Below are 57671 nucleotides of genomic sequence, written 5' to 3'. Positions count from 1 at the left end.
GGCAGGCAGATCCGTGGCAGTGTGGAGATTCGTCCTGGTCATGGGCATGGGCATGGGGGGCGTCAGCGCGGCACGTTGCGCATCCAGTCCGCAGTGCCGAAAAAGGCTTGCATCAGGCGCAGTTGCAGGTCTTCGGGCAGGCCCACATCCTGCATGGCCAGCGCCATGCAGCGCATCCACTGGTCGCGCTCGCTGGTCCCGATCTCGAACGGCATGTGGCGCGCGCGCAGGCGCGGGTGGCCAAAGCGGTCGATAAAGTGATTGGGGCCGCCCAGCCAGCCGCACAGGAACCAGAACAGCTTGTCGCGCGAGCCGTCCAGCGAAGCGGGATGCAGCGAACGCAGCCCCTTGAATTCGGCCTCGAGATCCATCAGGTCGTAGAAACGGTCGACCAGCTCGCGCACGCGCGCCTCGCCGCCGATCAGCGCATAAGCGGTGATTTCGTTAGGGGCGGATTCTTCAGGTTTGGATTCGGTACTCATAAGACACTTGTAAATTCCTGAAACACGGGCAGCATCAACGGCACGAAAGCCGCTCAGGCTTCACGCAGCGTGGCCAGCGCAGGTTGCCGCAGCACCTCGCGCAAACCCAGCCACCCGCCCGCGAAAGCGCACAGCATGCCAGAAAGCACGCCGGCCGGCACGATCCAGCCATTGAAGCGGTAGGGGAAATCGAACGCGAACTGCGACAGGCCCCAGCCCACCGCGATCGCGCCGAGGCTGGCCAGCAAGCCCGCCAGCCCGCCAACAACCAGGAACTCGGCGTACTGCGACTGCCGCACCATCGCTGCCGAAGCGCCCAGTGCCTTGAGCAGGCCCGCGTCGCGCTTGCGCTCGTCGCGCGCGCCGGAGAGCGCCGCGTAAAGCACGGTGACACCAGCCGCCAGGGTGAACACGAACAGGAACTCGACGGCGRCAATGACCTGGTCGAGCACGTCCTGGATCTGGCGCAGGATCAGGTCGGTATTGACCACCGTGATATTCGGGAAAGCCGCCACCAGCCGGTTGCCCAGCGCTGCCTGCCGGGCCGGCAGGTGGAAGGCGGTGATATAGGTCTGCGGCAGGCCCTGCATGGCGGCGGGCGGCAGGATCACGAAGAAGTTCACCCGCATCGAACCCCAGTCCAGTTTGCGCAGCGAGGTGACCGGCGCTTCCACTGCCTGCCCCGCCACATCGAAGCGCAGGGTATCGCCCAGCCGGATCCCCAGCGTCTTGGCGATGCCCTCCTCCACCGAGGCCCCGGCCCTGCCGCCGCCGAGCCAGCGGCCCGCCACCACGCGATTGCCGGCCGGCAGCGCATCGGTATAGGACAGGTTGAACTCGCGCTCGACCAGGTTACGGGCCCGGCCGTCGGAGAAGCGCTCCGCGCGCACGGGCTGGCCGGCGATGTGCGTCAGGCGGCCGCGCACCATCGGGTACAGCAGGTCGTCGATGCCGGCGTGCGCCAGCATGCCGGCCAGCGGCGCGCGCTGATCGGGCTGGATGTTGATGATGAAGCGGTTTGGCGCGTCCGCCGGCGTGGCGTTGCGCCACGAGGCGATCAGGTCGTTGCGGGTCATGCCGAGCAGCAGCAGCGCCATCAGGCCCACCGCCAGCGCCACCGTCTGCAGCACCGTGACGCCGCGGCGGCGCTCCAGCACCGCCAGCGCAAAGCGCCAGCCCACGCTGCCGCGCGCCAGGCGGCCACCGCGCGTCACCCGCCCCAGCAGGGTCAGCAGGCCAAGCGCCAGCAGCGCGAACAGGATGCCGGCGGCGGCAAATCCGCCGGCGGTGGTCAGGCCCAGCCTGAGATCCCGAGCGGCCACCAGCAGCAGCGCCACGAAGGCGCCCAGGCCGAGCCCGTAGGCGATCCAGGTCGACACCGGCGGTGCGCCGATGTCGCGCCGCAGCACGCGCAGCGGCGGCACCCGGGTCAGCGCCAGGAGCGGCGGCAACGCAAAGCCGGCCAGCAGGACAATGCCCGCCAGCAGGCCCACCATGGCCGGCAGGATGGAGGGCTGCGGCAACGTCACGGTCAGCAGATTGCCCAGCGAAAGCAGCAGCCCGTAGTGCGCCAGGTAGCCCAACGCCACGCCGGCAAGCGCGCCGCCGACGCCCAGCAGCATGAACTCCAGCCCGAAGGCCAGCAGGATCTCGCGGCGCGACAGGCCCATGCACTTGTAGACCGCGCAGGCGTCGGTATGGCGCTGCATATAGCGCCGCGCCGACATCGCGATGGCCACCGCGGCGATCATCGACGACAGCACCGCCACCAGCGACAGGAAGCGCTCGGCGCGATCCAGCGTGGCGCGCATTTGCGGCTGGCCGGATTCGAGCGACTCGACGCGGGTGTTGCGCAGCGCGCGCTTGCCGATCTCGGCCTCGGCCCACTGCTGGTAGGCCTGGGCGGCGGCGTCCGGGCCGGCAACCAGCAGGTGGTAAGTGACCCGGCTGCCCCAGCCCACCAGGCCGGTGGAATCCAGGTCCGACAGCGGCAGCATCACGCGCGGCGCGAAATTCATGAAGCCGGTGCCGCGGTCCATCTCCTGCGTGATGATGCGTTCGATGCGAAAGCCTCGGCTGCCCAGCTGGATGATGTCGCCGATGGCAACGCCAAGCGTGTCCAGCAAGGCCTCGTCCACCCAGACGGTGCCCGCGGCGGGAATGCCGGTGGCGGGGCCTTCCGTTGCGCCACGCTCGGCCGCCACCTTCAGTTGCCCGCGCAGCGGGTAGCCCGGGCCGACAGCCTTGAGCGCGGCCAGTTGCGAGCCGGCCTCGGCCGGCGCCGCGCCAGCCGAAGCCTGCGTGCCGGCCTTGCCCGGCGCGCGCGCGCTCGCCATGCTAGGGAAAGTGACGGTCTGCGTCGTGGCCAGGCCGGCCTGGGCGGCATGGCGGGCGAAGACGGCATCGAACGGCTGGTCGGAGACGATCAGCACATCGGAGGCGATCAATTGGCGCGCATCGCGCTCCAGTCCCAGGCGCATGCGGTCGGCCAGGAAGCCCACGCTGCTGAGTGCCGCGACAGCCAGCACCAGCGCGAACAGCAACAGGCTCAACTCGCCGGCGCGCCAGTCGCGCCGCGCCATGCGCAGCGCCTGGCGCCACGGCGAGAAGCGTGCCGGGCGGGCGCCGGACGGCGTGGCCGCGGGGGTGGCGATGGCGGTTACTGGCTGGCGAGCTGGCTGATGAACTGGCTGAGAGGCGGGTTCCGAAGACATTGGGTCTGTTATCTCTTATCTCTTGTCCGTGCACATGCATGGTGGCGGCCTGCCGGGCAGACCGCGCGCGTATTGGTGACAACGGGTGACAACCGGTGACAACCGGTGACACCGGCAAAACAGCAAGCCCTGGCGAATCGCCGCCGCCCGCGAACCGCTGGTGGATACTCGCCAACCGGTTCAGGCCCGGATGACGGCCGCACTAATGCCTGGGCTGGCGCCCGGCCGGCGCCGCAGCCGGCGCACGCTTGGCCAGGGCGTCGCGCAAGCGCCGCACGCCGCGCCACAGCTTGGGCAGCAACCAACCCGCCACCAGCAGCAACAGGACCAGCACCACCAGGAAGGCCACCGGCAGGAAGAACGCCAGCAGCAAGCCGCTGCTGGCGGCAACGTCCTCGCTCAGTGAGGCAGCCCAATTCGAAAACGGTTCCGGGGACACGTTGATCAGCGCGCGCGTGCCGGCCTTGGCGGCGTGGGCGGTGCCGGCCAGGGTGCCGCCCACCAGGCCGGCGGCGACCATCCATTGCGGATCGAGCTGCCCGAACGCCGCGGCGGCCAGGATCGCGCCGGCGGGAATGCGGATAAAGGTCTGGATGCTGTCCCAGAAGGAATCGAAGCCAGGCACCTTGTCGGCCACGAATTCGGCAAGCGCCAGCACCGCGGCCAGCGCGATCACCCACCAGGACTCCAGCGCCTGCAGGCCGGGCGGCAGGTGCAGCCAGCCCGCGCGGCCCAGCGCGCCGGCCGCAAAGACGGCCAGGTAAAGGCGGTATCCGCTGGTCCAGGACAAGCCCGCGGCCAACGCGGCCGTTTCTAGCATGTGGCGCTCCTTGCAGGGTCAGGGCGGCAGGCAGGCAGCCCCGCCGATGCAACCAGTGTAATACGCGAGCGCACATACGGTCGGAATGCTGCCCCGGCCGTGCTCGGGGATCGGTTGGCTTCCTTGCCGCCCGGGCCGTACCAGGGAAGTGCCTGCCGGGGCGCAGGAATGCCTTCGGACCAGGCCATGACGTATCCCGGCAGCGCCTCGATGCGGCGCGCCAAGGCCGGGTCCGACATGAGCGCCAATACCGCGTGCGCCCAGGGCGCGAGCTGGTCGTTCCTGCGCAGTGCCGGATATATTTACTTTAGAGATGTGACTCAACGACAATAGAATGCCATTATGTCCACGGATCTCGCCGCATTTTCACCGATTCTTTAAGTCTGTGGTTTTATGTTTCTAAAAACATAAAACAAGGAGCGACCATGCGGGGCATCCCCGTTTCCAGCCTGTTGCGTCATTTTTTCCGGCGAACCTGCGGCTTCCTGGGCCTGGTTTGCCTGGTCACGCTGGCAGGCGCCAATACGGCGTTCGCCGGCGAACTCAAGCTGGCGACCACCACCAGCACCGAGAACTCCGGCCTGCTCAAATTCCTGCTGCCAAAGTTCGAGCAACGCAGCGGCGTCACGGTGAAGGTGATCGCGGTGGGCTCGGGCAAGGCGATGAAGATGGGAGAGATGGGCGACGTCGATGTGCTGCTGGTGCACGCGCGCAAGCTGGAAGACGAATTCATGGCCGCCGGCTACGGGGTCAACCGCCGCGACGTGATGTACAACGATTTCATCGTGGTCGGCCCGGCCAGCGACCCGGCCAGGCTGAAGGGCGGGAAAGACGTTATCGCCGGCTTCAAGACGATCTCCGCCAGCGGCAGCAAATTCATCTCGCGCGGCGACAACTCCGGCACCGACGTGATGGAGAAGGACTACTGGAAGCAGGCCGGCATCGCGCCCAAGGGCCAGCCGTGGTACGTGAGCGCCGGACTTGGCATGGGCGAGGTGCTGACCATGGCGGCGCAGCTGCCGGGCTATACGCTGTCGGATCGGGCTACGTATGGTGCCTACCGGGCCAAGACCGGGTTGGCTATCGTGCTGGAGGGAGATCCCAGGATGTTCAATCCGTACGGGGTGATTGCCGTCAATCCGGCCAGGCAGCCGGGCACCAATTATGCGGATGCGATGAAGCTGGTGGACTGGATCACTTCGAAGGAAGGGCAGGACACCATTACTGCCTACAAGGTGGAGGGGGAGCAGTTGTTTTTTCCGAGTTATAAGGGGAAGTGAAGGTGGGGGGTGGGGTGGCCTGGGAGCAGAACAATTGGCTCTTGTCGCGTGCTTGGGATTTGAATTTGGCGGTGTTGGTTTTTGGACCCAACAGCCATACGACAACCCCCTGCGGGGGCTGCCGGTCACTTTTCTTTGCGCGGCAAAGAAAACTAACGAAAAGAAAGCCGCCCTGCCGGGAGCAGAGCAATAAGGCTTATGTGGGGCGGTGGTTTCGTCGTACGGCCCTGGGTGTTGGCTGGCGTGTCCCACCGGCGCCAATGGCGGCGCCACTGCTTCTCCCAGTGGTTTCGTGGTGCGGCCCCTGATAGCATGCGCCGCGCCCATCCGGCCATCTGCCGTTCGCGGTGCAAAGGGCCGCGGCATTTCGCGCCTTGCTGGTTTCGTGGTTTTGTCTCTGACGGCAAACACCCTGCCATTGGAGACCCTGCCGTACCGGCTCTGGCCGTGACCGGATTCTCGGCCGTCCTCGTTTCGTGGTGGGCGCGGTGGCCCGGTCGGCTGATGCGAAAAGATGCTCAAACCGGGAAGGTGCTGCTCCGCTCGCCAACCGACGTAACGGCGAGGCCGCAGGCGAGTACGTTCGATCCACCAATCCCACCACGAAACCCATCAGTACGAAGCTGCGCGGCGCTCCGCACGGCGAACGGCAGGGACCGAATGATCACCGCGCGTACCGTCAGAGACAAAACCACGAAACCAGTGAGGTGCGAGATAGCGCAGCCCTTTGCACCGCGAACGGCAGATGGCCGGATGGGCAATGGCGATGCTACCGCGGGCACCACCACGAAACCGCCGGCTAATGCAATTGCGATGCCTTTCAAGCCGGTAGGACACGCCAGCCAACACTCCGGGCCGTACGACGCAATCACCGCCGCCGAATAGCCTTATTGCTCTGCTCCCGGCAGGGCGGCTTTCTTTTCGTTAGTTTTCTTTGCCGCGCAAAGAAAAGTGACCGGCAGCCCCCGCAGGGGGTTGTCGTATGGCTGTTGGGTCCAAAAACCAACACCGCCAAATCCCAATCCAGGGTACTCTACGAGAGCCAAGTGTTCTGCCCTTGACCTAAAAGACCACCCACTTCACCCCTGCCCCTCCCCCACCCWAGCCAACTTCGGCAAAACCGGCAACTCCGCCGCCACTTCCGCAATCATCCTCCGCATCCACAGGACATCCGGCGCCGCATGGCACCGCTCATGCCACAGCTGATAAAACCGCATGCGCGGAAACACCACCGGCGAAGGCACCATCTTCAGCGGCAGATATTGCGCGTAATGCGCAGCAAACTGCCGCCCCGTGGTGAACACCATATCGGTCTTCATCAACACATACGGCACCAACCCGAAATACGGCAAGGTAACCTGGATATTGCGCTTGTACCCCTGCTCGGCCAGTGCCTGGTCAATCATGCTGCGCTGCATCGACGCATAAGGCGCTGGCGCCAGATGCGGCATCTCGAGGTAATGCTTGAGCGTCAGCCCCTTGCGCGCCAGCGGATGCTGCGCCCCCAGCATGCACACCACTTCATCGTCGAACAGCGGCGAAATATGCAGGTGCTCGGGCGGCGACAGCCAGTTGCCGACCACCAGATCGAGCTGCCCCTGCTCCAGGCTCTCCAGGAAATCGCTGGACGACGTCATCGGGTGCACGAACAGCTTGGCCCCGGGCGCCAGCCGGCGCACGCGCTCGACGATATTGGGCAGGAAAAAGGCGTCCAGGTAGTCCGGCGCGCCCAGGTGGAAGGTGCGGGTGGTGGTGGCGGGATCGAAATGCTGGGGCGGCCGGGCGATGCGGTCCATCGCTGCCAGGCTCTGCTCGGCCAGCTGCAGCAGCTCGCGGCCGCGCTCGGTGGGCACCATGCCGCTCTTGCCGCGCACCAGGATGGCGTCGCCAGTGATTTCCCTTAGTCGCTTGAGCGTATTGCTGATGGCCGGCTGCGACTGGCCGAGCCGGACCGCGGTGCGGGTCACGCTCTGCTCGGTGAGCAGGGTGTGCAGTACCCGCAGCAAATAGGTATCGAGATGGTCGCGTCCGTGCATGGCGAGGGGAGCCAGGCGCGCATGGCGGCCAGTGGCGTGGGAGGTGGGGACGGCGCATAGTGTATGTCAGGCACCCCGTCATTGGTCAAATCCGGCTGCCGCTCTCCTCCGGCCAGCCGGGTAACGCTTCCTCCCCTGATGGGGCATATCACCTGGGTCGAATATTGCATCATCGACACCAGTGCTATGTTTGTCACCATCATAAAGAGAGAAGACACCATGGAGACGCAAACCATCCGCTTTTACCACCGCGGCCAGGTCCAGGAGGTCGCTGACGCCCCCGTGACCCGCACCGTGCTGCAGTACCTGCGCGAGGACGCGCGCTGCACGGGCACCAAGGAGGGCTGCGCCGAAGGCGATTGCGGTGCATGCACCGTGGTGCTCGGCGAACTGGACGAGAACGGCCAGGTCGGGTTCAAGGCCGTGAACTCCTGCATCCAGTTCCTGCCCACGCTTGACGGCCGCGCGCTGATCACCGTGGAAGACCTGCGCCAGGCCGACGGCGCGCTGCATCCGGTGCAGCAGGCGATGGTGGAGTCCCATGGCTCGCAGTGCGGCTTCTGCACCCCCGGCTTCGTGATGTCGCTGTGGGCGTTGTACCAGCAAAAAGCCGAGGACGCCGGCACCGGCCGCGCGCCGGCCCGCGAGACCATCTGCGACGCCCTCACCGGCAACCTGTGCCGCTGCACCGGCTACCGCCCCATCATCGAGGCAGGCCAGCGCATGATGGCGCTGCCGGCGCCGCAGGCCAGCAAGCTGGATCCCGTCAAGATCGCCGATACGCTGCGCTCGCTGCAGCGCGACGACACGTTCCACTACAGCGCCGGCGGCCAGCACTTCTACGCGCCCCGCACGGCATCGGCTTTCGCCGCCATCAAGGCCGCCGAACCTGGCGTGCGCATCCTGGCCGGCAGCACCGACGTGGGCCTGTGGGTGACCAAGCAGTTCCGCGAACTCGGCAACCTGCTGTACGTGGGCCAGGTGGCTGACCTGAACAGCATCGGGGAAGCAGGCGGCGCCGTGGAAATCGGCGCGGCGGTCTCGCTGGAGCGCGCCTACGCGGCGCTCAACGCTACGCACCCCGAACTGGAAGAGCTGTGGAAGCGCTTTGCCTCGCTGCCGATCCGCAACGCCGGCACGCTGGGTGGCAATATCGCCAACGGCTCGCCGATCGGCGACTCCATGCCGGCGCTGATCGCACTTGGCACGGAAGTGGTGCTGCAGCGCGGCGAAGTGCGCCGCAAGCTGCCGCTGGAAGATCTCTACCTGGCCTACCAGAAGACCGCCATGGCCGAGGGCGAATTCGTCGCGGCGCTGCGCGTGCCGCTGGCGGGGCCGGAGCACTTCCGTACCTACAAGCTGTCAAAACGCTTTGACGAAGACATTTCCGCGGTGTGCGCAGCCTTTGCGCTGACGCTGGAGGACGGCGTGATCCGGCATGCACGCATTGCCTTCGGCGGCATGGCCGCCACGCCCAAGCGCGGCGCCCTCACCGAAGCCGCCCTGGTCGGCCAGCCCTGGACCGAGGCCATCGCCCGGGCCGCCATGCGCGCGCTGTCGCAGGACTTCACACCGCTGACCGATATGCGCTCCACCGCCGCCTACCGCAGCCGTGGCGCCGCCAACCTGCTGTACCGCTTCTGGCTGGAAACGCGCGCCGACGCGCTACCCGCCTCCGCCGTCAATGTGCGCGCCATCGGCGCGGGCCAACCCGTCGCCATCGCGTAAGGAGAGATCGGCATGAACAAGCAAACCGAACCCTTCCTGCTCGACGCCGGGATCGAGGCCAAGGCCGCCGTCTCCACGCCGCAAGTGGGCATCTCGCGCCCGCACGAATCCGCCCACCTGCATGTAGCCGGCACGGCCACCTACACCGACGACATCCCCGAGCTGGCCGGTACGCTGCACGCCGCGCTCGGCATGAGCACCCGCGCCCACGCCCGCATCAGGTCGATGTCCCTCGACAAGGTGCGCGCCGCGCCCGGCGTGGTGGCAGTACTGACCGCCGAGGACATCCCCGCCGCCAACGAATGCGGCCCGATCATCCACGACGACCCCATCCTGGCCAACGGCCTGGTGCAGTTCATTGGCCAGCCGATGTTCGTGGTGGTGGCTACCTCGCACGACGCCGCGCGCCGCGCCGCACGCCTGGGCGCTGTCGAATACGAAGACCTGGCGCCGGTGCTGTCGCCCGAGGCGGCCCACCAGGCCGGCAGCTATGTGCTGCCGCCGATGCACCTGACACGCGGCGAGCCGGCCAGCCATATCGCCTCGGCCTTGCATCGGGACAAGGGCAATATCCGCCTGGGCGGCCAGGAGCAGTTCTACCTGGAAGGCCAGATCGCCTACGCCGCGCCCAAGGAAAACGACGGCATGCACGTGTGGTGCTCGACCCAGCATCCCACCGAAATGCAGCATGCGGTGGCGCATATGCTGGGCTGGCATGCGCACCAGGTGCTGGTGGAATGCCGCCGCATGGGCGGCGGCTTCGGCGGCAAGGAATCGCAGTCGGCGATGTTCGCCTGCTGCGCCGCGCTGGCTGCCTGGAAGCTGCTGTGCCCGGTCAAGCTGCGTCCGGACCGCGACGACGACATGATGATCACCGGCAAGCGCCATGACTTCGTGTTCGACTACGAAGTCGGACACGATGCCGAGGGCCGCATCGACGGCGTATCGGTGGAGATGGTCTCGCGCGCCGGTTTTTCGGCCGACCTGTCCGGCCCGGTGATGACCCGCGCCATCTGCCACTTCGACAACGCCTACTGGCTGCCGAACGTGCAGATCGACGGCTACTGCGGCAAGACCAACACGCAGAGCAATACCGCGTTCCGTGGCTTCGGCGGCCCGCAGGGCGCCTTCGCCATCGAGTACATCCTCGACGACGTGGCGCGCACCGTGGGCCGCGATTCGCTCGACGTGCGCCGCGCCAACCTGTATGGCAAGACCGAGCGCAATGTCACGCCTTACGGCCAGACCGTGGAGGACAACGTCATCCACGAACTGCTCGACGAACTGGAAGCGAGCAGCGCCTACCGCGAGCGCCGCGAGGCGACGCGCGTGTTCAACGCGGGCAGCCCGGTGCTGAAGAAGGGCATCGCCATCACCCCGGTGAAGTTCGGCATCTCCTTTAACGTGGCGCACTTCAACCAGGCCGGCGCGCTGGTGCATGTGTACAACGACGGCTCGGTGCTGGTGAACCACGGCGGCACCGAAATGGGCCAGGGCCTGAACACCAAGGTGGCGATGGTGGTGGCGCACGAGCTCGGCATCCGCCTGGAGCGCGTGCGCGTTACCGCCACCGATACCAGCAAGGTCGCCAATACCTCGGCCACCGCGGCTTCCACCGGCACCGACCTGAACGGCAAGGCCGCCCAGGACGCGGCGCGGCAGATCCGCGAGCGGCTGGCTGCATTTGCCGCGCGCCTGGCTGGCGTGGATGCGCACAGCGTGCAGTTCGGCGACGACCTGGTGGTGGCGGGCGAACTGCGCCTGGACTTCAGCGACCTGGCGCGCCAGGCTTACGTGTCGCGCGTGCAGTTGTGGTCCGATGGTTTCTACACCACGCCCAAGCTGTACTGGGACCAGTCCAGGCTGCAGGGCCGGCCGTTCTACTACTACGCCTACGGCGCGGCCTGCTCGGAAGTGCTGGTGGACACGCTGACCGGCGAATGGCGCCTGTTGCGCGCGGACGTGCTGCACGATGCCGGGCGCTCGCTCAACCCGGCCATCGATATCGGCCAGGTCGAAGGCGGCTTTATCCAGGGCATGGGCTGGCTGACCACCGAGGAGTTGTGGTGGAACAAGGACGGCAAGCTGATGACGCATGCGCCGTCCACCTACAAGATCCCGACGGTCAACGACTGCCCGGAAGACTTCTACGTGCGGCTGTTCCAGAACGACAATGCCGAGGACAGCATCCATCGCTCCAAGGCGGTGGGCGAGCCACCGCTGCTGCTGCCGTTCTCGGTGTTCTTCGCGATTCGCGATGCGGTGGCCAGCGTGGCGGATTACAAGGTGAATCCGCCGCTGGTGGCGCCCGCCACGAGCGAGGCGATCCTGGATGCGGTGGATGCGGTGGATGCGGTGCGGGTGGCTGCGCCGGTGGTGCAGTGACAGGCGGTAGCCGGCGGAGCCACCGCTGCGCATCGACCACCGTCGCTGAAGACCGCAATGTAACGAGCTCAACGTAACGCGCTCAATGTAACGCGCTCAATGTAACGCGCTTTATCCAAAGCAAAGCATCAACCTGAAAAGGCATCACCATGCAGGACGCGCCCCTCAAACCCTTCCGTTTCGCCGACGCCAGCCGCCTGGTGCGCGCCGGCGTGCCGGTGGCGATGGTCACCATCGCCGAGGTAAAGGGCTCGGCCCCGCGCGAGGCGGGCGTGCGCATGCTGGTGACCGCCGACGACCTGGTGGGCACCATCGGCGGCGGCCATCTCGAATGGCGCGGCATGGAGATTGCGCGCAGCATGCTGGCCGAACACGCAGTGGCACGGCAGATCGTGCGCATCCCGTTGGGTCCGGCCCTGGGCCAATGCTGCGGTGGCGCRGTCCAGCTCGCCTTCGAGGTGCTGGGCGAGGCCGACCTGCCCTGGCTCGATGCGGTGCAGGCCGCCTTTGCCAGCGGACGCGCGCTCACGCGCACCGTGCCGGCGACTGGTCCGGTGCGGCACGCCGCCACACAGGCGGTCACGCCCACGGTGGTCTTGCAACAGGATGGTTCCTGGACCGACACCATGGTCCCCGATGAACTGCAGGTGGTGCTGTTCGGCGCCGGCCATGTCGGCCATGCGCTGGTCAAGGTGCTGGCCAACCTGCCGTGCCACGTGCACTGGGTGGACGAGCGCGACACCTTGTTCCCGCCCGGCCTGCCCGGCAACGTCACCCCGGAAGCCACCGACACCCCCGAAGCCGTGGTCGACCATGCTGCCCCCGGCAGCTACTTCCTGGTGATGACGCACAGCCACGCCCTGGACCAGGCGCTTTGCGAGCGGATCCTGCGGCGCGATGACTTTGCCTATTTCGGCCTGATCGGTTCCAAGACCAAGCGCGCGCGCTTCGAGCATCGCATGGCGGAGCATGGGATTGACCCTGCCCGCTTCGCGGAAATGACGTGCCCGATGGGTATCTCCGGCATCACGGACAAGGCTCCGGCTATGATTGCGGTTGCCATCGTCGCCCAACTGCTGCAGGTTCGCGACCAGCGCCTCGCCCATCTGGGCGCGCTGAGCGCGAACCGCGGCGGCCAAGCGGCGAACACGACGCAAACCACGACCGCAAAAGGAACCCCATGACGCTCGATGCCGCGCTCGCCGACCGTATCCGCCTGACGCCCAAGGCCGAACTGCACGTCCATATCGAAGGCACGCTGGAGCCCGAGCTGATCTTCCGGCTCGCCCAGCACAACAAGGTCAAGCTGCCGTATGCCAGCGTGGAAGCCCTGCGTGACGCCTACGCCTTCACCGACCTGCAATCCTTCCTGGACATCTACTACGCCGGTGCCAGCGTGCTGCTGACCGAGGACGATTTCTTCGACATGACGATGGCCTATGTGCAGCGCGCCGTCGCCGACAACGTGCGCCACGCCGAGATCTTCTTCGATCCCCAGACCCACACCGCGCGCGGCGTGCCCATCGGCGTGGTGATCGACGGGATCTCCGACGCCCTGGCCCAGGCCCGCACGCAGTTCGATTTCTCCAGCAGCCTGATCCTCTGCTTCCTGCGCCACCTGTCCGAGGAGGACGCCTTCGCCACGCTGGAAGCGGCGCTGCCCTACCGCGACCGCTTCGTCGGCGTGGGGCTGGATTCCTCCGAGCAGGGCAACCCGCCGGAGAAGTTCGCCCGCGTCTTTGCCCGCGCCCGCGAACTGGGGCTGCACCTGGTGGCGCACGCTGGCGAGGAAGGCCCCGCGCAGTACGTCACCGATGCGCTGGACATCCTCAAGGTGGAGCGCATCGACCACGGCGTGCGCGCCATCGACGACCCGGCACTGGTCGAACGGCTGGCCCGCGAACGCGTGGCGCTGACCGTGTGCCCACTATCGAACCAGAAACTCAAGGTCTATCCCGACCTGCGCGACCACTCGCTCAAGCGCCTGCTCGATGCCGGCGTGGCAGTGACGCTGCACTCGGACGACCCCGCCTATTTCGGCGGCTATATGAACGCCAACTGGGAAGCCACCTTCGAAGCCATGCCGCTGACCGCGGACGATGGCCACAAGCTGGCGCGCAATAGTTTCGAGGCATCGTTCCTGCCCGCCTCGCAAAAGACGGCCTTCCTCGCCGAAGTCGACCACTTCTGGCAATCCCCCTTGCCCGCGACGGCCTCCACGGCCTGAGCGCGGCTCACACCAAGAAGCCGGTGCACCACGCGTGCGCCGGCGCATGACGAGACATCGCTATGACGACCACGCCCCCCAAACCGTCCATCACCCGCGCCATCCGTGGCCGCGTGCTGCACTTCCTGCGCGATCCGCAGTTCCATGAAGACGCGTATCAGTATTGGGAAGACGGGGTGCTGATCGTCACCGCCGGGCATGTCGCAGCGGTGGGCGACTACACCGCGCTGGCCGCGCAGATCCCGGCCGGCGCCGAAGTGATCGACCGCTGCGGCAAGCTGATCGTGCCGGGCTTTATCGACACGCACGTGCATTACCCGCAGACCGACATCATTGCCTCGCCCTCGCCCGGCCTGCTGCACTGGCTGGAGACCTATACCTTCCCCGAGGAGCGCCGCTTTGCCGAGCCGGAGTACGCGGCGGCGGTGGCGGGCTTCTTCGCCGACGAACTGCTGCGCAACGGCACCACCAGCGCGGTGGCCTGGAGCACCGTGCACACGGCCTCGGCCGACGCGCTGTTCGCCGAAGCGGACCGCCGCAACCTGCGCCTGGTCACCGGCAAGGTGCTGATGGACCGCAACTGCCCCGAATTCCTGCGCGACACCGCCGAGTCCGGCGCGCGCGACTCGGCCGACCTGATCGCGCGCTGGCACGGCAGGAACCGCCTGTCGTACGCCATCACGCCGCGCTTCGCGCCCACTTCCAGCGAGGCGCAACTGGCCGCCTGCGGCGAACTGGCCAAGGCCTACCCCGACGCCTTTATCCAGACCCACGTGGCGGAAAACCGCGATGAAGTGAAGTGGGTGGCCGAGTTGTTCCCGCAGGCGCGCAGCTATCTCGATATCTACGATCACTATGGCCTGCTGCGCCCGGGCGCGCTCTATGGCCACGCCATCTACCTCGACCAGGACGATCGCAAGCGCCTGGCCGACAGCGGCGCGGCGGTGGCGCACTGTCCCACCTCCAACCTGTTCCTGGGCAGCGGTTTCTATGACTTCCACCAGTCCGACGCCCATCGCCTCAACGTGACGCTGGCCACCGACGTGGGCGGCGGCACCTCGTTCTCGATGCTGCGCACCATGAATGCCGCGCACAAGGTGGCGCGCATGGGCGGCTACCACCTCACCGCGCTGCGCATGTTCTACCTGGCCACCCGCGCCGCCGCCGACGCGCTGGGCTGGAGCGAACGCGTGGGCAGCTTCACGCCGGGCTGCGAGGCCGACTTCATCGTGCTCGATCCGCAGGCCACGCCGCTGATCGCCCGCCGCAGCGAGCGTTCGGCATCGCTGGAAGAGCAACTGTTCGCCTTCGCCATGCTGGGCGACGACCGCGTGATCGGCGAAGTCTATGTGATGGGCGAAGCGGCGAGCGTGGCGGCTTCCGTCGCGCATTAATCATCACTTTTCGCCACGCAACACCGGGTCCGGCCCTGCCGGCTTGACCCGGATCAACACCCCTGTCACGCAATCCTTCTAAGCTGTCGCATCGTTGGCCGGCCTGTGGCCGGCCTGTGGCCGAGCATCGCCAGTCCCGGGCGCACCCGAGCGCCCGCCCCCGCGTTCGACAACTGAAGGTTTTTGCATGATTGCCACGCAGCAAGCCCCGACTCCCTTTCCGGAGCCCGTTTCCCCTGAAGCGCCCCTGCCATCGCGCAAGATCATCCGCGGCTGGCTGATCCCGCTGGGCCAGCGCAGCACCCCGCGCGCGCTGGCGCTGTTCGCGCTGGACACCGCGCTGTTCCTGTCCGCGCTGGCCGGGGTGGTGATGCTCTCCCACTGGCTCGCCAAGCTGGCCGCCGGCGTGCTGGCCGGCCTGACCATCGCGCGCCTGTTCATCATCGGCCACGACGCCTGCCACCAGAGCCTGACGCCCCGGCGCGGCCTGAACAAATGGCTGGGGCGGCTGACCTTCCTGCCATCGCTGACGCCCTACAGCCTGTGGGAAGTCGGCCATAACGTGGTCCACCACGGCTACTCCAACCTCAAGGGCTTCGATTTCGTCTGGGCGCCCTACTCGCTGGAGGAATTCCAGGCGCTGCCGCGCTGGCGCCGTGCGCTGGAGCGCCTGTACCGCACCGGCTTTGGCGCGGGCCTGTACTACCTGGTCGAAATCTGGTGGTTCAAGATGTTCTTTCCCAGCCGCCGCCAGATGCCGACGCGCCGGGCCGTCTTCATGTGGGACTGCACGCTGGTGGCCATCTTCGGCGCCACCTGGATCGGCGCGCTGGCCTGGCTGGCGCTGGCCAGCGGCCAGTCGGTCGCGCTGCTGGCGGGACTGGGCTTCGTCGTGCCTTTCCTGGTATGGAATCTCACCGTGGGCTTCGTGCTCTATCTGCACCACACCCACACCAGCGTGGCCTGGTACGAATCCAAGACCATGTGGGCGCGCGCCCAGCCTTTCGTCTCCACCACCGTGCACCTGCGCTTGCGCTATGGCATCGGCGCGGCACTGCATCACATCATGGAGCACACCGCCCATCACGTGGACATGAGCGTGCCGCTGTATCGCCTCAAGCGCGCGCAGGCCCTGCTCGAACATGCGCTGCCGGGCCGCATCATCATCCAGGACTTCACCTGGCGCTGGTATTTCGACACCGCGCGCCGCTGCAAGCTGTATGACTTCAAGGCGCTATGCTGGACCGACTTCCGCGGCCGGCAGACCAGCGCCAACGCGCCGGTGCCGGCCTGAGCGCGGCGCCTCGCCCTGGCGCGAATCGGATCGGGGGCGTGGCCGCCGGGTGCAGCAGCAGGCGCCGATCTTATTTCGGCGCCGCGCCTGCCTTGCCACTGACCTCCGCCATGCGCGCGCGCATGGCGTCTGCCGAACCGATCTGGTGGAACAGTGGGCCGCCCGGGGCAAAACTGTCGGCCGTGGCCAGCCGCCCGATCACCACCGGTTCAAAGCCGGCATCGCGCACCAGTTGCTCGCCGACGCGCAGCGCGGCAGGATCGTCCGCGGCGATCGGCACGGCAATCAGCCCCTTGGCCCGGTGATGCATGCTCGCGAAGTCGGCCGCGCCCATGAAATTGAAAGCCCGGACAATGTGCGCGCCGCGCAGGTACTTTGCCGTGGTAATGCCGATGCCCTTGCGGATTGCCTCCTCGGCGATGGCGCCATCGCGCGCGGGCACGGCATTGGTCGCATCCACGACGATCTTGCCGGCAAAGGACTGGCGATATTCCGCGGCGAGATCGGGCAAGGCCTTGTACGGGACGGCCAGAAAAATCACCTTGGAAAAGGCCAGTGCGTCAGCCACCGTGCCGGCGCGGGCGAGCCGGCCGAGCTTGTCGACGAGGGGCTTGATCTCTTCAGGATGGCGCGAGGAGAACAGGACAGGGTGTCCCGCCTGCACCCACAGGCCGCCGATCGTCCCGCCGATGCGGCCCGCACCGATCACGCCAATCGGCATCGGGCCGGCGTCCCGCCTGCCCTGCGCGCGCAAGCGCGCGGGCGACATCCCGAGCGCCATCGCCAGCAAGGCAAAGCCGGCGCTACCAGTTAGCAAGCGGCGGCGCCGGTCAATCGTTCCAGGCTGCCCGGCAGTGCAATCCGCACGGTTGGGCGCGAACACGGGACGACCGGAAAACGGCATGGCGAACTCCTCGATCCGATGGCAATCATGGTGCTGCGATACGGCAACCCTGTGCGCCACGACGTTCGGGAAACGTGTGTGGCGCACAGTGAAACACCTTCAAACTCTAGGCGAAAAATACGGCGCGCGCCGCCGGGCTGCATGACTGCCCCCGCCCCGGCACCGCGCGGCCCTCGTCCCGGACTTGTGCCGCCCCCCGCAATCCGCGAACTACAATGGTAGGCATACCAAGCTTGCGCGCACGGGCGCCGACCGCACGTGCGTTCGGCGAACCCTGGCGCAGGGCCTGGCATCCTGGCGGTGACGACATGAAGCGTGTTCACGTACTGATGGTGCTCTGCTGCGCGCTGGCCGCCTGCATATCCGCAGGCGTCGATGTCAAGCCGGAGCAGCTATCCAGCTTCAGGCAGGGCAAGGCCACCCTTGAAGAGGTCGTCGGCGAACTCGGATCGCCAACCGCTCAAACGTCGCTGAGCAACGGATCGACCATCCTGATCTATTCGTTCGTCACCTCCAGGCCGCGTCCCGAGAGCTTCATCCCGTTCATCGGTCCGTTCTTCGGTGGCGCCGACACGCGATCGGCCACCGTCGTGTTCGAGTTCGACGAAAACGGCATCCTCACGAGCCAGCGCAGGACGACATCGAGCGGCGGCACCGGTATGAGCATGAGGCCCCCCGATGCGCCGGCACCGGTGGAGGAACACCACGATGCGCATGCGCAGTAGCCAGACCCGAACACGAGGCGATGCGCTCATGGATGTACGACGAAAGGCCAATTGACGCAATCGGGAATCGCTGCCAGAGTGAATTTGTCGGCAGCGGCGATTCGATGCCGGGTCGGGCTTGGGGGCATGCATGATCCACCTTCGGCGCATCGTCAAAGGGTTGTTGCTGGGTACATTGCCGTTGCTCACGGCCACCGCGCTGCCGGCCCATGCCGCGGATGGCGATACGCTGGCGCAGGCCAGGTCGCGCGGCACGCTGCGCTGCGGCGTCAGCGAGGGGATTGCCGGGTTCTCGGCGAAGGACGCCGCCGGCCGCTGGTCCGGGATCGACGTCGATTTCTGCCGCGCCGTAGCGGCAGCCGCCCTGGGGCGGGCGGACAAGGTCACCTTCGTTCCGCTGAAGGCTTCCGCAAGGTTTCCAGCACTGCGCACGGGCGTGGTGGACTTGATCAGCCGCAACACCACGTGGACCCTGGTGCGCGAGAGCACGCTGGGCGTGCAGTTCGCGGGCACGATCTTCTATGATGGCCAGGCGTTCATGGTGCCGAAGCAGAGCGCTGCGCAGGCAGTCGCGGGACTCGACGGGGCCACCGTCTGCGTCGAGAAGGGAACGTCAAGCGAAGTCCATCTGGCGGCCTATTTCGCGGCCAAGCGGTTAAGCGTGATTCCGCTCGCCATAGACTCCGCCACCGAAGTGGCCGACGCCTTTTTCGCGGGACGCTGCGGCGCCTATACCGCGGACGCCTCGCACCTTGCAGCCGCGCGCCTGCGGGTCCGCAATGGATCGCAAGCCTATGTCATCCTGCCCGAGCGGATATCGAAGGAGCCGCTCGGGCCAGTCGTGCGCAACGACGACCAGCCCTGGCTGACGCTGGTCCGGTGGGTCCTGTTCTCGCTGATTGCCGCGGAAGAAGCCGGGATCACGCAGGCCAACGCGCGCGAACGCTTGCGCGATCCGGCGCTGGCCCACGCATTCGAAGCCGGTGAAGACGCCAGCAAGTCGCTCGGCGTCGAGCCCGGCTGGGCCACGCGCGCAGTGCAGAGCGTGGGCAACTACGGCGAGATGTTCGAGCGCAATCTCGGCCCGCAAAGCCCGCTGAATTTCGATCGCGGCCTCAACCGGCTCTGGACGCAGGGCGGCCTGATGTACGCGCCGCCGGTGCGATAGCCGCCGTATTCGTTGCGACAGGTGCCAACGAAGCGACGGACCGCGGAGGTCACCGCATGAGCGAACTGCAGATCTATATCGTCCTCGGCGTGTTCGGGGCCGTGATCCTGGCCATCGCCTTCAACCTGCTGGATATGGCGGTGGCCGCGCTGATCGGCGTATGCGTGCTGATCTCGCTGGGGATCCTCGACGAGCAGGATCTGCTGGGCGCCACCCGCACCGCCGCCGGCCCCATCAGTCTGCTGTTCGGCGGCATGGTGGTGGCGCGCATCCTGTCCACCACCGGTCTTTTCGACCGCCTCGGCGACCTGTACCTGAGCGCCACGGGGGGAAGCGGCAGGCGGTACCTGTTGCTGCTGATCGCGATCGTTGCGCCCCTGTGCGCCTTCCTGCCGAACGCGACCACGGTCATCCTGCTCGCCCCCATCATCATCCGGGTTGCCGGCGCCCTGGAAGTGGACTTTGTCGGACCGCTGGTGCTGACCGCCATCGTCAGCAACTCCGCCGGCCTGCTGACGCTCGTGGGCGACCCGGCGACATTTCTCGTCGGCAGCTCGATCGGCATGACCTTTGGCGAGTACCTCCACCGCGTGAGCCTGGGCGGTGTCGTCGCCCTGCTCATCATCGTCCCGCTGCTGCCGCTGCTGATGCCGGACCTGTGGCGGCTGCGGCGTCCGTTGCCGCCGCGCGTGCCGCCCAGAAAGCTCGAGCACCCCATCTACGCGGTGCTCTCGCTCGCCGTGCTCCTGACGATGGTGGCGCTGTTCATCTTCGGCGATCAACTGCCCACGCGGCTCGTGCCGCCCACGGTAGCGCTGATCGCCGGTGCCCTGGCCCTGCTGGTCGGGTATGAAGCCCGCTTCGAGCCGACCGACGACGTGCTGCGGGACGTCGACTGGAAAACGCTGCTGTTCCTGGGGTGCATCTTCTGCCTGGTGCAGGCGGTGACCAAGACGGGGCTGCTCCAGATCATGGCGCTAAAGCTCAATGCGTCGTTCGGCATCGAGCTGACGCTCGTTGCACTGACCATGATTGCAGCAATCGGCCTGCTCTCGAGCCTGCTGGCAAACGTCCCGGTGGCGGCGGCGTCGATCCTGATGGTCAAGGGCTACCTGGTGGCAGCGGAGGTGGTGCCCGACGCAGCGCTTGGCGCGCATTTCACCCAGTGGCCCGCGGCCACGATTCCGGTGTTCGTCGGCATGATGTTCGGCGCAACGCTCGGCGGTAACGCTACCCTGATCGGCGCATCGGCCAACATCGTGGCCGCCGGCATCTGCGCGCGCCACGGCAAGCCGGTGACATTCGCCACGTATATGCGCTACGGACTGCCAATCACCGTGGCCCAGCTCACGGCGTCGGCGATCTACGTCATCGTGCTGTCGCGGCTGATGCGCTGACGGCACGGTATGGGCGTTCGGATGGGCGTTTGGATGGGCGTTCGGATACCGCGCGGACAATCAGGCCGGCGTTGGCACCACGCGATAGTAGACGCCGTTGGCGCCGTAGGAAGGCTTGAACCACGTGTTTCCGCACAGATAGTAAGTGCCGCCCTGCACCCTTGGCGTAATGCACCCGGCTGGCAGCGTCGGGTAGATCGCACCCATCGCGAAGTACCCGCCGACAGGGGCGGCAGCCGTCGCCCCGGCGACCACGCCGGCGTTGTACGCATTGGCGGTAGCGGCAGCCGTATTGGCCGATGCCACGGCCGCACCGGCTGCCACGCCGACCACCGCGCCCGCCGCGACGGCACCGGCGGTGGACCAGCCGCCGCAGTTGTAGCAGCCGGACCCGTAGTTGTTCACGACGACCGGCGGATGGTATGCGGGATACCTCGCGCCATAGTAGGGGCTGTGGTACGCCGTGGCGCCCGAAGCGCTTGTATAGCTCGTATAGCCGGAGCCCGTGGCGTGATACGCCGTGCCACCGTACGCACCCGTGGCGCTGGTACCCTGGCCGTAGGTGTGGGTCGCAGTCCCGCCGTAGCGGCCTGTAGCCGTCGTCTGCCCCGAGCCTTCCGCATGCGTTGCCGTGCCGCCGTAGCGTCCGGTCGCGGTCGTGCCCTCCCCGTAGGTGTGCGTTTCGCTGCCGCCCCAGGCGTTGCTTCGGGTCGTGGAATCCGAACCGGGCGTGTGCGATGTGAAGCCGCCGCGATAGTTGGCGTGCGACCACGCGCCCGCGGGACTGGCGGCGAGCGCCGGGATCAGCAACCCGATCAGATGGATGACGGCCTTTTTCATCATGCGCCTCCTCATTGCCTCTTGGCAGCCTTGGTCTTCGGAGGCGGCTTCATGCCTGGCCCACCCGTCGAGTCCGGGGGCTCGAACGCTATGCGTGCCGCGCTCGCGGCGCTGGCCGATACAAAGGCGGTCGCGGGAATGGCGGCGTCCAGTTCCCAGTTGGAGAGTTCCAGCACATGGCGCAGCCGGGTGCGGTCATTGAGATACACGGCGTAGATGCGGCGCGGCAGCTTGTCCTGCGTACCGATCCAGGCCTGCACGAACACGTCTCCGGTGACATAGGCCACCATGTCCGTCGTCGTATTCCCGACAACGATGGACTGGCCGATATAGAAAGCGGTCTTCAGTCCCTCGGCGATGTCTTTGTAGGGATCCGTGACGATCACATCGGTAAACGGAAAATAGATTGCCGCGGTATCGTAGGCCTTCTGTAGCGCGGCGTCGATGGTCGGCGGCGCGTCGGCGACGGCGACCAGGTTCTCCGCCGGCGCAAGTGCCATCATGGCCTTGCCGTCGTAGTAGAACTCCGAGGGCGGCCCGTCGCCGCTCGTGACGACCTTGAGCTTGTCCGGCCGCTGCAGGGTCACCTGCGACTTGGTGGAATAGACAAGCGGAGGACCGAGGCGGCTCGGACTCTCGTAGGAGACGACCGCCGTGAAGGTCATCGATCTGGCTGCGGCCAGGCGGGCACTCGCCCCCTTGAGGATGTCTACCGCGCGTGGCTCGATCCCGGCCTGGAACGTGAGCGCCGCCTTGTCCGACCGTTTGGCGGTGGCGCTTGTTGCTTTCTGTGCTCGCTGGGGCTGCTGAGCGATGCCATTCGTGGAAAGCAACAGTCCCAGCGCGACGAGGCTTGCGCGCAGCAGCACTTTCTCGTAGGTCATCGCGGTCTCCGTGCGTCGTTCAGTCCAGCGTGGCCACCGAGGGCGATCACGGAATCATGCCGCACTCGAACATCTTGTTGACAATCGGCCCTGCCACCTTGTTGATGAACGCAGCACGCATCTGCGGATCGTCGCGCAGCACCCTCAGGGCCTCCTGTTCCCTCTCCGGCTTCGGTTGCCCCTGTTTCTGGGCTTTCTCCTGCCATAGCTGCTCACAGGACGAGCGCTGGTACTTTTGAACGACCTTGTCGGCGACCTCGTTCATGATCGGGTACTGCGCCTTTGCGACACCCGCGAACAGCAGCGCCGGCATCAATGCAAACCACAGTGGACGCCTGGTCATGATCTTCCTCGTTTCGTCGAATCGATGATGGGCGGGCCAAGACCGAACGATCAAGAGAAGCCGCCCAATCCATAGCCTATGCAAGGCGCAGGGACGCCGATATTGGACTTTGGTCCAATGGGGCGCGAGCGCCGCTACGCGGCGAGATAGTCGTGAACGACAGTCCCCAACCCAAGCGTCAGGTCGGTCAGGATATGCACGCCCGATATCACTTCGCGCACCGGAAGCGACGCGACCGGCGCGAGCGCATGATGAAATAGCTCGAGGCCGGCCGGCCCCGCCCAGGCGCCCTTCACGGTGATATCTTCGCAGAAGTAACGCACCAGCTCGCAGATGCGTGCCGTCCCGTCCACATGCGGGATGATCTTGAGCAGGAAACTGGGTGCCGACAGCGATGCCAGGATCTTGTCGTGGGCCAGCGCACTATGCTTGTAGCCCATCGTCGCCACGGCAACCGGCACCGGCCCGTACCGCAGCACCCCGCCGATCGTATCCTTCTCTACGCGCAACTGTGGCGACGCCAGCTTTTTGGGAAAGCCCCAGAGTTCGCGGCCCGCCGCAATCGGCGATCCATCGTCGAGATACATGGCATGCACGTAGCCGCCGGTTTCGCCGCGAAATCGTACCGGGATCACCTGGCCGCTTTCCGTATAGTCGCCAAAGCCGGTCGAATCCGGCATCCGGATGAACTCGAATTTCACGATGGGATCGATCATCTCCAGCGGAGCGGGAATGACGGCAGCCAGCGCGTCGGGATCGGTACGGTAGGTAACGATCAGAAACTCGCGATTGATAAAACGATAGGGTCCGGGCGGAAACGCAGGACTCGTGAACGGCATCGCAAAGGCTTGCCTTTTGATCTCGTCTTCCGTCATGTCATTTGCTCCTGTCCTCGGGACACTACGTGGTCATGTCGTAAATGCCGATCCCGCTGGTCTGCGCCATGGCTTCTTTCCACTTCGGACCCGCGACGGCGCGGCGCGCGTCTTCAAGCCCGCCGTTCCATAGATCGGTCACCGTGGCGCGCGAGAACTCGTAGTCCTTGAAATCCGAGGATTGCGTGTTGTGCCGGTTGATGAAGTGCATCAGCGCGACGGTGCCGCGCGTACTGACCGCCGTGAGTTGCGCCACGTCCGGGTCCGACTGGAGTGCCTTGGGCAGCTTGCCGATGAGACGGCGCAGTGCGCCGCGAAGGTCTTCGATTTCCTTGACGCGTGTCGAGTTGAAGCGCGTCTTGCTCGCATACTGGATGTCCTTGACGCGCTCCTGGACCTGGCGCAGGTTCTGCGGCGTTTCGCCCGCCCCGCTGAACAGATCGACCTGCAAGACCAGCGCACCCAACCGGTAGTTTTCGTCGACGACGTACCACAGCGGCGTATTCGAGACGATGCCGCCGTCCCAATACAACTCCCCGTTCACTTCCACGGGAGGGAATCCCGGCGGCAACGCGCCGCTCGCCATCACGTGCTCGGGCCCGAGCTGCATCTGCTGGTTGTCGAAATAAACCGAGTTCCCGGAGCGCAGATTGACCGCCCCCAGCGAGAGCCGCACATCCTTGCGGTTGATCATCTCGAAGTCGACCAGTTCCTCAAGTGTTTCCCTGAGTGGCGACGTGTCATAGAAACTCAGCGCTTCGATGGCGCCGTCGGGTGCGAGGAACGGCGGCGGAACCCTTGGCACGAAGAAGCCCGGTATACCGAACGTTACCGCGGATCCCGCGCTAAAGGCATTCATCATCGGACGCAGCGTGTCGAAGATGGAAGGCGGGATAAGAGGCGCACGCGCCGACATCCGGTCCCAGAATTCACGCAGGCGCTCCACGCGGCGCTCGGGGGCATTGCCGGCGATGAGGGCGGCGTTGATTGCCCCGATCGATACGCCGGCAACCCAATCAGGCGTCACGCCGACTTCCGCGAGACCCGCGTAGATGCCCGCCTGGTACGCGCCCAGCGCACCGCCGCCTTGCAGGACAAAAACCGTATGATCGAACTTCCCAGCATGCGCCGCTGCATCCGAGGGTAACGCTTTGCTTGGCCGCGCCATGTTGGTTCCCGGGCAATGGACTCTGTGGTGAGACAGCGGAATGCATGATCCGCGACGATTGCGTCGCTCCAGCCCGCGCGTGCAGCCGGGCTCCTCGGCGCCGGCCCGGCACGCCGTTGCCACAGCTGGCACGAAAAACCGGAAACCGGCGCATGCCGGCGACCAGGTACCACTCAACTAAAAATAGCCCGCGTGCAAGACACCGGCAATTGGACCTTGGTCCCATTCGATCGCGACATCGCGCCTGCGGCTGCACCCGCCCATTTGTGCAAAACCGCCGTTGTAACTTGTACGATCGAGACTAATGCCTTTTACAAAGGGACTTCAACGCCTAAACTTTTTTTGCCTATATGCCCCAGATACCCGGCTACTTTGTGGCGCCAGTGATGCTTCACACACCCAGGCGCTCTATTGCAAGCCAGTGTCCGCCGACGGAATCGGATTGACGTCGCATTCCGGCGATGCAATGCAACAATAAATCAAACCAGCATATGGACAGGTTCGTTACATGGCCCGGCGGAAATGTCCGGTGGCAAGCACCTCATTGCGTAGGCGCGGCCACCTCATATGACCGTATGTGCGCTGAATTGCTCGTCTGTCTGCCGGCATGCCGGTGGCACCGGGTTCGCGCAGGCCAAGCGAGCCACTGACAGGGAGCAGGGCGCCATGACCCTCATTCTCACAGCTGCCGTCATCGCACTGCTGCTGAAACTGCAGTTCCGACGCACGAAAACCAGGGATGAGCCGTTGAACCCTGGCACCCCCTCCTCCATGCCGGCACACCGGGCGCTTCACTTCCTTTTTATCCGTTTCGCGCGTGTAGCCAACGCAACGTGGGCGCACCAGGCGCCAGGCGCGCCTCCGGAACAGCCACATCCTCGCGACGCGCCAGAAAGCTGCCAGCCCTGGCGGCACGGCAGGCACCCCATCCGCACACGCCTCGCGGCAGCCGGCGGCTTCCGGCTCTCCGCCGCTGACCATGAGGCGCATGATGCCGCCGGGGAAACACGGGACAATATGCCTGAAGCATCCCGCGACACCACCCGGCAACTGCAGCGCGATGAGACCTTGCGCTGCGTACTGGAACGACTGCCGTTCGCCATCCTGTTGACAAATGCGCTTGGACGGATCGTGCTGGCCAATACTGCCGTGCAGAAGCTCTTTGGTTATAGCCAGGACGAGTTGATCGGCGCGCCGGCTAACGCACTCGTGCCTGGATTGCACGGCGACGCCAATCCCGCCCGCCAGGGCGAAGCCGTGGCCGCTCCGCCGCCACGCGCGATCGGCAGTACGCGTGACCTGTCCGCGCGGCGCAAGGATGGCACCGAGTTTCCGGCGGAAATCACCGCCAATCACGCCTCGTCCGACGGCGATCCACTTACGCTGACAGTTGTCATTGACCGGACGGAACACTATGAATTGCAGCGTAACAGGCAGGAGCTCGCCCATCTGACGCGGGTCTCCACGCTCGGAGAGTTGGCGAGTTCGCTCGCGCACGAGTTGAATCAGCCGCTCACGGCCATCCTGAGCAACGCGCAGGCAGCCCAGCGTTTCATGGCGACGCAGCCGATCAATCTTGCCGAAGTGCGCGAGATCCTGCAGGACCTCGTCGAAGACAACCGCCGCGCGAGCGAAGTACTGCGCAGGATCCGTGCGCTCGTCAAGAAAGGCGAACTCGAGGCCGCGCCCCTCAGTCTTGCCCGCGTCATCGGCGACGTGCTACTGGTGGTGCATAGCGACGCGATCGTGCGCGGCATCCGCGTGCTCCTGAGCCTCGATCCCGGGCTGCCCCCGGTGCAGGGCGACAGCGTGCAGGTGCAGCAGGTCGTACTGAATCTGTTGCTTAACGCATTCCACGCGACGGAGTCCGGCCCGGCGCAAGATCGCGTGATCGTGGTCGGCGCCACGCTCGATGGCGCCGGCATGGTGCGCGTCTCGGTGTGCGATCGCGGACCTGGCCTCGCTGCCGACAAGCTGGACCAGCTCTTCAAGCCATTTTTCACGTCAAAGCGCGAGGGGCTCGGTCTCGGACTCTCGATCAGCCGCACCATTGTTGAAATGCACGGCGGACGTATCTGGGCCGAAAACAATAGTGAGAAAGGCGCCACTTTCCATTTCACCTTGCCCGTCGCCGCCGAGACAGAATCCCTCCATTCCGGACCACGACCATGAATAACGCCACACCAACCGTCTTCGTGGTGGACGACGACGATGCGGTACGCCGGGCGTTGACGCGCCTGATCCGCTCCGCAGGCTACCGCGCCGAAGGGTTCGCATCGGCACGTGAGTTCCTCGAATGCGATCCGTGCGCGGACTACAACGCCTGCCTGGTGCTCGACGTGCAACTCCCCGACCTGAACGGACTGGAGTTGCAGCGTGCGTTGAGCGGCGCGGGCCGGCCGCTGTCGATCATCTTCATCACCGGACACGGCGACATCCCGATGAGCGTCAGCGCGATGAAAGCGGGGGCGACGGACTTCCTGGTGAAGCCGGTCAGCGACACCGATCTGCTCAATGCCATCGGGACCGCATTGGGGAACGCGTCGCAAGCGCTCGCGAACCGCACCGAAATCGAATCGATTCACCATCGCATCGGGCGACTCACGCCGCGCGAGCGGGAAGTGCTGGCGCTGGTCGTCGAAGGCCGCCTGAACAAGCAAATGGCTTGCGAACTGGGCACCGCCGAGAAGACCATCAAGGTCCACCGTGCCCGCGTGATGAAGAAGATGGAGGCGCACTCAGTGGCAGAACTGGTGCGCGTCACCGATAAGGCGGGCATCCAGCATCCGCCCGCGCACTAGCCGCGGAGCGCCGCGACCGCTACGGGAACATGACAGCGCCCGCCCGGCCCGGCCCCATCCACGGCGCTTCAGTTGCATCCCTGATGGCGGGCCGTCCTGGCGCATGTCTTCCCGCTCGGGCTGACGTATACGCCCTTGCCGTTCTTGGTCTTGGCCTCTCCGCCCTTGCTTGTCTCTGTCGTCGTCACGCCATTCTGATTCTTCTCGGACTTCCAGGCGGTACCCGTGTTCTTGTTATAACCACCGGCCGATTCTCCGTTATTGCAAACGACAACGCCGCGCGCGTTCGTGGCGCATTCGGCAAACGCGTTCGAACAGAGCATCACGCACGCCAACAAAGCCAGCATTCTCATGGTCACTCCTTGTCATGGCCAGCACGAACACTTCGAGCCCGCCCGTCCTCCACTACAGAGTAGGTCATTTCCGCCGGCTTCCCGCGCATGGGGCAAACCCGTGCCGATCGATTCGTCCTGCCTCCAGCCAGAGTCCGCTGAAGCACGCAAACGGCGCGCGGCATGCACACCATTGACGACACGGCTCACGCGGCGCCTACGGTACGCGAGTGCCGGCATGATCCTGCTCTGGGCATCGCCCACGCCGGCGCAGGAAATGGAGCCGCGCGCCTATTCCGCCGTGCCGATCGGAACCAACTTCCTGCTGCTGAACTATGCGCGATCGAGCGGCGATGTCGCACTCGATCCTTCACTCCCGGTTACCGACCTGCAGGCCAGGATCAATGCCTCCTCGGCCGGCTATTCCCATAGCTTCGGGATTGCGGGCCGGACCGGGAGCATCGCGGTGCTGGTTCCTTACGCCAATGCGAACCTGACCGGCAACGTGGAGGGGGCGCCGGGGCAAGCCTACCGGTCAGGACTCGGAGACCTTCGCATGAGATTCGCAGTGATTCTGCTCGGTGGCGAGGCGCTCACGCCGGAGCAGTTCGCGCAGCACAGCCCTACCGCTTCGCTCGGTGCCAGCCTGAGCGTGGTGGCGCCCACCGGCCAGTACCTGCCGGCGCGCCTGGTCAACGTGGGTTCGAACCGTTGGGCGTTCAAGCCCGAGATCGGGTTGTCCCAGCCGCTTGGTAACTGGTTTGTGGAGGGCACGGCTGGCGTGTGGTTCTTCACCGACAACAACGATTTTTTCGGCGGCCGGCGGCGCAGCCAGGATCCGCTGCCCACGTTCCAATGGCACGGAGGCTACAACTGGCGGCCGGGGTTCTGGCTCGCTACCGACGTGACCTACTACACGGGCGGCCGGACCAGCGTCAATGGCATCCAGGACCAGGATCTGCAACGCAGCGTGCGCTATGGCGCCACGCTGTCCGTTCCGCTAGCGACGCAATGGTCGGCGAAGCTGGCATGGTCGCGTGGACTGACAGCAAGCATCGGCGGCAACTTCCAGACCTTCTCCATCACGCTTCAATACCGGTGGTTCGACCGCTGATCCGGTATGCGCACGACGGCGCTGGCGCCTACTGCCCGAGACGGGCGAGCGCGCCGTGCATGGGCTCAAGCGACACGCTGACCACGCCGTAGAGCGGCGTGCTCATTTCCTCGATCAGGAAAATCGCCCCGGAAGTCGAGAGTGCGCACAGCATCAAGGCGGCAACGATGGTCCCATTGCGGTCGGCAAACAGGCCAAAGGTGCCGAACACAATGGAGAGCCACAGCACCAGGACCATCAGCAGGGATATCGGGGTCGACGCTTTCATCTGCAGCAATGCCAGCCAGCGCGCGGCAAGCGCGCTATCGATGACCTCGAGGGCCTTGGCCTTCAGCGTCCGCTGCTCATCGTTGCGCGGCGCAAGTGCCTCCACCTTGCGCTGAAATTCGTCCAGCTGGTTGACTGACTCGGCGTTACCCAGCCCCGCCATTTGCGCCGGGTCGCCGGAAGCGAGAGTCCGGACCTTTTCGGCGTAGATACGCTTGAGCGAGGCCCGGACCTCCTGCGTTTCCGGTCCATATCTGGCCAGTATGCGATCAAGCTGGATGACGCTGGCCGAATTCTGCACGATCTCGGCACTCATGGTGTCGAACGTGCCTTTTGCCGACGAAACCAGCAACCCAAGCACCAGCGCGGCCATCGTCGCGATCAGGCCGGTCGCCATTTTGACGACATTGATCGATTGATCGCTGAGGTGGTGTTCCGGCAGCATGGCGCGCGCCCACATGCCGAGTAGCGAACTGCCGAATACACACACGAACACGATCAGGGCGATGACGAAGTGGTTCATGCTGCAGCCCTCCGCAGGCGGTCATAAAATCCCCATAGCCCCCATTGTCGCGCTTGGCCATCCGGCCCTTGCTTCACTGAGCATTTTCCCCGAATGGCTGGCACGATACATCATGACGGAACGCACGTACGTGGACCGGCATGCGGAAGGAGGGGCCCGCTCCTATCTTGCCCGCCGCCCGGCATGACGCAATTGGACCAAGGTCCCATAGTACCGACTCTTCAGCGGTGGCAATCCTTCGTCGTACCCTGCCGCCATGCGGCTTGCCTTGACGCGGCGAGGCACTATTGGACCAAGGTCCCATTGCCTTTGAATGCAAGCGGCACCAATATTCCCCTGTAGCCGTGGCGAACCGCGTAGCGTCGTGGACGCCTTGATCCTCATACGCTTTCGGTAGCCGCAGCCCGCCTCTGAACAATATAAGCAGCTCGACCCCGGCGTTGGCAACGAGCACACCCCTGGTTCCGGCCTGACGCCGGAGCAATGTTCTCACCGATGTACTCACGTGCCCGAACCATGCAACGGTGAAGCGGTAGCGGAAGACTCCCGGGACTTGGCGCCATGCAACGCACTGTTAAAAATCTGATCGGCCTGGTCATCGCGGCGCTGGCATCGGCCGCGGCCGCGCAGCAACCCATCATCTATCCCGCAAGGGGACAGAGTCCGGAACGCCAGCGAACCGATACCGCCGAATGCCATTCATGGGCGCAGCAATCCACCGGCGTCGATCCTGTCGCGCTCGCGCAACGCATGGCCAGCAGCCCGCCTCCCGAACAGCAGCAAGGCCAGTACCTGCGCGGCGCAGGGGGCGGTGCGTTGTTCGGGACGCTGATCGGCGGGGCCGCGGGCGGCCACTGGGGCGAGGGAGCGGGGATCGGTGCGCTCGTCGGCACGATGGGAACCCGCATGCGGATGCGGCGCGAACAACAGCAAATGGACATGCAGCAGCAAGGCATGCAGCAACAGGCATCAGGTCAGCTTTCGACGTACAACCGAGCGGTGGCGGCATGCATGACGGGCCGAGGCTACACAGTCGAGTAGCGGTCGTGCCAGCGTCATCACGTCGGCCACCCCGTCCGTTGCCCGCCGGTTTGCTCGCCGCTCCACGACAGGCAGGAGGAAGAGCCATGTTGAAGACATTGCGGGTAACCGCCCTCGCAACGCTGGTTTGCGCGACGCCCTCATGGGTGCTCGGTGCGGACTTCGACGGCAGCAAGCCGCTCCTGTGCGCCACCGTCGATGCGCACTTCTGCGATATCGGGGAGACCTGCTACCGGACGCTCCCGGCGATCCTGGGCGCACCGCAGTTCATGAGAATCAATTTCGCGAAAAAGACCGTATCCGGGCCCCAGCGCTCCACCAACATCCGCCTCATGGAGCCGAGCGATGGCCAGATCCTGCTTCAAGGCACCGAACTGGGCTACAACTGGAGCATTGCGCTCGACACCAAGAGCGGCGCGATGTCCGCGGCACTGGTGAACCGCGAGGATGTGTTCGTGCTATTTGGCGCCTGCACGCCGTTGTAGTTCGCTCGCCGCCCCGGTTTGGGCGTCGCCTCCCCCGCCCCGGGCGACGCGGCTTCGCGCCATCGCGCTGGCCATCAGTCCGCCGCGTACGGATCATCATGCCTTGCGCGTATCCCTTGTTCCGCATGCGTGAATCTTCACGGCTGTGGTTCGCGCTCCGGTGACCGGCATCGTCCTGGTGACGGAGATGACGGCGAGCTTTGCACTGCTGTTGCCGATGCTCACAGCCTGCTTCACCGCCATGGTCGTGCCTGTCATGCTGCGCTGTCCGCCGATCTATGATTCGCTGGGCGAGCGCCTGCCGGGAAAAAGCCGGCACGCGCAGAAGCCGGATCCCTGATGTCAATCCCCGCGTGCCGCCCGAATCGCCGCGGCAATATCGCGGCTGACCGCGGCCAGTGCCCGGCTGTGCGCGGCGACGAGCGCATCGTAACCCGGACCGCCGGCGGGCTCGCGCACGACACTGCGGCCACTCACCGGCGTCCCCTGCCTGGGTGGCCGCACCAGCCATAGCACCGAGACTGCCGCCGCATCGCCCGGCGCGGAGTCGAAGCCCTGTACGTCGAGCGACACCTGGTACGCCGCCATCCGGTCCGCCCATTGCGGATAGCTCGAAACATGCGCATCGGGAAGAAGCTGCGCAAGGTCGGCAGCGATGACGTTCGCAATCTGCCGCTTCAGCGGCTCGGCCCAGCGCGCGAACTCGTCAATCCTTACCTGCGTGTCATTGACCCGCAACACCAATTGCGGCCGGTCGACCATTTCCGGCACCGCCACAAGCTCAATCGCGACGGCAAGGGAAGCACCACCGGTGCCAACGGCCTCCCGCGGGCGCTCCGGGCTCAGCGTATAGAAGGCCGCCTGAGGCGACGTCGCACAGCCCCCCAGCACCGCAACCCCAAGGGCCGCGGCTATCAGAAGAAGAGAGCGCTTCACTTCTTGTCCTCCGTCTTGCCGCGAAGCAGTGCTTCCGGATGGCGCTCGAGATAGTCCGCGAGCACGCGAAACGATGTTGCCATGCGTGACAGTTCCCGCATGGTATCGGCGGTACTCTGCGTGAGCGTGGAATCCGGCTGGATAGCACTATTGGCCGAGTCGAGCGTCGTGCGCGCAGACGCTATCGCGGCGCGGGCCTCCGGTGCCAGTTCGGTATTCAGCGTCTTGAGCAGCGCGTCCGCTTCCCGCAGGGTCTGGCTGACATCCTTGCCGATGCCTTCGAACGGAATCTTGTTGAGCTTGGCAACCAGACTCGTCACGGAATCCTGAAGCGACTGCAGGCCACCCGGAACTGTCGGCAGTTCAGGCGGCTTCGCCTTCCAGTCAATCTCGACCTTGGGAGCCGCAGGGAAGAAATCCAGTGCGACGTAGAGCTGCCCGGTCAGCAGGTTGCCTGTTCTCAACTGGCCGCGGAAGCCATGCTCAACCAGCCATTGTGCAAGCGCGTGGGGGTCCGCCGTGAGCCTGCCGCCCTTCCCCGTCCTTCCCGACTCGTAGCGCGATGTGAAGCGCTCCGGATAGAGTCGCACTTCGACCGGAATGCTGAACTCCTTCTTGACCGGATCGAAGCGTGTATTGATCGCCGTGATCTCACCCACCACGATGCCCCGGAAATCAACAGGTGCGCCTACCGCCAGCCCTCGGACCGATTCCTTGAAGTTCAGCACGTAAGTATCGTAAAAGCGGTCATGGCGTTTCATTGCCTCGGCACGGTCGTGGAACAGATCGAATTGGGCGTTCGCCGCGGCCTGCGGTCCATCCGCCGTGTCCGYAGGCGTTTGAAAGGCGACGCCGCCAATGAGGATCGCCACCATCGATTGCGTATCGACCTTCACACCGCTGGTGTCCAGCGAGACATCGACGCCGCTTGCGTGCCAGAAGCGGGTATCGGCCCGCACATACTTGTCGTAGGGCGCGTTGATGAATGCGCGCAGCGTGACTCCGTTGCCATCGGCGTCCATGACGTAGGAGGTAATCTGGCCAACCTGCAAGCGCCTGTAGAAAACGGGAGTCCCGATGTCGACCGAGCCCATGTCTTCGCTCTTGAGTACGAACTCCCGCCCGGGGACATCCTGCGCGAAGACAGGCGGGGTCTCGAGGCCGACGAAGTCACGTCGCGCCTTGGCCTGGGTACCGACATCCATGCCGATATACGAGCCGGACAGCAACGTACCGAGCCCGGACACGGTGCCACCGGAAATACGCGGCCGTACCACCCAGAAGCGGGTGTCGTCGACCAGCAGGGGCGTAGCATCCTTGGCCAGTTCAGCCTTTGCAACGACGCTGCGGCGGTCCTTCGACAGGGCAACGCTCTTGACCACGCCGATCTCGACATCCTTGTACTTGATCTTGGTCTTGCCCGCGTCGAGTCCTTCGCCAGTCTTGAAGCCAATGGTAATGGTCGGGCCTTTTTCCAGGACCGCCTGCACCGCGAGCCAGCCACCGATCAGCACCGCCACCAGCGGCACCAGCCAGACAAGCTGCAGGCGCCAGCGCGAGCGCGGCTTGACGACCGCCTCGGGGAAATCGGGCGAACCGGGCGAACCGGGCTGCTCGCGACGTTCGGGAGGCTCAGCCATGATCCTTCTCCACGGCGTCCCAGATCAGACGCGGATCGAACGACATCGCGGCGAACATGGTCAGCACCACCACCGCGCCAAAAGCCACCGAGGCCGGACCGGCCTTGATCGTCGCCAGAGCGCTGAACTGCACGAGCGCAACCAGCAGGGTGATGACGTAGATATCGAGCATCGACCAGCGCCCGACCAGTTCCACCAGGCGATAGATGCGCGTCTTTTTCTCGAGCAGCCACGGCGAGTGGAACTGCACCGAGATGACGAGAAACAGCAGCGCGATGATCTTGAGCATCGGGACCGCGATACTTGCGATGAACACAACGCTCGCCAGCAACCTGGATCCCGAGGTCCAGAGATAGACCACGCCGCTCAGGATCGTGTCTTCCTGCGCGCCGAACAGCGAGCTTGTGTCCATCACGGGCAGCGCATTGGCCGGGATATACAGGATCATCGCGGCAATCAGGAACGCCCACGTGCGTGCGATGCTGGCCGGCTTGCGAAAGTGCAGGTGCGCCCCGCAGCGCGGGCAGCTGCCTTCATGGGCGCGCGGCGGCGGCCGCGACAACAGCCCGCAGCTATGGCAGACGAGAAGGCCCGCGCGGGCCGCCGTGGCAGCCGACGCAGTGATCACGCCGCCGCCTTCCGCGTGCACGGCCGATGCCGCATCCATCCGCGCCCACAGGTCGCGAGGATCGAACGCGGAGGCCGCGGCGGCAAGCAGGAGCATCACCGCCCCGAACGCCCACAGTGCAACGCCGGGCACCACGGTAGCGATATGCGCGAGCTTGACCAGGGCGACCAGCATGCCGAGGATCAGGACTTCGGTCATGCCCCACGGCGCCGCCAGTTCCAGGACACGAAATGCCACGTCCGGGCGGCGCGGGAGCCGTTGCATCCACAGCGGCACCAGCAGATACGTCATCGCCGCCATTCTCAGCAGCGGCATCATGAGCGTGGTGACGAACACGAGACCGGCGAGCGGCCACATGCCGTCGCGATAGAGGATACGAACCGCCCCGAACAGCGTGCTCTGGACCAGATCGCCATTTACCGCCAATCCCACGACGGGAAACATGTTCGCCACCGCGAACAACACCAGCGCCGCGAGCGTGAAGGCGAGCGCGCGATCCAGGCCCTCCGGGCGGCTGCGATAGAGTTCCGCGCCGCAGCGCCGGCAGTGCGCGACGCCGCCGGCCGGCAGCGCCGTTTCGCGCTGCAGCAGGTCGCACTCGTGGCAGGCGATCAGGCGCGCGGATGTCATGGCTGCGGCTGGTCCGGCGTGGCGACGGACCCGCCCTGCTTCGCGGATGCGGCGCCGTCGCCATACACCACGGAGGTCATGCGTTCGGCATCAACCACCCAGCCGCCGCCCATCGCCTTATAGAGATCCACGCTCGAGGTAAAGACCGCCCCCTGCTCCTGCGCGTAGTTCAGTTGCGCGTTGAAAAGACTGCGCTCGGCGTCCAGCACTTCGATGTAGCTCGTGTATCCGCCCTCGTAGCGCAACCGTGCGAGCCGCGCGTAGGTCGCCAGCGCGTCGACCTGGCGGCCCTGCACGACAAGCTTCTCGCGCGTCTTCTGCAGCGACACCAAGGCGTCGTCGACCTCCTGGAACGCCACCTGGATCGCCTTCTGGTACGCGAACAGCGCTTGCTGCTGCTGCGCCTCGGCCTGCTTGACCTGCCCGCCGATGTTGCCCGCGGTGAAGATCGGCATCGTCACCGCGCCGGCGTACGACCACAACCTGGCCGGGCCGGTGAAGAGCGACGAGAACTGGCTGCTGGCCGTGCCGAACACGCCGGTCAGCGAGATGGACGGGAAGTAGAGCGCGCGCGCCGCGCCTATCAGGGCGTTGGCGGCGATCAGGTTCTGCTCGGCCTGCCGCAAGTCGGGGCGGCGAGTGAGCAGTTCGGATGGCAGCCCCGCCGGCACCGATGGCATGACCAGGTCTTCCAGATTGCGGCCGCGCGGAATCGGCTGCGGATTTTTTCCAAGGAGGATGGACAGTGCATCCTCCTGCTGCGCAATCAGAAGTTCGATCTGCGGAACCGTGGCCAGCGAGGACTCGTATTCGGACTCGCTCTGCGCCAGCTCCATCTGCGACACTTCCCCGCCCTTATAGCGCAGCTGGAATACGTGCACCGAATCTTCCCGGCTTGCCACGGTGGCCTTGGCAATGACCAGTTGCCGGTCGAGCGAAAGCAGGTTGACGTATGACGACGCCACGGAAGCCACCAGCGTCAGGATCGTCGCGCGCCGCCCCTCCTCGCTCGCCAGCAGGCTCGCCCGCGCGGCTTCGGTCTGACGGCGCAGTTTGCCGAATACATCGATTTCCCACGATGCCGAAAGTGTCGCCTGGTACTGGTTGAGGACCGGGCCGATGTTGGACGGCAATAGCCCCGATCCCCCCGGCACGCGCTCACGCCGCGCATTGGCGCCCGCGGCGAGCTGCGGGAACAACTGCGAGCGCGTGCTCTGGAACTGCCCGAGGAACTGCTCGACGCGCGCCGACGCGATCTTCACATCCTTGTTCTCGGCCAGCGCGGTGGCGATCAGGTCGTTGAGCGCCGGATCGTCGAACTGCACCCACCATGCCGTATTGACGAGATCCTTCGCCTCCGCGTCGGCGAAGCGGAAGGCGGGTGGCGTATCGACGGCCTGCCGCTGGTAGTTCGGCCCGAGCAGGCAGCCGCCAAGCGTGAGCAAGGCCATCAGCGAAAGAGCCGGGGTGCGCATGTCATTCGCCCTCGCGTCTGGCGGACGGCGTGGCCGCAGGGCCGCCCGAACCCGCGCCGATGGAGCCCGCTGGCGGCGCGCCCGGCGCACCGCCTTCCGGTCCGGGGGTCTCTTTGCCCCCGCCCCTCTTCTCCGACATCGTTTCCAGCACATAGAAGAACATCGGGATGAAGAACACGGCGATCACCGTCGCGCCAAGCATGCCGCCAATGACGCCGGTGCCGATCGAATGGCGGCTGTTGGCCGATGCGCCGAGCGCAATCGCCAGCGGGACGCAGCCAAGGATAAAGGCCAGGGAAGTCATCACGATCGGGCGCAGCCGTTCCGTCGCCGCCGTCACCGCGGCGTCGTAGACCGACTCGCCCGCTTCACGGTTGAGCACGGCAAACTCGAAGATCAGGATCGCGTTCTTGGCCGCCAGTGCGACCAGCATGGTCAGGCCGATCTGGAAGTAGACGTCGTTCTCGAGGCCGCGCAGCAGGATGGCAAGCAGCGCGCCAAAGAGCGCAAACGGCACCGCCATCAGCACCCCCACCGGCAAGCTCCATTTCTCGTACTGCGCGGCGAGAATCAGGAACACCATGATCAGGCCGAACACGAACACCAGCCCGGAGGTGCCGCCAGCCTGTCTTGCCTCGTATGCCTCGCCGCTCCACCCCACCCCATAGCCGGGGGGCATCACCGCCTCGGCGACTTCTTCCAGCGTGGACAGGACCTGTCCCGAGCTGTAGCCCGGGGCCGCATTGGCCGTAATCTTGACCGCCGGGAAATTGTTGAAGCGCGTGACCAGGTCCGGACCGGTGACGAACTTGGTGGTCACCATAGCCTTGAGCGGGACCATGCTGCCAGTCCTGCCGCGCACGAAGATCTGGTCGAGATCCCCGGGCTTGAGCCGATAAGAGGGCTCAGCTTGCAGGATCACCTGCCACAGCCGGCTGGAGCGATTGAACTGCGAGACGTACAGCGAGCCGAACATGGTCTGCATCGCGCCGTAGACTTCCTCGATCGGCACCCCCAGCGTCTCCGCCTTGTCACGGTCCACGTTGACCAGCAGTTGCTGGGACGCTGCGTTGAAGGTCGACGTAACGCGGGCCAGTTCGGGCCGCTGCTTCGCCTTGGCCATGAAGTCATTCACCACGCCGGCGAGTTGCGGGATGGTGGCATCCCCCTTGCTCTGGATCCACATCTCCGTGCCGCCGGTGGTTCCGAGCCCCGGGATCGACGGCGGATTGACCGGCAGGATGATCCCCTCCTTTACCTTGGAGAGGTTCTCGTACGCGCCGATCAGCACGGCGCGCGCGTTCTGCGTCTTGATGTTGGCGAATTTGTAGCGCTCGTCGAAGCTCTTGAAGCCGATGAAGAACGCCCCCGCGTTATTCTTGTTCTGGCTGTCGAGCAGGCTGTATCCGTCGACCACCGTGACGCTGCTCACGGCCGGCTGCTTCAGGAAATAGTCGGTGACGTGCTGGGATACCGCCCCGGTGCGATCCAGGCTCGCCGCGTCCGGCATGATCACCGCGCCAAGCAGATAGCCCTGGTCCTCCGGCGGGAGAAACGAGGTCGGGATCGACCGCATCATGACAACCGCGAGCGCAATCATGCCGACGAACAGGATCAGGGCCACCGCAAAGCGCTTGATGACCAGCTTCACCATGCCCGTATAGCCCTCGGTCATCCGCCCGAAGGCATTGTCGAACCACTTGAAGAACCCCTTCTTTTCATGGTGTCCGGGCTTCAGCAGCAACGCCGCCAGCGCAGGCGACAGCGTGAGAGCAACCAGCCCGGAGAACACCACCGAGATCGCAATGGTGATGGCGAACTGCTTGTACAGCTGTCCGGTGATGCCCGCAAGGAAAGCGACCGGCACGAACACAGCGCACATCACCAGCACGATCGCGACCACCGGGCCCGAGACTTCGTCCATGGCTCGCTTGGCGGCGTCCTTCGGACTCAGCTTGTGGACGGTCATATTCCGCTCGACGTTCTCGACCACCACGATGGCATCGTCCACCACAATGCCGATCGCGAGCACCATGCCGAACAAGGTCAGCATGTTGATCGAGAACCCGAGCGCGAGCATGCCCATGAAGGTACCGACGATCGACACCGGCACCGCAAGCACCGGGATCAGGGTGGCACGCAAGCTCTGCAGGAAGACGAACACGACAATCACCACCAGCACGAGCGCTTCGAAGAACGTATGAATGACGTCCGAGATGGACGCGCGCGTGAATTCGGTCGTGTCCATTGCGATACTGTAATCAAGGCCTTCCGGAAACGACTTCTTCATCTCCTCCAGCGTCTTGCGCACCTGCTTGGACACGTCGAGCGCATTGGCGCCCGGCTGCTGGTAGACCGCGATGACCGTCGCCGGCTTGCCCTGGAACTTGCTGCGGATCGAATAGTCCTTGCGGCCGAGTTCGGCCCGGCCGATGTCCTTGAGGCGGACGATCGCCGCATCGCCGCTCGCCGCCCGCAGGATGATGTTCTCGAATTCGGCTGGATCGCTCAGGCGGCCCGTGGTGGTTACCGCGAATGACTGCTCGACCGCGGTGCCGGTTGGCGACTGGCCGATGCTGCCGACCGCGAACTGCTGGTTCTGGTTGGCGACGGCCTTCTGCACATCGGAAGCCGTGATGCCGAGCTGCGCCATGCGGTCAGGCTTGAGCCAGATGCGCATGGCGTAGTCAGGCGTGCCGAAGATGCTCGACTGATTGGCGCCGGGTATGCGCTTTAGCGCGTCGAGCACGTAGATGTTGGTGTAGTTGGCGATGTAGGTCGAATCGTAGCGGTCGCTGGGCGAATAGACGGCGATGACCATCATGAACGCCGAGGATTTCTTCTGCACCTGGATGCCCTGCGACTGCACCGAAGAAGGCAGTTGCGGTAGCGCCAGGTTCACGCGGTTCTGCACATCGACCTGCGCAAGTTCGGGGTTGGTGCCGATCTGGAAGTAGACGTTCAGCGTGTAATTGCCGGTCGATGAACTCGAAGAGTTCATATAGATCATGTTGTCCGCGCCATTGACTTGCTGCTCGATCGGTGCGGCTACGTTGTTCGCGACCACATCCCCGGTCGCGCCGGGGTACGTGGCGGAGATCGTGATCTGCGGCGGCGTGACGTCGGGGTACTGCGCGATGGGCAGGCTGAGCATTGCCAGCGCACCGCCGAGAGTGATCACGATCGAAATGACCGATGCGAAGATCGGCCGGTCGATGCAGAAATGGGAGATGTTCATTTCGCCTGCCCGGTCAGTTCGTCACGCCAGGGGCAGACTGGCGCTGCGACAGGGTCTGCCCTTCACTGTGCTGTTCCACGGCGGCATTCTTGGCGGGCGCCTGGGTAATCTTCAGCGGCGTATCGGCGATGACGCGGATCGCGCCGTCGACGACGATCCGCTCGCCCGGCTTCAGGCCCTCATTGATGAACCAGTCTTCGCCGTGCCACGCCCCGGCTTCGACCACCCGTTGATGGCCTTTCGCGTCTTTGTCGACGACCCAGACGAAATGGCTCTTCGAACCCTGCAACACCGCACGACGTGGGACGAGGATCGCATTCGGGCGCACCGCGCCCGCAACGCGTGCGCGCACGAACTGTCCGGGACGCAGGGTGCCTTGCGGGTTCGCGAACGAAGCCCGCACGAGGAACGTGCCGGTCTGCGTATTGAACGCCGGATTGGTGAAGTTGATGTGACCGCGCCCCGGAAACTCGGTGCCGTCGGCAAGGATGACGGTGACCTCGAAGTCACTGTCGGGGGGAAACCTGATCTGGCCTTTGGCCTCCTGGTCGCGGTATGAGAGCAACTCGTTCTCGGAGATGCTGAAGTTCACCCACATCGGATCAAGCTGGTAGACGTAGGTAAGCAGCCCCGATGCGCTCGCCGTCACGTAGCTGCCGTCCTGCTGCCTTGCAAAGCTCGACAAGCCCTTCAGCGGGGACTTGATGGTCGTGTAGCTCAGGTTGAGTTCCGCGGTCCGGACCTGGCCTTGGGCGGCGATCACGGCGGCTTCCGCCTCCTTTTCGTTACCCGTTGCGTTATCAAGGTCCTTCTGGCTGAGTGCGTTCTGGGCGGCGAGCGGAACCACGCGTGCGAGATTGGCCTTGGTCACGGTAAGCCTGGCCTGCTGCTGCGCGAGCTGGCCCTTGGCCGACTGGAGCGCCGCTTCGAATGGCGCTTTATCCATCAGGAAGAGCGTCTGCCCGGCCTGCACCAGCGACCCCTCGGTATAGACGCGCTTTTCCAGGAAGCCATCGACGCGCGCGCGAATCTCGACCTCGCGTGAGCTTTGCGTCTGGGCGGTGAACTCGTAGTCGACCGGCGTATCACGCTGTGTGACAGTCATGACCGTCACGTCAATGGGCGCGCGCGGCAACTCGTTCGCCGACTTGTGGCAGGCGGCAAGCAGCACTAACGTCGTGCTGGCCAGCGCGCACAGCAAGCAGGCGCGGCTACGCGCGCGCCTGGAACCGACGGCTACGATCCGCGAAGATGAAATCGCCATGTGAGTCTCCCATTGGGAACTCGGACTCGTGGAACACTAAGCAGGCACGCCCGGATCCGCGGCCGGCTACGGCGGTATGCAGTAGCCAGACAGCGCGTGCACGCTTGCGCGATTCACCAGCGCCAGTGGCATCGCGCCGTGGATTTTGTCGAGCGCAATTGCGCACGCGAGACTGAGCCATACGGTCGCACACGCGCCTCGCCTTGGTTTCGTCGTCATCTTTGGATTCCCAACTGTCCTGCCCTCTGCCCTCTGCCCTCTGCCCTCTGCCCTCTGCCCTCTGCCCTCTGCCCACTACCCACTATCCACTACTGCACCGAATACCCCCTGCCCGTCATGCACGCCGCCACCGCCCGGTTGAACGTGGCCATCTGCTGGGCGGCCTGTTGCTGGCCCGCTTGCTGCTGTCCGGCCGTAGCCTCGTTGCTGCGGCGCTGGCGTATGCCGCCGGCGGCTGTCCCCGTCACGGCACCAATCGCCGCACCCTTCCCGGCATCGCCTGCGATCGCACCAATCGCCGCACCTGCGGCGGCACCACCGGCCGCGCCCCGGAGCCGGCCGCCTTGCTGCGGCGGCGCGCTCGGTTGACCGGATTGCTGCGCAATGGCGACCGGATCCACCCCGGTGTTCTGCTTCGCCCACAGCTGGCATTCGGCGGTGTCCGAGTTTTGCTTCTGCGCCCCCTGCCCTTTGGCGGGATAGAAGATGGGTTGCTGCGCGACGGCAGCGCACGCCAGGGCGCACATCATCAGGCCTATCGAGACTCGCTGCATTTGATGCATCGCTTGAGACTCCCCCCTCCACTGCCCCGATCACGCGAACCTGGCGCGTGCCGCGCCTGACAGGCACGACACGCGCCAGCTGAAATGGGCGCCGGGCCGACCGGCGCCATCAACCGTTTCAGCGATTGAGCTTGGTGATCTTCTGGCCCTGCACACCCATGCCGGCCATCAGCCCTTGCTGCCCAAAGATGAATGCGTAGACATCCGATTTCAGCGTCGTGGTGGTCAACGATCTCCCCATGCCCTCATCCACCACCACGATGCTCGGACCGACCCCCACCGACCACCCGTCGCTGCTGGCGAGATAGCTCTGGGCTGAGTCGGTCATGAGGAACATGGCCTCAGAGAAGGTCTGGACGCCTGCCTGCAGGCCATACGAAAGCGCCGTGGCGTTGTAATAGCCAAGCACGGTTTTTCCGTCGGGACCGAACATCACCCCGTTGCCACCCTGCGCGCCCACGAGAAAGCCAGCCTTCATGATGTCCGGGAACACAAGAATCGCCGTCGCCTTCTCCATGAGTTCCTTGCTCTTCGGTGTCGTGTCATTCAGTTTTTGCAGGGCCGCACGTGCGCTCGCTTCCAGTTGCGGGTCGCCTCCCACGGACGAAGTCTTCTGCGTCGAGCAGGCTACCGCCACCAACAGGAGCGGTATCGCGAGAATGAGCCGAAGGTTCTTGATCATGATGCGTGCTCCATTCAGAAAATGACGACATGGTGACATGGTGTAAAAGCGCATTCCAAGCGCGTTCCCGCTCAACGTTCTTCCCGGGTTGGATTCATAGTGATATCCGGACCCCGCTAAAACAATGGGACTTTGGTCCAATAGCCGCTCGCCGACCGCTCGATCCCGGTTCGTGCATCTCACGTACCGGGAGGCGGACTGATGGCCGTACGCACGGCCTTGATCAGAATCTCATCGTTGAACGGCTTGCGCAGATAGGCGGCAGCGCCCGCCGCCAATGCCTGCTCGCGCACGCCGGCTTCGTCATGTGCCGTGATGAAGATCACAGGGATGCCGCTGCCCGCGAGCCGCCGCTGGACCTCCAGCCCGTTCAGGCCAGGCATCTGTATGTCAAGCACGACGCAGTCCGGGCGATACGACGGTATGGAATCGAACATGTCCAGGAATTCGTCTCCCGTCTTGAACGTTTCCGATGACAGCCCGATGGAACGTAGAAGCCTCTTGATGGCGCGACGCACCGATTCATCGTCATCCACCACTGCGACGAACGGCTTGACTTTGCTCATGGCGAAATTCCCCATAGACGCACCTCAGGGCCCACCTGATTCGACGCTCAATCTAGACTACGACAGTTGGATGGCAGCAGGTATTGGACTTTGGTCCAACGTCGCATGCGCAGGCGTGCGCCCTGCGGGCGCCACCAGCACTGCGGCGCATTGCGGGTCGACCGGGGGAACGCAGGATGCCGGCCGCCGGCAGCATGACCAGCGTGGCGCGTGGCCTGTCGGCCTGTCGGCCTGTCCGGCGCGGATATCCAGAATCTCGCCAACTACAAGCGAATCTGCAACAAGCCCTTGGCTCGCCGGGCAAAAACAAAAAAAGGGGCATGCGCCCCGTTCAAACCCTCGCCAGGCCGGACCTCCGGCCCGCAAGCGGCACGGCCACCGGAGCGTCGATCACCGATGCCCGGTCAAGGGGGATCCGCGAGGATCCCCGTCAATCAGTTAGTGGTCTTGGCGCCGGACTCGAACCACTGGCCCAGCAGCGCCCGCTCGTCATCCGTGATCTGCGTGACATTGCCAAGCGGCATGGCCTTCTGCTGCACCGCTTGCTGATAGATCAGCTGCGCGTGCGCCTTGATCTCGTCGGCCGTGTCCAGCTTGATGCCCTTGGCGGCCGTCGGCATCAGCTTCGGCGCGGCGGCATGGCACTGGATGCAACGCGAGTTGATGACTTCCTGCACCTTGGTGAAGCTGACCTGCGTGGCAGCGCCATCCTTGTTCGCCATCGCCTCGCGCGGCTGCGGCGCGATCATGACCGCAACCACGGCCAGCACCGCGACACCGGCAGCCGGCCAGGCCACGTTGATCCTGCCCTTGTGCTTCAGGATGAAGAACTGGCGGATCAGCACGCCGGCCAGCATGATCAGCACCAGCGCTGCCCAGTTGTACTTGTAGCTGTAGGTCATGCTGTAGTGGTTCGACAGCATGGCGAACAGCACCGGCAGCGTGAAATAGGTGTTATGCACGCTGCGCTGCTTGGCGTTCTTGCCATGCACCGGATCCACCGGCTCGCCGGCGCGCAGCGCGGCAACCACCTTGCGCTGCCCCGGGATGATCCACACCAGCACGTTGGCGCTCATGATGGTGGCGATCATCGCGCCGGTCAGCAGGAACGCGGCGCGGCCCGCGAACACATGGCAGGCCACGTAGGCGGCCAGCGCGACGTAGATCGCCACCAGGATGCCGACGGTGCGGTCGCTCTTGCCGAACACGCGGCAGATGCAGTCATACACCACCCAGCCCACGGCCAGATAGGACAGCGCAAACCCGATCGCCGCGCCCGGCGACATGTCCATCACGTTCTTGTCGATCAGGAACGTGCTGGCGTTGAACAGGTACAGCACCACCAGCAGGCCGAAACCCGTCATCCAGGTGGAATACGACTCCCAGTAGAACCAGTGCAGGTTCTCCGGCAGTGTCTTGGGCGCGGTCAGGTATTTCTGCGGGTTGTAGAAACCGCCGCCGTGCACCGCCCACAGCTCGCCGCCCACGCCCCTCTCCTGCAGGTCGGGATCATCGGGACGGGTCAGGCTGTTGTCGAGCCAGACGAAATAAAACGAGGACCCGATCCACGCGATGGCGGTGATGACGTGCACCCACCGCAGCAGCATATTGGCCCAGTCGAGGATATAGCCTTCCATGTCTTGTCTCCTTGATTGCCCGTACCGCGCTCAACTGCCGCGGTAGGTCGAGTACGACCAGGGGGAGACCAGCAGCGGCACGTGGTAGTGCGCGGCGGTGTCGGCAATGCCGAAACGCAGCGTCACCACGTCCAGGAAAGCCGGTTCGGGCAACTTGGTCCCTTGCGCGCGGAAATAATCGCCGGCGCCGAATTCGAGTTCGTACACGCCTGCCGCCATGGTGTCGCCATCCAGCAGGGGCTGGTCGCAACGGCCATCGTGGTTGGTGACGACTGTCTTCAGCGCCTCCTTGTGATTGTCGACAATTTTATGCAGGGTAATCGACATGCCGGCACCGGGGGTGCCGGCTGCGGTGTCGAGTACATGCGTGGTCAAGCGTCCCATCCTGTTCTTCCTTAGGGCTTTGGGTTGTGAGAGGCGCCGCTGCCTTCACTAGCACCATTTGTGGGAATGGTGCCCGCTCGGTACGTATTTCTAACGCATCCCGGCGCTGGACTGGTGCAGGGCGACAATGCTTTGCACCGGACCGTATGGCAACTCGGGAATTACCCTGAGTTGTCGAAAACCTAGCTCGGTTTTGTTGACAATATTGCCGCCACAACCAAATAATTGTCAACAATTTTTGGGGTACGCCACCTGGCTTTAGCCGCTTAGCGGTGGCGCGCCGATCCCCTCCTCACCGATACGCTGGTGCCAAGATGTCCAAGAGTCTCAAGCTGATCGCCGGTGCCAATGACACCGCCGCCCCGACCGAAATCAAGCCCGCCCGCAAGGGCTCCGTCGAGGAGCGCATGTATCACGAGATCTATGACGCGATCATGGAGCACCGGCTGCCGCCGCGCACCAAGCTGACCGAGCTCTCGCTTTGCGAAATCTATGCCACCGCGCGCCACACCGTGCGCAAGGTGCTGGCGCACCTGGCCGCCGACGGCATGGTCGACCTGGAACCCAACCGCGGCGCCTTTATCGCCAGCCCGTCCACCGACGAAGCGCACGACATGTTCGAGCTGCGCCAGATGCTGGAGCGCGCGGTGCTGGAGAAGCTCGCCGGGATGCGCGACGTCAAGCGCGTGATCGCGCCGCTGCGCAAGATGGTGGAGGCCGAACGCGAGGCCTTTCGCACCAACGCGCGGCCCAAATGGATCCGCCTGTCGGCCGAATTCCATACCGCGCTGGCCGAGCTTTCGGGCAACGCGCTGCTGGTCACCATGATGCGCCGGCTGGTGTCGCGCACCACGCTGATGATCGCCAGCGTCGAGGCGCCGGGCAATAACGCCTGCTCCTTCGATGAGCACGAAGAGATTCTTGATGCACTGGAACAAGGCGATGCCGCCCTCGCCCAGAGCCGCATGGCGCACCATCTCGGCGCCTGCGCCGACCGCGTCCAGCCCGACGAACCCGGTAATTTCGATCTTCGCAGCGTGCTGGGTCACTCCACCTAGCAAGTTGTTCCCGCTGCCATCCAGCGGCCAAGGCCTGATTCCTGCTAATGAGAAACGCGTCCCCGATGAGGCGCGCCGCCGGAATCACATACCGAGAGCCACCCCGCCCGGCAGCGTTCCCATCAAATCCAATGGAGAGGAGACACACTCATGACTAGCGCCAGCACCACGGTCCCCACGGATCTGACCAACGAGCGGCTGCCTTCGGGCCGGCTGCTCGCGCTCGGCCTGCAACACGTTCTGGTGATGTATGCCGGTACCGTCGCAGTGCCGTTGATCATCGGCGGCGCGCTCAAGCTGCCCAAGGATCAACTCGCCTTCCTGATCAACGCCGACCTGTTCGCGGCGGGTCTCGCCACGCTGGTCCAGGCCTTCGGCTTCTGGAAGTTCGGCATCCGCATGCCGGTGATGATGGGTGTGACCTTCGCCTCGGTGGCGCCGATGATCGCCATCGGTTCCGATCCCAACGTGGGCCTGCTAGGCATCTACGGCGCGGTGATCGCCGCGGGATTGTTCGGCATTCTGGTGGCGCCACTGATGGGGCGCATGCTCGGGCTGTTCCCGCCGGTGGTGACCGGCACGGTGATCACGCTGATCGGTGTGTCGCTGATGGGGGTGGGGATCAACTGGGCGGCCGGCGGCCAGCCCACCACGCGCGCCGTGATCGACGGCGTGGTCAAGGATGTGCCTAACCTCGCCTACGGCGACCTCGGCAGCCTCGGTATCGCGGCGCTGGTGCTGGTGGCGATCCTGCTGCTGAGCAAATACGGCCGCGGCCTGATCGCCAACTGCGCGGTGCTGCTCGGCATCGTGATCGGCACCCTGGTGGCGATGGCGCTGGGCAAGGTCTCGTTCGAAGGCATCAATGAAGCCAGCGCGATCGCGTTTGTCACGCCGCTGCATTTCGGCATCCCAACCTTCGACATTCCCGCCATTCTTTCGATGTGCGTGGTGATGATGATCACGCTGGTGGAATCGACCGGGATGTTCCTCGCGTTGGCCGACATCACCGGCAAGCGCCTGTCCAATAAAGAGCTGACCCGCGGCCTGCGCGCCGACGGCCTGGGCACCGTGATCGGCGGGGTGTTCAACACCTTCCCCTACACCTCGTTCTCGCAGAACGTGGGCCTGGTGACCGTGACCGGCGTGCGTTCGCGCTATGTGGCGGCGGCCGGCGGCATCATCCTGATCGCGCTGGGCCTGTTCCCGAAGATGGCGCACATCGTGGCCTCGGTACCGCAGTTCGTGCTCGGCGGCGCCGGCATCGTGATGTTCGGCATGGTGGCAGCCACCGGCATCCGCATCCTCGGCTCCTGTGACTTCAACCGCAACCGCTTCAACCTGTTCATCGTCGCCATCGCGATCGGCTTCGGCATGATCCCGACGCTGGCGCCGACCTTCTTCCAGTACCTGCCCAAGTGGACCGGCCCGTTCACCCACAGCGGCATCGTGTTGGGAACCATCGTCGCGGTCGTGCTCAACCTCTTCTTCAACGGCATCCAGTCGCGTGAAGAGGCGATGCGCAACGCCGCGGCCAACACGCACGGCACGGAATAAGTCCAGCCGGCGGTGGCCGGCACAGTTCTCCTGAAAGATCATGACCCTGATGACAAGCAACAACTATCCACGCGACCTGATCGGCTACGGCAGCCAGCCGCCGCACGCCCGCTGGCCGGGCGGCGCGCGCATTGCGCTGCAGTTCGTCCTCAACTACGAAGAGGGCGGCGAGAACAATGTGTTGCATGGCGACGCCGGCTCCGAGCAATTCCTGTCGGAGATCATCGGCGCGGCGGCCTATCCGGAGCGCCACATGAGCATGGAGGGCGTGTACGAGTACGGCTCCCGCGCCGGGGTCTGGCGCATCCTGCGCGAGTTCGAACAGCGCGGGCTGCCGCTGACGATCTTCGGCGTGTCGATGGCATTGCAGCGCCACCCCGAGCTGACCCGCGCGTTTGTCGAACTCGGCCATGAGATCGCCTGTCACGGCTGGCGCTGGATCCACTACCAGGGCATGGATGAAGCCACCGAGCGCGAGCACATGCGCATCGGCATGCAGATCATCAAGGAACTGACCGGCTCGCTGCCGCTGGGCTGGTACACCGGCCGCGACAGCCCCAACACGCGCCGCCTGGTGGTGGAACACGGCGGCCTGCTGTACGACTCGGACTACTACGGCGACGACCTGCCCTTCTGGACCGAGGTGGAAGTCACCGGCGGCGAGAAGAAGCCCCACCTGGTGGTGCCCTATACGCTCGATTCGAACGACATGCGCTTCGCCACGCCGCAAGGCTTCAACACCGGCGAGCAATTCTTCCAGTACCTCAAGGACGCCTTCGACGTGCTGTACGCCGAAGGCGACCCGCAGGGGCTCGACCAGCCGAAGATGCTCTCGGTCGGCATGCACTGCCGCCTGCTGGGCCGGCCGGGGCGCATGCGCGGGCTGCAGCGCTTCCTCGACCATGTGCAGGGCCACGACAAGGTCTGGATCTGCCGGCGCGTGGATATCGCGCGCCACTGGGCCGAGACCCATCCCCACACCGCAAAGAAACACGCTTAAACCGGGCATCAGCCAAGCCATGAGCAATCCATACACTCTCGATCAACTCAACACCCTGCCCACCGCCGACTTTATCCAGGTGCTCGGCGGCATCTATGAACACTCCCCGTGGGTGCCCGAGGCCGCCGCCGCGCAGCGCCCCTTCGCCAGCGCCGCCGCACTGGCCGATGCCATGCGCGCCATCGTGGACGGCGCGGGCGACGCTGCCCAGCTCAAGCTGGTGCGCGCCCACCCGGAACTGGCGGGCAAGGCCGCCGTGCGCGGCGAACTGACCGCCGAGTCGACCCGCGAGCAAAGCGGCGCCGGCCTCGACCAGTGCTCCGCCGAGGAATTCGAGCAACTCCAGACGCTCAACCGCCGCTATAACGAGAAATTCGGCTTTCCCTTCATCCTGGCCGTGCGCGGCTACGACCGTGCCGGCATCGTCGGCGAATTCGCCAGGCGCGTGGACAACGATCCGGCAACGGAGTTGCAAACGTGCATCAAACAAATCCATCGGATTGCACAGTTCCGCCTGAACGACTTAGTATCCGGCTGAGCAAAAAAAGCAGCTTGCATTCCCCATTATTGCTGTAGCAGGCAATGCCCGGGGCCGAGCCGCCCGGGCATTGCCGAAACGAACAATTCGAACAATTCGAACAATAAGAAAAATACAAATAGAACCCGCCAGGGGCCAGTACGCAACAAGCGCAACGGATCAACCACGGAGAACTCACCAATGCACAAGCAGATCAAGCCGGCCCTGAAGCTGGCAGCGCTGTCCGCCGCCCTTTTCAGTGGCGCGGCCATGGCGCAGTCCAGCGTCACGCTGTACGGCCAGGCCGACATGTTCGTCGGCGGCGTCAAGAACGCCGGCGACGCCAGCACCGCCTATGTGGCCAATTCCGGCGGCATGCAAACCTCGTACTGGGGTATCAAGGGCACCGAAGACCTCGGTGGCGGCACCAGGGCCATCTTCGACCTGAACGGATTCTTCCGCACCGACACCGGCTCCCAGGGCCGCTTCAACGGCGACTCGATGTTCAGCCGCAATGCCTTTGTCGGCCTGGAGAGCGACAAGCTGGGCACCATCAAGCTGGGCCGCAATACCACGCCCTACTTCGTGTCGACCATCCTGTTCAACCCGCTGATCGACTCCTACGTGTTCTCGCCGATGGTGTACCACACCTACTTCGGCGCCGCCACGTCCACCGTGACCGACCCAGGCATCATCGGCGATTCGGGCTGGAACAACTCGCTGCTGTACTCCACGCCGAACTTCGGCGGCCTGACCGCCAACGTGATCTACGCCTTCGGCGAGAAAGCAGGTTCCAGCGGCCAGAACAAGTGGGGCGGCAACCTGACGTACTTCAACGGCCCGTTCGCAGCCACGCTGGCCTTCCAGCAAGTGAAGTTCGACAACACGCCGGGTGACGTCACCGCCTCGAGCAACCCGATGCTGACCGGTTTCAACAAGCAGAACGCGGTGCAGGGCGGCGTGACCTACGACTTCAAGATCGTCAAGCTGTTCGCGCAAGGCCAGTACATCAAGTCGGACATCAACAACAACCCCAGCGGCAACATCAAGCACACCAACGGCCAGGTCGGCGTTTCGGTGCCTGTCGGCGCCGGCAGCGTCCTGGCGTCCTACGCCTACGACAAGACCAGGAACTCGGTCTCGGACTTCAAGCGCAACACGGTGGCGCTTGCTTACGACTACAACCTGTCCAAGCGCACCGACGTCTACGCCGCTTACTTCTACGACAAGATCACCAACCTGTCGCACGGCGACACCTTCGGTGTGGGCCTGCGTCACAAGTTCTGACGCTTTTCCCTTGTCAACGGGATTTGATACCCGCCCTTGTGGCGGGGTTTTTATTTATTTCACCGTGACAGCTTTCGGCCGTTGAGCGCATCGAACAACCAGCGATTAAACATTAAACAGGCGCTCGGGCAACATGAGCCGCACAGCCGGAATAAGGTTAACGTGCCGAAGTTCCTCGTCAGGCCGGTAATGGCCACTGCTATGGTTCCAGGACAGAAGCCGGCCAGCGTCGAAACGCAACATGCCGGCAAAAAGCACATCCCCCCGGTCGGTGAGCGACGTATGCCCGTGTATCTGGAACGGCTCGGGCAAAAATAGCCCGCCACAATAAATCCGGCCCGGGTCGTCCGCCAGGATGACAAAGATGAATTTGCCATGAAGGGGCGGTACTTCAGGGGTCACCCAGTTCGTTCTCAGCAGGTGATAGTGGTCGCCACCCGACCTCTGAAGCTCGAAAAACTCCGGCCCCCGGGCTGGCTTTTGCGCAGAGCTGTACCAGAGGACCGGAACCGGTCTCATCTGCTGCCGGGCGGCAAACACGCGTTCGATGCGCTCCTGCTGGGATGCTGAGAGCGGGGGCATGGCGGCTTCCTTGTTTGATGACGAGGAAGGCACATACTATCATCCGCCCTGAATGTGGTTCAGGCCCGCGCGTTTCAGGATCATTGGCCTGAAAACGATTAAGGTGGTGCCGTGCACGATCGCACCGGCCTTGTTGGTGCTGGCCGTTTTCGCCGTGCAACCAGCCTTGGCGATGCCGCGTCGCAATATCGATTTGCTGCGATGCGATAGAGACAGACTACCGGCCATCCGGGATCGAAAGCCGCAACTTAATAGTCCGATTCAATTGGCGGCGGCGCCCATGCCCGCATAGATTAAGAATCCAGGCAACGAGACGGCAACGGACGAGGTGATACATGCGTCGTGATGCAAAGACCCGGTCGGAGTTAATGGCCATCCTGAACCAGTTCCTCAACAACAATCCCGAGTGCGGCGAATGCGAGCTTCACGCCATGCGTGGGCACCAGCCCGACCACACTGGTTGCAACTGGAGCGCGGAAGTCGATTTCCCGCGTGAGCCCGATGATCACCTGCCAACCCGGCTGGCAGCGGCGAAGTCCATCATCGTCGTGATGCGCGAGCAGTACAACCTGCTGCAATGATGCAGCAGGACCGATAGGACAGCTTTTCCGGGCCGGCGGAACTGCAGCACAAGCCGGTCACAAAAAACGGGGCTCCCACGGAGCCCCGTTTTCATTGCGCGATGCCTGGCGGCATGCCCGCACACGGGCGACGGCGCCAGGCCGCCGCACCGCGGATCATCGCGCCGCGTTGGCTTCCGCCACCGCTACCGCCGTCATATTGACGATGCGGCGCGTGGTGGCTTGCGGGTTGAGGATGTGCACCGGCTTGGCCGCGCCCAGCAGGATCGGGCCGATGGTGACGCCCTGCCCGCCCGTGATCTTGAGCAGGTTGAAGGCGATATTGGCCGCGTCCAGCGTCGGCATCACCAGCAGGTTGGCGCTGCCAGCCAGCTTGGTGCCGGGCAGGAAGTGGCGGCGCACGTCCTCGACCAGGGCGGCGTCGCCCTGCATCTCGCCTTCCACTTCCAGGTGCGGTGCCTCGCGCGCCAGGATCTCCTGGGCCGCGCGCATCTTCCGGGCCGACGGCCGGTTCGACGAGCCGAACATCGAGTGCGACATCAGCGCGACCTTCGGATGCTGGCCGAAGCGCGCGACTTCCTCGGCCGCCAGCTGGGTGATGGCTGCCAGTTCCTCGGCGGTGGGATCGTCGTTGACGAAGGTGTCGGTGATGAACAGCGTGTACTTCTCGAGCATCAGCGCGTTCATCGCCGCGAACACCTTGGCACCCGGCGCCAGGCCGATCACGTCGCGCACATGCTCCAGGTGGGCTTCGAAGCGGCCCACTGTGCCGCACAGCAGCGCGTCCGCGTCGCCCATATGCATCAGCATGGTGCCGATCAGCGTATTGGAGCGGCGCAGCGCCACCTTGGCCATGTCGGGCGTCACGCCGTCGCGGCCGCGCAGCGCGTGATACGCCTCGTGGTAGGCGCGGTAGCGCGGATCGTCTTCCGGGTTGATCAGTTCGAAGTCCGTGCCCGCCTTCAGGCGCAGGCTGGCTTTCTCGATGCGCATCTGGATCACGTGCGGGCGGCCGATCAGGATCGGGCGCGCCAGGCCTTCGTCCACCACCGTCTGCACCGCACGCAGCACGCGCTCTTCCTCGCCCTCGGCATAGACCACGCGCTTGGGCGCGGCCTTGGCTGCGGAGAACACCGGCTTCATGATCAGGCCAGTATGGTAGACGTACTGGGTGAGCTGCTGGCGATAGGCTTCCAGGTCCTTGATGGGACGCGTGGCCACGCCGGATTCTTCAGCGGCCTTGGCCACCGCCGGCGCGATCTTCTCGATCAGGCGCTGGTCGAACGGCGTCGGGATGATGTAGTCGGGGCCGAACTTCAGCTCCTGCCCACCGTAGGCGGCGGCAACGGCGTCGTTCAGTTCGGCTTCGGCCAGCTCGGCGATGGCCTTGACGCAGGCCAGCTTCATTTCTTCCGTGATCTTGCTGGCGCCGCAATCGAGCGCGCCACGGAAGATGTACGGGAAGCACAGCACGTTGTTGACCTGGTTCGGGTAGTCCGAACGGCCGGTGGCGATGATGCAGTCCGGGCGCGCTGCCCTGGCCACTTCCGGGCGGATTTCCGGCTCGGGGTTGGCCAGCGCCAGGATGATGGGCTTGTCGGCCATGGTCTTGACCATCTCGGCGGTCAGCACGCCGGCGGTCGAGCAGCCCAGGAACACGTCCGCGCCGTTGACGATGTCGGCCAGGGTGCGGTTCGAGGTCTCCTGCGCGTAGCGGGCCTTGTTGGGCTCCATGCTGGCATCGCGGCCAACGTAGATCACGCCCTTCGAATCCACCACCGAGACGTTCGAGCGCGTCACGCCCAGGCTCACCATGGTGTCCAGGCAGGCGATGGCAGCGGCGCCGGCGCCCGACACCGCCAGCTTGACCTTGGCGATGTCCTTGCCCACCACTTTCAGGCCGTTGAGCAGCGCAGCGCCCGAGATGATGGCGGTACCGTGCTGGTCATCGTGGAAGACCGGGATGTTCATGCGCTCGCGCAGCTTCTTCTCGATGTAGAAGCATTCGGGCGCCTTGATGTCCTCGAGGTTCACGCCGCCGATGGTGGGTTCCAGCGCGGCCACGATCTCGACGATCTTGTCCGGATCGCGCGCATCGAGCTCGATGTCGAACACRTCGATGCCGGCGAATTTCTTGAACAGGCAGCCCTTGCCTTCCATCACCGGCTTGCCGGCGAGGGGACCGATATCGCCCATGCCGAGCACAGCGGTGCCGTTGGTGATCACCGCCACCAGGTTGCCGCGCGAGGTGTACTCGGCGGCCATCGCCGGGTCCTTGGCTATTTCCTCGCAGGCGTAAGCCACGCCGGGCGAGTAGGCAAGGGACAGGTCGCGCTGGTTGGACAGTGCCTTGGTCGCGTTTACCTGGATCTTGCCCTTGGTCGGGCTGCGGTGGTATTCCAGCGCGGCCAGGCGCAATTGCGCTTCAGGGCTGTTGGGGGCATGTTGCGGTGCATCACCGCCGGTCTTGCTGGTCATTATGCTCGTCCAGGAAGTGGCCCAGCCAGTGCCCGCCGAGGCCGCGCCGGTGGTATCCGGCAAGCTTGCCGGACACTTCCATTGCGACTTTCTTGAAACGGGCGCCGGCGGCTCGGGCCGAAAAATCGAGCCGTCATTCTAGCTCACGCAAGCCCGGCGGGAAGCCCCTTGCACAGGTGCATCCGGCTTTTAGGCCCCTTCGCCAGGCAATTCAGTTTTTACCCGCGCACGGGAAATGCGCTGTCTCCTCCTTCCGTCCGATGGTGATAGTTACTTGTCATCCGGGTCCAGCGGCAATGTCACCCGCCGGGCCCGGCCGCTCTCGGCCGGAAACTGGGCGAACGCGCTGCGGATCAGGTACGGCATCGCCGCCTGCAACGTCGTGCCCTCGCCGCCGTATTGCGCCGTCACCTGGTAGACCCGGCGCCCGGTAGCGGCATCCTTGAAAAAAACGCGCAGCCTGGACTGCGTCACCGGCACGTCGCGCACGATGGTTTGCGGCGGCCAGTAGCCCGGGCCGCCCCAGCCCCAGGGTCCCCAGGGGCGGTAATAAGGTCCCCAGTACGGACCGCCATAGGGGCCATACCAGGGATCCGGGTAGACCGTCTCCTGCACCCGCAGCAGCCCGGAATTGCTGTCGTACTCCATATTGACGAGGTAATGCGCCTGCGGTCGCGCCACCTGCTGGTAGCCGACACCAGCGAGCGCCTGCGCCAGCCATCGCTCGTAGGTCTGGTCCTCGAGCCGGCCGTCCTGCCCCGCGGCCCGATCAAAAGCATAGGTGCGCGGCAGATCGTTCTGCCAGTTGCCCTGGCTGAAGGCGGTCACCTCCGTGGTGACAGTGCTGGCGCAACCGGAGAGCAGCGCCACGCCCAGCAGCGCCATGCCCGCCACCAGCCTGCCGCCGCGCAGGCCCTTGCCGGCTATCCGGCCCCACGCCTTCCCAAGCCACAGTTCGGCCATGATGCCCCTCGCGGATTGCTGTCAGTCACGTGATTCAGACCATGCAGGGCAGGTGGAATCCACCGCGGCGCGGCGCATCCCAGCCGTCGTCCCGCCGCTTGGCTACAATGGGTTCTTTAGTGCCMGGACATGGTGCCCGGCTGCGGCTGCCAGCCCCCGGCCACCATGACACCCAAAGTGGCTCACAAAGTGGCTCACAATGTGGCTCACAAAGGACAGGATTCTTTCATGCTGCGCACCGATACGCCCGTTACCGTCCATCGCAAAGACTATACTCCGCCGGCCTTCGCATTTGAGCACGTCGACCTCGTGCTTGAACTCGATCCGGCACGCACGGTGGTCACCAATACCCTGCGCTTCACCCGCCAGGAACCCGGCCCGCTGGTCCTGGCCGGCGAGGAGATGGAGCTGATCGGCGTCAGCCTGGACGGCAAGCCGATGGCGGGTGCGCGCCAGGAAGCGGACAGCCTGACCTTGCCCGAACTGCCCGCGCAAGGCACGCTGGAAATCGTCACCGCCTGCCAGCCTGCCGCCAACACGTCGTTGTCCGGACTTTATGTTTCCAACGGCAACTTCTTCACCCAGTGCGAAGCCGAGGGCTTCCGCAAGATCACCTACTACCTGGACCGCCCCGACGTGATGTCGACCTTCCGGGTCACGCTGCGCGCGCAGCGCGCAGCCTACCCGGTGCTGCTGTCCAACGGCAACCTGATCAGCGAACGCGAGCTGCCCGACGGCCGCCACGAGGCAGTCTGGGAAGACCCGTTCAAGAAGCCTGCCTACCTGTTCGCGCTGGTGGCCGGCAAGCTGGAATGCATCGAAGAGCGGATCCAGTCCGCCTCCGGCAAGGAAAAACTGTTGCAGGTCTGGGTGGAGCCGCAGGACCTGCCCAAGACGCGCCACGCCATGGATTCGCTGATCCACTCGATCCGCTGGGATGAGCGGCGCTTCGGCCTGGAGCTCGATCTCGACCGCTTCATGATTGTCGCCGTGGGCGACTTCAATATGGGCGCGATGGAGAACAAGGGTCTCAACATCTTCAACACCAAGTACGTGCTGGCCAACGCCCACACCGCCACCGACGCCGACTTCGGCAATATCGAGTCGGTGGTCGGGCACGAGTATTTCCACAACTGGACCGGCAACCGGGTAACTTGCCGCGACTGGTTCCAGCTCTCGCTCAAGGAAGGCCTGACGGTGTTCCGCGACCAGGAATTCTCGGCCGACATGATGGGCTCCGAATCCGGCCGCGCGGTCAAGCGCATCGAGGACGTGCGCATGCTGCGCCAGGTGCAGTTCCCCGAGGACGCCGGCCCCATGGCGCATCCGGTGCGCCCCGACAGCTACGAGGAAATCAACAACTTCTACACCGTGACGGTGTACGAAAAAGGCGCCGAGGTCGTGCGCATGTACCAGACCCTGCTGGGCCGCGAGGGCTTTCGCAAGGGCATGGACCTGTACTTCCAGCGCCATGACGGCCAGGCCGTGACCTGCGACGATTTCCGCGCCGCGATGGCCGATGCCAACGGGCGCGACCTGACCCAGTTCGGCCGCTGGTACAGCCAGGCCGGCACGCCGGTGGTCGCGGTGCGCGGCGCATGGGACGGGGCCAACGGCAGCCTCACGCTGACGCTGGCGCAAAGCTGTCCCAAGGTCGGCATCGAGACGCGTCCAGGCACGCCCGACAAGCTGCCCTTTCATATTCCCTTCGCCCTGGGCCTGATCGACGCCGACGGCGCGGACCTGCCGCTGCAACTCGAAGGCGAAAGCCAGCCCGGTGCCACCACCCGCGTGCTCGACTTCACCGAAGCCGAGCAGAGCTTCCGCTTTATCAACCTGCCGCGCGGCGCCGAGCCGCCGCTGGCTTCGCTGCTGCGCGATTTCTCCGCGCCGGTCACTATCGACGCCGACTACAGCGAGGCGCATCTCACCTTCCTGCTGGCCCACGACAGCGACCCGTTCAACCGCTGGGAAGCCGGCCAGCGCCTGACCACGCGCGCGCTGCTGCAACTGGTGGCGGACTCCCAGGCCGGCCGCGAACTCAAGCTCGACCCAGCGCTGCTGGCGGCGCTGCGCACCGTGCTCAACGACCAGCAACTCAACCCGGCCTTCCGCGAACAGGCGCTGACCTTGCCGGCCGAAGCCTACCTGGCCGAGCGCATGGGCGTGGCCGATCCGGCCGCCATCCACCGTGCCCGCCAGTTCATGCGCGAAGCGCTGGCACGCGCGCTGAAGGCCGACTGGCTGGCGGCTTTCCAGGCCAACGCCACGCCCGGCGACTACAGCCCGGATGCCATATCCGCGGGCAAGCGCGCGCTGCGCAACCTGGCGCTGGGCTACCTGGCCGAAACCGGCGACGCCGGCCTGCAGGCGCTGGCCGAGGCGCAGTACCAGGCCGCCGACAACATGACCGACCGCTACGCCGCGCTGAGCGCGATGGTCAACACCTTCGCCCCGGGGCGCGAAGCCGCGCTGGCCGATTTCTACCACCGCTTCGAGCAGGACGCCCTGGTGATCGACAAATGGTTCTCGCTGCAAGGCATGCAGCGCGGCACCGTC

The 57671-nt window shown here is 65.1% G+C and carries 51 protein-coding genes (2 of these 51 only partly in view); 23 read left to right on the top strand and 28 right to left on the bottom strand.

Annotated features, from left to right (window positions below; all coding sequences use genetic code 11):
* The 4 genes from AC1DQ3_RS02820 to AC1DQ3_RS02805 form a co-directional block, all read right to left on the bottom strand.
* A protein-coding gene (locus tag AC1DQ3_RS02820) for a DUF924 family protein (RefSeq protein WP_477118654.1) crosses the window boundary here: on the bottom strand, positions 1-42 show its 5' portion. The gene continues 576 nt to the left of window position 1, outside the view; the window shows 42 of its 618 coding nt (coding positions 1-42); it begins with the start codon at positions 40-42; its stop codon lies beyond the left edge, outside the window.
* A gap of 20 nt (positions 43-62) precedes the next feature.
* Positions 63-482: a group II truncated hemoglobin gene (locus tag AC1DQ3_RS02815; protein WP_477118653.1), complete on the bottom strand. Its 420-nt coding sequence runs from the start codon at positions 480-482 to the stop codon at positions 63-65.
* A gap of 53 nt (positions 483-535) precedes the next feature.
* Positions 536-3064, bottom strand: coding sequence for an ABC transporter permease (locus AC1DQ3_RS02810; RefSeq protein ID WP_477118909.1), 2529 nt, complete (start codon positions 3062-3064; stop codon positions 536-538).
* A gap of 334 nt (positions 3065-3398) precedes the next feature.
* Complete coding sequence (locus tag AC1DQ3_RS02805; protein ID WP_477118652.1) at positions 3399-4016, bottom strand: DUF4126 domain-containing protein; 618 nt, start codon at positions 4014-4016, stop codon at positions 3399-3401.
* Positions 4017-4441: 425 nt separating this feature from the next.
* On the opposite strand from AC1DQ3_RS02805, the gene AC1DQ3_RS02800 reads away from it, so the two are divergent.
* On the top strand, positions 4442-5296 hold the full coding sequence (locus AC1DQ3_RS02800; protein WP_477118651.1) for an ABC transporter substrate-binding protein: 855 nt from the start codon (positions 4442-4444) through the stop codon (positions 5294-5296).
* Between the two features lie 1079 nt (positions 5297-6375).
* Here AC1DQ3_RS02800 and AC1DQ3_RS02795 read toward each other — a convergent pair.
* The gene (locus tag AC1DQ3_RS02795) at positions 6376-7332 is read right to left on the bottom strand and encodes a LysR substrate-binding domain-containing protein (RefSeq protein WP_477118650.1); all 957 of its coding nucleotides are present in this window, start codon (positions 7330-7332) and stop codon (positions 6376-6378) included.
* Positions 7333-7551: 219 nt separating this feature from the next.
* On the opposite strand from AC1DQ3_RS02795, the gene xdhA reads away from it, so the two are divergent.
* The 6 genes from xdhA (at position 7552) to AC1DQ3_RS02765 (ending at position 16360) form a co-directional block, all read left to right on the top strand.
* On the top strand, positions 7552-9060 hold the full coding sequence (gene xdhA, locus AC1DQ3_RS02790; RefSeq protein WP_477118649.1) for a xanthine dehydrogenase small subunit: 1509 nt from the start codon (positions 7552-7554) through the stop codon (positions 9058-9060).
* Between the two features lie 12 nt (positions 9061-9072).
* Positions 9073-11445, top strand: coding sequence for a xanthine dehydrogenase molybdopterin binding subunit (gene xdhB / locus AC1DQ3_RS02785; protein ID WP_477118648.1), 2373 nt, complete (start codon positions 9073-9075; stop codon positions 11443-11445).
* A 149-nt stretch (positions 11446-11594) separates the two neighbouring features.
* Positions 11595-12629 (top strand): xanthine dehydrogenase accessory protein XdhC, encoded by a 1035-nt coding sequence (xdhC, locus tag AC1DQ3_RS02780; RefSeq protein ID WP_477118647.1) that lies wholly within the window; start codon positions 11595-11597, stop codon positions 12627-12629.
* On the top strand, positions 12626-13672 hold the full coding sequence (locus AC1DQ3_RS02775; protein ID WP_477118646.1) for an adenosine deaminase: 1047 nt from the start codon (positions 12626-12628) through the stop codon (positions 13670-13672). Before xdhC ends, AC1DQ3_RS02775 begins: the two co-directional genes overlap by 4 nt.
* Before the next feature lie 62 nt (positions 13673-13734).
* The gene (guaD, locus tag AC1DQ3_RS02770) at positions 13735-15066 is read left to right on the top strand and encodes a guanine deaminase (RefSeq protein ID WP_477118645.1); all 1332 of its coding nucleotides are present in this window, start codon (positions 13735-13737) and stop codon (positions 15064-15066) included.
* A gap of 187 nt (positions 15067-15253) precedes the next feature.
* Positions 15254-16360 carry a fatty acid desaturase gene (locus AC1DQ3_RS02765; protein WP_477118644.1) on the top strand — a complete coding sequence of 369 codons (1107 nt, stop codon included), beginning with the start codon at positions 15254-15256 and terminating at the stop codon, positions 16358-16360.
* A gap of 70 nt (positions 16361-16430) precedes the next feature.
* Here AC1DQ3_RS02765 and AC1DQ3_RS02760 read toward each other — a convergent pair whose 3' ends face one another.
* On the bottom strand, positions 16431-17264 hold the full coding sequence (locus AC1DQ3_RS02760; RefSeq protein WP_477118643.1) for an NADPH-dependent F420 reductase: 834 nt from the start codon (positions 17262-17264) through the stop codon (positions 16431-16433).
* 308 nt (positions 17265-17572) lie between these two features.
* Here AC1DQ3_RS02760 and AC1DQ3_RS02755 point away from each other — a divergent pair, with 308 nt between their 5' ends.
* The 3 genes from AC1DQ3_RS02755 to AC1DQ3_RS02745 all read left to right on the top strand — a co-directional run bounded on the left by AC1DQ3_RS02755 (position 17573) and on the right by AC1DQ3_RS02745 (position 20554).
* Positions 17573-17989, top strand: a complete 417-nt coding sequence (locus AC1DQ3_RS02755) for a hypothetical protein (protein ID WP_477118642.1) — start codon at positions 17573-17575, stop codon at positions 17987-17989.
* Between the two features lie 130 nt (positions 17990-18119).
* Entirely contained in the window at positions 18120-19157 is a 1038-nt protein-coding gene (locus AC1DQ3_RS02750) for an amino acid ABC transporter substrate-binding protein (RefSeq protein ID WP_477118641.1), read from the top strand.
* A gap of 56 nt (positions 19158-19213) precedes the next feature.
* Positions 19214-20554: an ArsB/NhaD family transporter gene (locus tag AC1DQ3_RS02745; protein ID WP_477118640.1), complete on the top strand. Its 1341-nt coding sequence runs from the start codon at positions 19214-19216 to the stop codon at positions 20552-20554.
* Positions 20555-20614: 60 nt separating this feature from the next.
* Here the strand turns inward: AC1DQ3_RS02745 and AC1DQ3_RS02740 are convergent, their stop codons facing one another.
* The 5 genes from AC1DQ3_RS02740 to AC1DQ3_RS02720 all read right to left on the bottom strand — a co-directional run bounded on the left by AC1DQ3_RS02740 (position 20615) and on the right by AC1DQ3_RS02720 (position 24664).
* Complete coding sequence (locus AC1DQ3_RS02740; protein WP_477118639.1) at positions 20615-21397, bottom strand: hypothetical protein; 783 nt, start codon at positions 21395-21397, stop codon at positions 20615-20617.
* 8 nt (positions 21398-21405) lie between these two features.
* Positions 21406-22278 carry a DUF2092 domain-containing protein gene (locus AC1DQ3_RS02735; protein WP_477118638.1) on the bottom strand — a complete coding sequence of 291 codons (873 nt, stop codon included), beginning with the start codon at positions 22276-22278 and terminating at the stop codon, positions 21406-21408.
* Between the two features lie 46 nt (positions 22279-22324).
* Positions 22325-22591: a hypothetical protein gene (locus AC1DQ3_RS02730; protein ID WP_477118637.1), complete on the bottom strand. Its 267-nt coding sequence runs from the start codon at positions 22589-22591 to the stop codon at positions 22325-22327.
* 164 nt (positions 22592-22755) lie between these two features.
* Complete coding sequence (locus tag AC1DQ3_RS02725; RefSeq protein WP_477118636.1) at positions 22756-23496, bottom strand: acetoacetate decarboxylase; 741 nt, start codon at positions 23494-23496, stop codon at positions 22756-22758.
* 25 nt (positions 23497-23521) lie between these two features.
* Entirely contained in the window at positions 23522-24664 is a 1143-nt protein-coding gene (locus AC1DQ3_RS02720) for a patatin-like phospholipase family protein (RefSeq protein ID WP_477118635.1), read from the bottom strand.
* 1017 nt (positions 24665-25681) lie between these two features.
* On the opposite strand from AC1DQ3_RS02720, the gene AC1DQ3_RS02715 reads away from it, so the two are divergent.
* Positions 25682-26836: a sensor histidine kinase gene (locus AC1DQ3_RS02715; protein WP_477118634.1), complete on the top strand. Its 1155-nt coding sequence runs from the start codon at positions 25682-25684 to the stop codon at positions 26834-26836.
* A complete protein-coding gene (locus AC1DQ3_RS02710; RefSeq protein WP_477118633.1) occupies positions 26833-27465 on the top strand; it encodes a response regulator transcription factor in 633 nt (210 codons plus the stop codon). Before AC1DQ3_RS02715 ends, AC1DQ3_RS02710 begins: the two co-directional genes overlap by 4 nt.
* A 68-nt stretch (positions 27466-27533) precedes the next feature.
* Here AC1DQ3_RS02710 and AC1DQ3_RS02705 read toward each other — a convergent pair whose 3' ends face one another.
* Positions 27534-27818: a hypothetical protein gene (locus AC1DQ3_RS02705; protein WP_477118632.1), complete on the bottom strand. Its 285-nt coding sequence runs from the start codon at positions 27816-27818 to the stop codon at positions 27534-27536.
* Between the two features lie 217 nt (positions 27819-28035).
* Between AC1DQ3_RS02705 and AC1DQ3_RS02700 the strand changes: the two genes are divergently transcribed.
* A complete protein-coding gene (locus tag AC1DQ3_RS02700) occupies positions 28036-28911 on the top strand; it encodes a transporter (protein WP_477118631.1) in 876 nt (291 codons plus the stop codon).
* A 28-nt stretch (positions 28912-28939) separates the two neighbouring features.
* Here AC1DQ3_RS02700 and AC1DQ3_RS02695 read toward each other — a convergent pair whose 3' ends face one another.
* Positions 28940-29701, bottom strand: coding sequence for a bestrophin-like domain (locus AC1DQ3_RS02695; protein ID WP_477118630.1), 762 nt, complete (start codon positions 29699-29701; stop codon positions 28940-28942).
* A gap of 561 nt (positions 29702-30262) precedes the next feature.
* On the opposite strand from AC1DQ3_RS02695, the gene AC1DQ3_RS02690 reads away from it, so the two are divergent.
* The 3 genes from AC1DQ3_RS02690 (at position 30263) to AC1DQ3_RS02680 (ending at position 31567) form a co-directional block, all read left to right on the top strand.
* Positions 30263-30742 (top strand): glycine zipper family protein, encoded by a 480-nt coding sequence (locus AC1DQ3_RS02690; protein WP_477118629.1) that lies wholly within the window; start codon positions 30263-30265, stop codon positions 30740-30742.
* An 86-nt stretch (positions 30743-30828) separates the two neighbouring features.
* Positions 30829-31227, top strand: a complete 399-nt coding sequence (locus tag AC1DQ3_RS02685; protein ID WP_477118628.1) for a hypothetical protein — start codon at positions 30829-30831, stop codon at positions 31225-31227.
* Between the two features lie 145 nt (positions 31228-31372).
* Positions 31373-31567 (top strand): chloride channel protein, encoded by a 195-nt coding sequence (locus AC1DQ3_RS02680; protein ID WP_477118627.1) that lies wholly within the window; start codon positions 31373-31375, stop codon positions 31565-31567.
* Between the two features lie 2 nt (positions 31568-31569).
* On the opposite strand, the gene AC1DQ3_RS02675 is transcribed toward AC1DQ3_RS02680, so the two are convergent.
* The 11 genes from AC1DQ3_RS02675 to uraH all read right to left on the bottom strand — a co-directional run bounded on the left by AC1DQ3_RS02675 (position 31570) and on the right by uraH (position 45089).
* Positions 31570-32163, bottom strand: coding sequence for a PqiC family protein (locus tag AC1DQ3_RS02675; RefSeq protein ID WP_477118626.1), 594 nt, complete (start codon positions 32161-32163; stop codon positions 31570-31572).
* Complete coding sequence (locus AC1DQ3_RS02670; protein WP_477118625.1) at positions 32160-33803, bottom strand: PqiB family protein; 1644 nt, start codon at positions 33801-33803, stop codon at positions 32160-32162. Before AC1DQ3_RS02670 ends, AC1DQ3_RS02675 begins: the two co-directional genes overlap by 4 nt.
* Entirely contained in the window at positions 33796-35061 is a 1266-nt protein-coding gene (locus AC1DQ3_RS02665) for a paraquat-inducible protein A (RefSeq protein ID WP_477118624.1), read from the bottom strand. The genes AC1DQ3_RS02670 and AC1DQ3_RS02665 overlap by 8 nt, the downstream gene beginning before the upstream one ends.
* Entirely contained in the window at positions 35058-36536 is a 1479-nt protein-coding gene (locus AC1DQ3_RS02660; RefSeq protein ID WP_477118623.1) for an efflux transporter outer membrane subunit, read from the bottom strand. The genes AC1DQ3_RS02665 and AC1DQ3_RS02660 overlap by 4 nt, the downstream gene beginning before the upstream one ends.
* Before the next feature lies 1 nt (position 36537).
* Positions 36538-39774 carry an efflux RND transporter permease subunit gene (locus AC1DQ3_RS02655; protein ID WP_477118622.1) on the bottom strand — a complete coding sequence of 1079 codons (3237 nt, stop codon included), beginning with the start codon at positions 39772-39774 and terminating at the stop codon, positions 36538-36540.
* A 13-nt stretch (positions 39775-39787) separates the two neighbouring features.
* The gene (locus AC1DQ3_RS02650) at positions 39788-41038 is read right to left on the bottom strand and encodes an efflux RND transporter periplasmic adaptor subunit (RefSeq protein WP_477118621.1); all 1251 of its coding nucleotides are present in this window, start codon (positions 41036-41038) and stop codon (positions 39788-39790) included.
* Between the two features lie 308 nt (positions 41039-41346).
* On the bottom strand, positions 41347-41787 hold the full coding sequence (locus tag AC1DQ3_RS02645) for a YMGG-like glycine zipper-containing protein (protein WP_477118620.1): 441 nt from the start codon (positions 41785-41787) through the stop codon (positions 41347-41349).
* Positions 41788-41938: 151 nt separating this feature from the next.
* A complete protein-coding gene (locus AC1DQ3_RS02640) occupies positions 41939-42502 on the bottom strand; it encodes a lipid-binding SYLF domain-containing protein (RefSeq protein WP_477118619.1) in 564 nt (187 codons plus the stop codon).
* A gap of 179 nt (positions 42503-42681) precedes the next feature.
* Positions 42682-43068: a response regulator transcription factor gene (locus AC1DQ3_RS02635; protein ID WP_477118618.1), complete on the bottom strand. Its 387-nt coding sequence runs from the start codon at positions 43066-43068 to the stop codon at positions 42682-42684.
* 434 nt (positions 43069-43502) lie between these two features.
* The gene (locus AC1DQ3_RS02630) at positions 43503-44705 is read right to left on the bottom strand and encodes a urate hydroxylase PuuD (protein WP_477118617.1); all 1203 of its coding nucleotides are present in this window, start codon (positions 44703-44705) and stop codon (positions 43503-43505) included.
* A 30-nt stretch (positions 44706-44735) separates the two neighbouring features.
* Entirely contained in the window at positions 44736-45089 is a 354-nt protein-coding gene (uraH, locus tag AC1DQ3_RS02625; RefSeq protein ID WP_477118616.1) for a hydroxyisourate hydrolase, read from the bottom strand.
* 314 nt (positions 45090-45403) lie between these two features.
* Between uraH and AC1DQ3_RS02620 the strand changes: the two genes are divergently transcribed.
* From AC1DQ3_RS02620 to AC1DQ3_RS02600, 5 genes are all read left to right on the top strand, one after another.
* Positions 45404-46147, top strand: a complete 744-nt coding sequence (locus tag AC1DQ3_RS02620) for a GntR family transcriptional regulator (RefSeq protein WP_477118615.1) — start codon at positions 45404-45406, stop codon at positions 46145-46147.
* A gap of 150 nt (positions 46148-46297) precedes the next feature.
* Positions 46298-47704, top strand: a complete 1407-nt coding sequence (locus AC1DQ3_RS02615; protein WP_477118614.1) for a nucleobase:cation symporter-2 family protein — start codon at positions 46298-46300, stop codon at positions 47702-47704.
* Positions 47705-47753: 49 nt separating this feature from the next.
* Positions 47754-48704 carry an allantoinase PuuE gene (gene puuE, locus AC1DQ3_RS02610; RefSeq protein ID WP_477118908.1) on the top strand — a complete coding sequence of 317 codons (951 nt, stop codon included), beginning with the start codon at positions 47754-47756 and terminating at the stop codon, positions 48702-48704.
* Between the two features lie 19 nt (positions 48705-48723).
* Positions 48724-49242, top strand: coding sequence for a 2-oxo-4-hydroxy-4-carboxy-5-ureidoimidazoline decarboxylase (uraD, locus tag AC1DQ3_RS02605; RefSeq protein WP_477118613.1), 519 nt, complete (start codon positions 48724-48726; stop codon positions 49240-49242).
* A gap of 180 nt (positions 49243-49422) precedes the next feature.
* Positions 49423-50508 carry a porin gene (locus AC1DQ3_RS02600; protein ID WP_477118612.1) on the top strand — a complete coding sequence of 362 codons (1086 nt, stop codon included), beginning with the start codon at positions 49423-49425 and terminating at the stop codon, positions 50506-50508.
* A gap of 105 nt (positions 50509-50613) precedes the next feature.
* Here the strand turns inward: AC1DQ3_RS02600 and AC1DQ3_RS02595 are convergent, their stop codons facing one another.
* Entirely contained in the window at positions 50614-51090 is a 477-nt protein-coding gene (locus tag AC1DQ3_RS02595; protein WP_477118611.1) for a hypothetical protein, read from the bottom strand.
* Positions 51091-51129: 39 nt separating this feature from the next.
* Positions 51130-51276: a hypothetical protein gene (locus AC1DQ3_RS02590; RefSeq protein WP_477118610.1), complete on the bottom strand. Its 147-nt coding sequence runs from the start codon at positions 51274-51276 to the stop codon at positions 51130-51132.
* 149 nt (positions 51277-51425) lie between these two features.
* Between AC1DQ3_RS02590 and AC1DQ3_RS02585 the strand changes: the two genes are divergently transcribed.
* Positions 51426-51671 carry a hypothetical protein gene (locus AC1DQ3_RS02585; protein WP_035859483.1) on the top strand — a complete coding sequence of 82 codons (246 nt, stop codon included), beginning with the start codon at positions 51426-51428 and terminating at the stop codon, positions 51669-51671.
* 156 nt (positions 51672-51827) lie between these two features.
* On the opposite strand, the gene AC1DQ3_RS02580 is transcribed toward AC1DQ3_RS02585, so the two are convergent.
* Together AC1DQ3_RS02580 and AC1DQ3_RS02575 are read right to left on the bottom strand one after the other, a co-directional pair.
* Positions 51828-54149, bottom strand: a complete 2322-nt coding sequence (locus AC1DQ3_RS02580) for an NADP-dependent malic enzyme (protein WP_477118609.1) — start codon at positions 54147-54149, stop codon at positions 51828-51830.
* 270 nt (positions 54150-54419) lie between these two features.
* On the bottom strand, positions 54420-55034 hold the full coding sequence (locus AC1DQ3_RS02575) for a DUF4136 domain-containing protein (protein WP_477118907.1): 615 nt from the start codon (positions 55032-55034) through the stop codon (positions 54420-54422).
* A 306-nt stretch (positions 55035-55340) separates the two neighbouring features.
* Here AC1DQ3_RS02575 and pepN point away from each other — a divergent pair, with 306 nt between their 5' ends.
* A protein-coding gene (pepN, locus tag AC1DQ3_RS02570) for an aminopeptidase N (RefSeq protein WP_477118608.1) crosses the window boundary here: on the top strand, positions 55341-57671 show its 5' portion. It continues 369 nt past the right edge of the window; 2331 of the gene's 2700 nt are visible here — the first part of the coding sequence; its start codon is at positions 55341-55343; the stop codon falls past the right edge of the window.

The organism is Cupriavidus sp. 01T418 (genome assembly GCF_056398885.1).
The sequence above is the reverse complement of the archived record's forward strand: the minus strand, read 5'-3'. Positions and strand labels throughout refer to the sequence as shown.

What these genes read in the sequence shown, in the direction of transcription:
- AC1DQ3_RS02765 (WP_477118644.1), top strand. Translation starts at nt 15,254, where the DNA reads ATGATTGCCACGCAGCAAGCCCCGACTCCCTTTCCGGAGCCCGTTTCC.
- AC1DQ3_RS02735 (WP_477118638.1), bottom strand. Translation starts at nt 22,278, where the DNA reads ATGACCTACGAGAAAGTGCTGCTGCGCGCAAGCCTCGTCGCGCTGGGA.
- AC1DQ3_RS02600 (WP_477118612.1), top strand. Translation starts at nt 49,423, where the DNA reads ATGCACAAGCAGATCAAGCCGGCCCTGAAGCTGGCAGCGCTGTCCGCC.
- AC1DQ3_RS02745 (WP_477118640.1), top strand. Translation starts at nt 19,214, where the DNA reads ATGAGCGAACTGCAGATCTATATCGTCCTCGGCGTGTTCGGGGCCGTG.
- xdhB (WP_477118648.1), top strand. Translation starts at nt 9,073, where the DNA reads ATGAACAAGCAAACCGAACCCTTCCTGCTCGACGCCGGGATCGAGGCC.
- AC1DQ3_RS02595 (WP_477118611.1), bottom strand. Translation starts at nt 51,090, where the DNA reads ATGCCCCCGCTCTCAGCATCCCAGCAGGAGCGCATCGAACGCGTGTTT.
- AC1DQ3_RS02660 (WP_477118623.1), bottom strand. Translation starts at nt 36,536, where the DNA reads ATGCGCACCCCGGCTCTTTCGCTGATGGCCTTGCTCACGCTTGGCGGC.
- AC1DQ3_RS02615 (WP_477118614.1), top strand. Translation starts at nt 46,298, where the DNA reads ATGACTAGCGCCAGCACCACGGTCCCCACGGATCTGACCAACGAGCGG.
- puuE (WP_477118908.1), top strand. Translation starts at nt 47,754, where the DNA reads ATGACAAGCAACAACTATCCACGCGACCTGATCGGCTACGGCAGCCAG.
- AC1DQ3_RS02800 (WP_477118651.1), top strand. Translation starts at nt 4,442, where the DNA reads ATGCGGGGCATCCCCGTTTCCAGCCTGTTGCGTCATTTTTTCCGGCGA.
- AC1DQ3_RS02695 (WP_477118630.1), bottom strand. Translation starts at nt 29,701, where the DNA reads ATGAACCACTTCGTCATCGCCCTGATCGTGTTCGTGTGTGTATTCGGC.
- AC1DQ3_RS02775 (WP_477118646.1), top strand. Translation starts at nt 12,626, where the DNA reads ATGACGCTCGATGCCGCGCTCGCCGACCGTATCCGCCTGACGCCCAAG.
- AC1DQ3_RS02805 (WP_477118652.1), bottom strand. Translation starts at nt 4,016, where the DNA reads ATGCTAGAAACGGCCGCGTTGGCCGCGGGCTTGTCCTGGACCAGCGGA.
- AC1DQ3_RS02730 (WP_477118637.1), bottom strand. Translation starts at nt 22,591, where the DNA reads ATGCCGGCGCTGCTGTTCGCGGGTGTCGCAAAGGCGCAGTACCCGATC.
- AC1DQ3_RS02705 (WP_477118632.1), bottom strand. Translation starts at nt 27,818, where the DNA reads ATGAGAATGCTGGCTTTGTTGGCGTGCGTGATGCTCTGTTCGAACGCG.
- AC1DQ3_RS02635 (WP_477118618.1), bottom strand. Translation starts at nt 43,068, where the DNA reads ATGAGCAAAGTCAAGCCGTTCGTCGCAGTGGTGGATGACGATGAATCG.
- AC1DQ3_RS02815 (WP_477118653.1), bottom strand. Translation starts at nt 482, where the DNA reads ATGAGTACCGAATCCAAACCTGAAGAATCCGCCCCTAACGAAATCACC.
- AC1DQ3_RS02710 (WP_477118633.1), top strand. Translation starts at nt 26,833, where the DNA reads ATGAATAACGCCACACCAACCGTCTTCGTGGTGGACGACGACGATGCG.
- AC1DQ3_RS02640 (WP_477118619.1), bottom strand. Translation starts at nt 42,502, where the DNA reads ATGATCAAGAACCTTCGGCTCATTCTCGCGATACCGCTCCTGTTGGTG.
- AC1DQ3_RS02585 (WP_035859483.1), top strand. Translation starts at nt 51,426, where the DNA reads ATGCGTCGTGATGCAAAGACCCGGTCGGAGTTAATGGCCATCCTGAAC.
- AC1DQ3_RS02620 (WP_477118615.1), top strand. Translation starts at nt 45,404, where the DNA reads ATGTCCAAGAGTCTCAAGCTGATCGCCGGTGCCAATGACACCGCCGCC.
- AC1DQ3_RS02650 (WP_477118621.1), bottom strand. Translation starts at nt 41,038, where the DNA reads ATGGCGATTTCATCTTCGCGGATCGTAGCCGTCGGTTCCAGGCGCGCG.
- AC1DQ3_RS02760 (WP_477118643.1), bottom strand. Translation starts at nt 17,264, where the DNA reads ATGCCGTTTTCCGGTCGTCCCGTGTTCGCGCCCAACCGTGCGGATTGC.
- AC1DQ3_RS02685 (WP_477118628.1), top strand. Translation starts at nt 30,829, where the DNA reads ATGTTGAAGACATTGCGGGTAACCGCCCTCGCAACGCTGGTTTGCGCG.
- AC1DQ3_RS02690 (WP_477118629.1), top strand. Translation starts at nt 30,263, where the DNA reads ATGCAACGCACTGTTAAAAATCTGATCGGCCTGGTCATCGCGGCGCTG.
- AC1DQ3_RS02720 (WP_477118635.1), bottom strand. Translation starts at nt 24,664, where the DNA reads ATGGCGCGGCCAAGCAAAGCGTTACCCTCGGATGCAGCGGCGCATGCT.
- xdhA (WP_477118649.1), top strand. Translation starts at nt 7,552, where the DNA reads ATGGAGACGCAAACCATCCGCTTTTACCACCGCGGCCAGGTCCAGGAG.
- AC1DQ3_RS02755 (WP_477118642.1), top strand. Translation starts at nt 17,573, where the DNA reads ATGAAGCGTGTTCACGTACTGATGGTGCTCTGCTGCGCGCTGGCCGCC.
- AC1DQ3_RS02700 (WP_477118631.1), top strand. Translation starts at nt 28,036, where the DNA reads ATGATCCTGCTCTGGGCATCGCCCACGCCGGCGCAGGAAATGGAGCCG.
- AC1DQ3_RS02725 (WP_477118636.1), bottom strand. Translation starts at nt 23,496, where the DNA reads ATGACGGAAGACGAGATCAAAAGGCAAGCCTTTGCGATGCCGTTCACG.
- AC1DQ3_RS02715 (WP_477118634.1), top strand. Translation starts at nt 25,682, where the DNA reads ATGCCTGAAGCATCCCGCGACACCACCCGGCAACTGCAGCGCGATGAG.
- AC1DQ3_RS02645 (WP_477118620.1), bottom strand. Translation starts at nt 41,787, where the DNA reads ATGATGTGCGCCCTGGCGTGCGCTGCCGTCGCGCAGCAACCCATCTTC.
- uraH (WP_477118616.1), bottom strand. Translation starts at nt 45,089, where the DNA reads ATGGGACGCTTGACCACGCATGTACTCGACACCGCAGCCGGCACCCCC.
- AC1DQ3_RS02575 (WP_477118907.1), bottom strand. Translation starts at nt 55,034, where the DNA reads ATGGCGCTGCTGGGCGTGGCGCTGCTCTCCGGTTGCGCCAGCACTGTC.
- AC1DQ3_RS02630 (WP_477118617.1), bottom strand. Translation starts at nt 44,705, where the DNA reads ATGGAAGGCTATATCCTCGACTGGGCCAATATGCTGCTGCGGTGGGTG.
- AC1DQ3_RS02740 (WP_477118639.1), bottom strand. Translation starts at nt 21,397, where the DNA reads ATGATGAAAAAGGCCGTCATCCATCTGATCGGGTTGCTGATCCCGGCG.
- AC1DQ3_RS02665 (WP_477118624.1), bottom strand. Translation starts at nt 35,061, where the DNA reads ATGACATCCGCGCGCCTGATCGCCTGCCACGAGTGCGACCTGCTGCAG.
- AC1DQ3_RS02655 (WP_477118622.1), bottom strand. Translation starts at nt 39,774, where the DNA reads ATGAACATCTCCCATTTCTGCATCGACCGGCCGATCTTCGCATCGGTC.
- AC1DQ3_RS02750 (WP_477118641.1), top strand. Translation starts at nt 18,120, where the DNA reads ATGATCCACCTTCGGCGCATCGTCAAAGGGTTGTTGCTGGGTACATTG.
- guaD (WP_477118645.1), top strand. Translation starts at nt 13,735, where the DNA reads ATGACGACCACGCCCCCCAAACCGTCCATCACCCGCGCCATCCGTGGC.
- uraD (WP_477118613.1), top strand. Translation starts at nt 48,724, where the DNA reads ATGAGCAATCCATACACTCTCGATCAACTCAACACCCTGCCCACCGCC.